At 55.5% G+C, this 57671-nt stretch carries 55 protein-coding genes (2 of these 55 cut by a window edge); 21 read left to right on the top strand and 34 right to left on the bottom strand.

Going from position 1 to position 57671, the window contains the following annotated elements; all coding sequences use genetic code 11:
- The 3 genes from hrpA to DFR26_RS10160 form a co-directional block, all read right to left on the bottom strand.
- Positions 1-2033, bottom strand: partial view of an ATP-dependent RNA helicase HrpA gene (hrpA, locus tag DFR26_RS10150; protein WP_116208850.1) — the 5' portion only. It extends 1726 nt beyond the left edge of the window; 2033 of the gene's 3759 nt are visible here — the first part of the coding sequence; it begins with the start codon at positions 2031-2033; its stop codon lies off the left edge, out of view.
- A gap of 100 nt (positions 2034-2133) precedes the next feature.
- On the bottom strand, positions 2134-3792 hold the full coding sequence (locus tag DFR26_RS10155; protein WP_425453370.1) for an AMP-binding protein: 1659 nt from the start codon (positions 3790-3792) through the stop codon (positions 2134-2136).
- Between the two features lie 29 nt (positions 3793-3821).
- Positions 3822-5564 (bottom strand): M61 family metallopeptidase, encoded by a 1743-nt coding sequence (locus DFR26_RS10160; RefSeq protein WP_116208852.1) that lies wholly within the window; start codon positions 5562-5564, stop codon positions 3822-3824.
- 39 nt (positions 5565-5603) lie between these two features.
- Here DFR26_RS10160 and DFR26_RS10165 point away from each other — a divergent pair, with 39 nt between their 5' ends.
- Complete coding sequence (locus DFR26_RS10165) at positions 5604-6629, top strand: alpha/beta fold hydrolase (protein ID WP_181899051.1); 1026 nt, start codon at positions 5604-5606, stop codon at positions 6627-6629.
- Here DFR26_RS10165 and DFR26_RS10170 read toward each other — a convergent pair.
- The 13 genes from DFR26_RS10170 to DFR26_RS10230 form a co-directional block, all read right to left on the bottom strand.
- Positions 6612-7142, bottom strand: coding sequence for a peroxiredoxin (locus DFR26_RS10170; protein ID WP_116208854.1), 531 nt, complete (start codon positions 7140-7142; stop codon positions 6612-6614). The two genes, DFR26_RS10165 and DFR26_RS10170, sit on opposite strands and share 18 nt — an antisense overlap.
- A 12-nt stretch (positions 7143-7154) precedes the next feature.
- A complete protein-coding gene (locus DFR26_RS10175) occupies positions 7155-7613 on the bottom strand; it encodes a DUF1499 domain-containing protein (protein ID WP_116208855.1) in 459 nt (152 codons plus the stop codon).
- 2 nt (positions 7614-7615) lie between these two features.
- A complete protein-coding gene (locus tag DFR26_RS10180) occupies positions 7616-8794 on the bottom strand; it encodes a vWA domain-containing protein (RefSeq protein WP_116208856.1) in 1179 nt (392 codons plus the stop codon).
- A 20-nt stretch (positions 8795-8814) separates the two neighbouring features.
- On the bottom strand, positions 8815-9660 hold the full coding sequence (locus tag DFR26_RS10185) for an AAA family ATPase (protein WP_116208857.1): 846 nt from the start codon (positions 9658-9660) through the stop codon (positions 8815-8817).
- 27 nt (positions 9661-9687) lie between these two features.
- Entirely contained in the window at positions 9688-10017 is a 330-nt protein-coding gene (locus tag DFR26_RS10190) for a hypothetical protein (RefSeq protein ID WP_116208858.1), read from the bottom strand.
- On the bottom strand, positions 10010-10315 hold the full coding sequence (locus tag DFR26_RS10195; protein WP_425453371.1) for a YcgL domain-containing protein: 306 nt from the start codon (positions 10313-10315) through the stop codon (positions 10010-10012). The genes DFR26_RS10190 and DFR26_RS10195 overlap by 8 nt, the downstream gene beginning before the upstream one ends.
- 12 nt (positions 10316-10327) lie before the next feature.
- Positions 10328-11497: a ribonuclease D gene (locus DFR26_RS10200; protein ID WP_116208860.1), complete on the bottom strand. Its 1170-nt coding sequence runs from the start codon at positions 11495-11497 to the stop codon at positions 10328-10330.
- The gene (locus tag DFR26_RS10205; RefSeq protein ID WP_116208861.1) at positions 11497-12642 is read right to left on the bottom strand and encodes an acyl-CoA dehydrogenase family protein; all 1146 of its coding nucleotides are present in this window, start codon (positions 12640-12642) and stop codon (positions 11497-11499) included. The genes DFR26_RS10200 and DFR26_RS10205 overlap by 1 nt, the downstream gene beginning before the upstream one ends.
- An 86-nt stretch (positions 12643-12728) precedes the next feature.
- Complete coding sequence (locus DFR26_RS10210; RefSeq protein ID WP_116208951.1) at positions 12729-12968, bottom strand: glutaredoxin family protein; 240 nt, start codon at positions 12966-12968, stop codon at positions 12729-12731.
- Positions 12965-15178: a bifunctional 23S rRNA (guanine(2069)-N(7))-methyltransferase RlmK/23S rRNA (guanine(2445)-N(2))-methyltransferase RlmL gene (rlmKL, locus tag DFR26_RS10215; RefSeq protein ID WP_116208862.1), complete on the bottom strand. Its 2214-nt coding sequence runs from the start codon at positions 15176-15178 to the stop codon at positions 12965-12967. Before rlmKL ends, DFR26_RS10210 begins: the two co-directional genes overlap by 4 nt.
- Positions 15175-16236 (bottom strand): quinone-dependent dihydroorotate dehydrogenase, encoded by a 1062-nt coding sequence (locus tag DFR26_RS10220; protein WP_116208863.1) that lies wholly within the window; start codon positions 16234-16236, stop codon positions 15175-15177. The genes rlmKL and DFR26_RS10220 overlap by 4 nt, the downstream gene beginning before the upstream one ends.
- A gap of 85 nt (positions 16237-16321) precedes the next feature.
- Complete coding sequence (gene pepN / locus DFR26_RS10225) at positions 16322-18988, bottom strand: aminopeptidase N (protein WP_116208864.1); 2667 nt, start codon at positions 18986-18988, stop codon at positions 16322-16324.
- Entirely contained in the window at positions 18985-19806 is an 822-nt protein-coding gene (locus tag DFR26_RS10230) for a DUF2797 domain-containing protein (RefSeq protein WP_116208865.1), read from the bottom strand. Before DFR26_RS10230 ends, pepN begins: the two co-directional genes overlap by 4 nt.
- Positions 19807-19843: 37 nt before the next feature.
- Between DFR26_RS10230 and DFR26_RS10235 the strand changes: the two genes are divergently transcribed.
- Positions 19844-20344: a DUF6231 family protein gene (locus tag DFR26_RS10235; protein WP_116208866.1), complete on the top strand. Its 501-nt coding sequence runs from the start codon at positions 19844-19846 to the stop codon at positions 20342-20344.
- On the opposite strand, the gene DFR26_RS10240 is transcribed toward DFR26_RS10235, so the two are convergent.
- The 3 genes from DFR26_RS10240 to DFR26_RS10250 all read right to left on the bottom strand — a co-directional run bounded on the left by DFR26_RS10240 (position 20345) and on the right by DFR26_RS10250 (position 22356).
- Positions 20345-20614, bottom strand: coding sequence for a YeaC family protein (locus tag DFR26_RS10240; RefSeq protein ID WP_245953060.1), 270 nt, complete (start codon positions 20612-20614; stop codon positions 20345-20347).
- A 13-nt stretch (positions 20615-20627) separates the two neighbouring features.
- Positions 20628-21509, bottom strand: coding sequence for an NAD(+) kinase (locus DFR26_RS10245; RefSeq protein WP_116208867.1), 882 nt, complete (start codon positions 21507-21509; stop codon positions 20628-20630).
- Between the two features lie 244 nt (positions 21510-21753).
- Positions 21754-22356 (bottom strand): 6-pyruvoyl trahydropterin synthase family protein, encoded by a 603-nt coding sequence (locus DFR26_RS10250; RefSeq protein WP_116208868.1) that lies wholly within the window; start codon positions 22354-22356, stop codon positions 21754-21756.
- Between the two features lie 192 nt (positions 22357-22548).
- On the opposite strand from DFR26_RS10250, the gene DFR26_RS10255 reads away from it, so the two are divergent.
- The 4 genes from DFR26_RS10255 (at position 22549) to DFR26_RS10275 (ending at position 25627) form a co-directional block, all read left to right on the top strand.
- Positions 22549-23535 carry a malate dehydrogenase gene (locus DFR26_RS10255; protein ID WP_116208869.1) on the top strand — a complete coding sequence of 329 codons (987 nt, stop codon included), beginning with the start codon at positions 22549-22551 and terminating at the stop codon, positions 23533-23535.
- A 411-nt stretch (positions 23536-23946) separates the two neighbouring features.
- Complete coding sequence (locus DFR26_RS10265) at positions 23947-24198, top strand: type II toxin-antitoxin system Phd/YefM family antitoxin (RefSeq protein WP_116208954.1); 252 nt, start codon at positions 23947-23949, stop codon at positions 24196-24198.
- Positions 24195-24449, top strand: a complete 255-nt coding sequence (locus tag DFR26_RS10270; RefSeq protein ID WP_116208870.1) for a Txe/YoeB family addiction module toxin — start codon at positions 24195-24197, stop codon at positions 24447-24449. Before DFR26_RS10265 ends, DFR26_RS10270 begins: the two co-directional genes overlap by 4 nt.
- Before the next feature lie 197 nt (positions 24450-24646).
- Positions 24647-25627 carry a magnesium and cobalt transport protein CorA gene (locus DFR26_RS10275; RefSeq protein ID WP_116208871.1) on the top strand — a complete coding sequence of 327 codons (981 nt, stop codon included), beginning with the start codon at positions 24647-24649 and terminating at the stop codon, positions 25625-25627.
- A 15-nt stretch (positions 25628-25642) separates the two neighbouring features.
- Here the strand turns inward: DFR26_RS10275 and rraA are convergent, their stop codons facing one another.
- Together rraA and DFR26_RS10285 are read right to left on the bottom strand one after the other, a co-directional pair.
- Positions 25643-26122 carry a ribonuclease E activity regulator RraA gene (gene rraA / locus DFR26_RS10280; RefSeq protein WP_116208872.1) on the bottom strand — a complete coding sequence of 160 codons (480 nt, stop codon included), beginning with the start codon at positions 26120-26122 and terminating at the stop codon, positions 25643-25645.
- A 34-nt stretch (positions 26123-26156) separates the two neighbouring features.
- Positions 26157-26819, bottom strand: a complete 663-nt coding sequence (locus tag DFR26_RS10285; RefSeq protein ID WP_116208873.1) for an NAD(P)H-binding protein — start codon at positions 26817-26819, stop codon at positions 26157-26159.
- Positions 26820-26896: 77 nt separating this feature from the next.
- Between DFR26_RS10285 and DFR26_RS10290 the strand changes: the two genes are divergently transcribed.
- Positions 26897-27616: a lytic transglycosylase domain-containing protein gene (locus DFR26_RS10290; protein ID WP_116208874.1), complete on the top strand. Its 720-nt coding sequence runs from the start codon at positions 26897-26899 to the stop codon at positions 27614-27616.
- On the opposite strand, the gene DFR26_RS10295 is transcribed toward DFR26_RS10290, so the two are convergent.
- Positions 27522-27920 carry a Rieske (2Fe-2S) protein gene (locus DFR26_RS10295; RefSeq protein ID WP_116208875.1) on the bottom strand — a complete coding sequence of 133 codons (399 nt, stop codon included), beginning with the start codon at positions 27918-27920 and terminating at the stop codon, positions 27522-27524. The two genes, DFR26_RS10290 and DFR26_RS10295, sit on opposite strands and share 95 nt — an antisense overlap.
- Positions 27921-27994: 74 nt before the next feature.
- On the bottom strand, positions 27995-30367 hold the full coding sequence (gene ppsA / locus DFR26_RS10300; protein WP_116208876.1) for a phosphoenolpyruvate synthase: 2373 nt from the start codon (positions 30365-30367) through the stop codon (positions 27995-27997).
- Between the two features lie 293 nt (positions 30368-30660).
- On the opposite strand from ppsA, the gene ppsR reads away from it, so the two are divergent.
- Complete coding sequence (gene ppsR, locus DFR26_RS10305) at positions 30661-31485, top strand: posphoenolpyruvate synthetase regulatory kinase/phosphorylase PpsR (protein WP_116208877.1); 825 nt, start codon at positions 30661-30663, stop codon at positions 31483-31485.
- 111 nt (positions 31486-31596) lie between these two features.
- Here the strand turns inward: ppsR and clpA are convergent, their stop codons facing one another.
- The 3 genes from clpA to icd all read right to left on the bottom strand — a co-directional run bounded on the left by clpA (position 31597) and on the right by icd (position 35715).
- On the bottom strand, positions 31597-33870 hold the full coding sequence (clpA, locus tag DFR26_RS10310) for an ATP-dependent Clp protease ATP-binding subunit ClpA (protein ID WP_116208878.1): 2274 nt from the start codon (positions 33868-33870) through the stop codon (positions 31597-31599).
- A 22-nt stretch (positions 33871-33892) separates the two neighbouring features.
- Positions 33893-34228 (bottom strand): ATP-dependent Clp protease adapter ClpS, encoded by a 336-nt coding sequence (gene clpS / locus DFR26_RS10315; protein ID WP_116208955.1) that lies wholly within the window; start codon positions 34226-34228, stop codon positions 33893-33895.
- A gap of 230 nt (positions 34229-34458) precedes the next feature.
- Positions 34459-35715 carry an NADP-dependent isocitrate dehydrogenase gene (gene icd / locus DFR26_RS10320; RefSeq protein ID WP_116208879.1) on the bottom strand — a complete coding sequence of 419 codons (1257 nt, stop codon included), beginning with the start codon at positions 35713-35715 and terminating at the stop codon, positions 34459-34461.
- Positions 35716-35829: 114 nt separating this feature from the next.
- Here icd and DFR26_RS10325 point away from each other — a divergent pair, with 114 nt between their 5' ends.
- The 7 genes from DFR26_RS10325 (at position 35830) to DFR26_RS10355 (ending at position 43778) form a co-directional block, all read left to right on the top strand.
- Positions 35830-36483 (top strand): pseudouridine synthase, encoded by a 654-nt coding sequence (locus DFR26_RS10325; protein ID WP_116208880.1) that lies wholly within the window; start codon positions 35830-35832, stop codon positions 36481-36483.
- Between the two features lie 90 nt (positions 36484-36573).
- Positions 36574-37719: a tRNA 2-thiouridine(34) synthase MnmA gene (gene mnmA, locus DFR26_RS10330; RefSeq protein WP_116208881.1), complete on the top strand. Its 1146-nt coding sequence runs from the start codon at positions 36574-36576 to the stop codon at positions 37717-37719.
- Complete coding sequence (locus DFR26_RS10335; RefSeq protein ID WP_116208882.1) at positions 37716-38348, top strand: lysogenization protein HflD; 633 nt, start codon at positions 37716-37718, stop codon at positions 38346-38348. Before mnmA ends, DFR26_RS10335 begins: the two co-directional genes overlap by 4 nt.
- Positions 38349-38397: 49 nt before the next feature.
- Entirely contained in the window at positions 38398-39756 is a 1359-nt protein-coding gene (gene purB / locus DFR26_RS10340) for an adenylosuccinate lyase (RefSeq protein ID WP_245953066.1), read from the top strand.
- 8 nt (positions 39757-39764) lie between these two features.
- Positions 39765-40958 carry a cupin domain-containing protein gene (locus tag DFR26_RS10345; protein WP_116208884.1) on the top strand — a complete coding sequence of 398 codons (1194 nt, stop codon included), beginning with the start codon at positions 39765-39767 and terminating at the stop codon, positions 40956-40958.
- A complete protein-coding gene (locus DFR26_RS10350) occupies positions 40958-42322 on the top strand; it encodes an anthranilate synthase component I family protein (RefSeq protein ID WP_116208885.1) in 1365 nt (454 codons plus the stop codon). Before DFR26_RS10345 ends, DFR26_RS10350 begins: the two co-directional genes overlap by 1 nt.
- 136 nt (positions 42323-42458) lie before the next feature.
- Positions 42459-43778 carry a hypothetical protein gene (locus tag DFR26_RS10355; protein ID WP_116208886.1) on the top strand — a complete coding sequence of 440 codons (1320 nt, stop codon included), beginning with the start codon at positions 42459-42461 and terminating at the stop codon, positions 43776-43778.
- A gap of 57 nt (positions 43779-43835) precedes the next feature.
- Here DFR26_RS10355 and thrH read toward each other — a convergent pair whose 3' ends face one another.
- Positions 43836-44450 (bottom strand): bifunctional phosphoserine phosphatase/homoserine phosphotransferase ThrH, encoded by a 615-nt coding sequence (gene thrH / locus DFR26_RS10360; protein ID WP_116208887.1) that lies wholly within the window; start codon positions 44448-44450, stop codon positions 43836-43838.
- A gap of 118 nt (positions 44451-44568) precedes the next feature.
- On the opposite strand from thrH, the gene DFR26_RS10365 reads away from it, so the two are divergent.
- Complete coding sequence (locus DFR26_RS10365; RefSeq protein ID WP_116208888.1) at positions 44569-45303, top strand: phosphoadenylyl-sulfate reductase; 735 nt, start codon at positions 44569-44571, stop codon at positions 45301-45303.
- Here the strand turns inward: DFR26_RS10365 and cysB are convergent.
- Positions 45300-46280: an HTH-type transcriptional regulator CysB gene (gene cysB / locus DFR26_RS10370; protein WP_116208889.1), complete on the bottom strand. Its 981-nt coding sequence runs from the start codon at positions 46278-46280 to the stop codon at positions 45300-45302. The two genes, DFR26_RS10365 and cysB, sit on opposite strands and share 4 nt — an antisense overlap.
- 107 nt (positions 46281-46387) lie before the next feature.
- Here cysB and DFR26_RS10375 point away from each other — a divergent pair, with 107 nt between their 5' ends.
- Both DFR26_RS10375 and DFR26_RS10380 read left to right on the top strand, forming a co-directional pair.
- Positions 46388-47179: a sulfite exporter TauE/SafE family protein gene (locus DFR26_RS10375; protein ID WP_116208890.1), complete on the top strand. Its 792-nt coding sequence runs from the start codon at positions 46388-46390 to the stop codon at positions 47177-47179.
- Positions 47180-47217: 38 nt separating this feature from the next.
- Positions 47218-48303: a 3-deoxy-7-phosphoheptulonate synthase gene (locus tag DFR26_RS10380; protein WP_116208891.1), complete on the top strand. Its 1086-nt coding sequence runs from the start codon at positions 47218-47220 to the stop codon at positions 48301-48303.
- Between the two features lie 88 nt (positions 48304-48391).
- Here the strand turns inward: DFR26_RS10380 and nfuA are convergent, their stop codons facing one another.
- Complete coding sequence (gene nfuA / locus DFR26_RS10385; protein WP_425453365.1) at positions 48392-49036, bottom strand: Fe-S biogenesis protein NfuA; 645 nt, start codon at positions 49034-49036, stop codon at positions 48392-48394.
- Between the two features lie 139 nt (positions 49037-49175).
- Here nfuA and metH point away from each other — a divergent pair, with 139 nt between their 5' ends.
- On the top strand, positions 49176-52877 hold the full coding sequence (metH, locus tag DFR26_RS10390; RefSeq protein WP_116208892.1) for a methionine synthase: 3702 nt from the start codon (positions 49176-49178) through the stop codon (positions 52875-52877).
- 78 nt (positions 52878-52955) lie between these two features.
- Positions 52956-53204: a hypothetical protein gene (locus DFR26_RS10395; RefSeq protein WP_116208893.1), complete on the top strand. Its 249-nt coding sequence runs from the start codon at positions 52956-52958 to the stop codon at positions 53202-53204.
- Here the strand turns inward: DFR26_RS10395 and sohB are convergent, their stop codons facing one another.
- The 5 genes from sohB to DFR26_RS10420 are packed head-to-tail and all read right to left on the bottom strand — an operon-like array spanning position 53205 to position 56884.
- Positions 53205-54254 carry a protease SohB gene (gene sohB, locus DFR26_RS10400; protein ID WP_116208894.1) on the bottom strand — a complete coding sequence of 350 codons (1050 nt, stop codon included), beginning with the start codon at positions 54252-54254 and terminating at the stop codon, positions 53205-53207. It lies immediately after the preceding gene.
- Positions 54247-55089: an NAD(+) diphosphatase gene (gene nudC / locus DFR26_RS10405; protein WP_220375771.1), complete on the bottom strand. Its 843-nt coding sequence runs from the start codon at positions 55087-55089 to the stop codon at positions 54247-54249. Before nudC ends, sohB begins: the two co-directional genes overlap by 8 nt.
- Positions 55082-55801 (bottom strand): DNA polymerase III subunit epsilon, encoded by a 720-nt coding sequence (gene dnaQ / locus DFR26_RS10410; RefSeq protein ID WP_116208895.1) that lies wholly within the window; start codon positions 55799-55801, stop codon positions 55082-55084. Before dnaQ ends, nudC begins: the two co-directional genes overlap by 8 nt.
- Positions 55798-56238 carry a ribonuclease HI gene (rnhA, locus tag DFR26_RS10415; protein ID WP_116208896.1) on the bottom strand — a complete coding sequence of 147 codons (441 nt, stop codon included), beginning with the start codon at positions 56236-56238 and terminating at the stop codon, positions 55798-55800. The genes dnaQ and rnhA overlap by 4 nt, the downstream gene beginning before the upstream one ends.
- Positions 56231-56884: a class I SAM-dependent methyltransferase gene (locus DFR26_RS10420; RefSeq protein WP_147300293.1), complete on the bottom strand. Its 654-nt coding sequence runs from the start codon at positions 56882-56884 to the stop codon at positions 56231-56233. Before DFR26_RS10420 ends, rnhA begins: the two co-directional genes overlap by 8 nt.
- Positions 56885-56914: 30 nt before the next feature.
- Between DFR26_RS10420 and gloB the strand changes: the two genes are divergently transcribed.
- On the top strand, positions 56915-57671 hold the 5' portion of the coding sequence (gloB, locus tag DFR26_RS10425; RefSeq protein WP_116208898.1) for a hydroxyacylglutathione hydrolase. Its footprint extends 23 nt past the window's final position; the window shows 757 of its 780 coding nt (coding positions 1-757); it begins with the start codon at positions 56915-56917; the stop codon falls past the right edge of the window.

Here is a 57671-nt window from a genome sequence, read left to right on the forward strand (position 1 = left end):
AAGAGCGCCGACTGTTCATAGGCCATTACCCGGCCTTGCTTGCGCCGCCAATGCGGCTCGGCATAGCTGCGCTTGAGCCAGGGCTGCGCAATATGCTCAATCCATTCTGGCGTGATTTTCGCGACCATGCGCAAATACACGCGGTGGGTCTCCACCAACTCCGCCGCCATAATCCACGGGGAGCCTTTTTTACTGAGCACGGAGCCGGGAAAAATTAAGGCCTTCTGATTGCGCGGCGCTAAGTATTCGCGCTCATCGGTTTTATGGGCTATCTGCGAGAGCAGACCGGTAAGCATGGCGCGATGCACGGGCTCATAGGGCGCGGCTTGCTGATTGATTTTCAAGCCCATGCGCTCGCATTGCTGGGTGAGCTGACGATAGGTCTCGCGCCATTCGCGCAAGCGCATCCACGAGAGAAAATGCTTGCGGGCAAATTCGCGGCGCTGACGCTCGGTGAGCGCCGATTTTTGCTCAGCCAAGACCTGCCAAAGATTCACGAAAAATAAAAAGTCGGAGTCTTCATGGCGAAATTGCGCGTGACGCTCATCGGCGGCCTGCTGCTTGTCGTGTGGGCGCTCACGCGGATCTTGTACCGAGAGCGCCGCAACAATCACCAACACTTCATGCAGCGCGCCCAAGGGCGCCGCAGCGATGACCATGCGCGCGAGTCTCGGATCGAGCGGCAGCTGGGCGATTTGTCGGCCCACTGACGTGATGCGCAAACTGCTATCGAGCGCACCGAGCTCATCGAGCAGGCGCAGACCATCGTTGACCAAGCGGCTATCGGGCCGATCTAAAAACGGAAAATCATCGATGTTGCCGAGCTTGAGCAGCTGCATTTGCAAAATCACGGCAGCCAAATTTGTCCGCTGAATCTCAGGGTCAGTAAACTCGCGGCGGCTGATAAAATCGGCCTCGCTATAGAGCCGAATACAAAGGCCCGGCGCAATCCGACCACAGCGACCAGCGCGCTGATTGGCACTGGCCTGCGAAACCGCCTCAATGGGCAAGCGCTGCACCTTCGAGCGATACGAATAGCGGCTGATGCGGGCAAAGCCGGGATCAATAACAAAGTGAATATTGGGCACGGTGAGCGAGGTTTCAGCAACGTTGGTGGCAATGACAATGCGCCGCCCCGCTCCGCGCGAAAATACCTTCTGTTGCTCTGCCACCGATAAGCGCGAATACAGCGGCAAGATCTCGCAATGCGGCGGGCCAAAGCGGCGCAGATTCTCAGCAAGTTGACGAATTTCGCGCTCGCTGCTGGCAAACACCAAAATATCGCCGCTGGAACGTTTGTGCTCGCGCTCATAGGCGATGCAGCGGTCTACAGCCTCCACCACCGCGCGCGGCAAGGCCTCTTCGATGAGCTCATAGCCATCGTCTTCATTGCCAGCCGACGGCTCAAGACTGATCGGCGCATAGACCATCTCGACCGGATAACTTCGGCCCTCAACAATAAACACCGGCGCATCGGTAAAGTGCTGACTAAAGCGCGCCACATCGATGGTGGCCGAGGTAATGATGACGCGCAAATCCGGGCGCTTAGGCAGCAGCGTTTTCAAAAAGCCAAGCAAAAAGTCGATGTTTAGGCTGCGCTCATGCGCCTCGTCAATAATCAGCGTGTCGTAGGCACGCAACAGACGATCGCGTGCAAGCTCGGCGAGCAAGACGCCGTCGGTCATCACTTTGAGGTAAGTTTGCGCGGCTGTGTGGTCGCTAAAGCGCACTTTAAAGCCGACGCCCTGGCCCAGCGGCGTGCCCAGTTCATCCGCAATACGTTGCGCTACGGTGCGCGCGGCAATTCGGCGCGGCTGCGTATGACCGATCATGCCTGCCCGACCACGCCCCGCCGCGAGGCAGATTTTAGGTAGCTGCGTGGTTTTACCCGAGCCGGTCTCGCCCGCCACAATAATCACTTGATGGCGCTCAATCGCCGCCTGCAAGCGCTCGCGCTCAGCGAGTACCGGCAGGTCAGCAGACCAATCAATAGTCTCGGGAATTAAACGCGCAGGAACAACCGGCTGGGACAAAACACGACCTCATCACGTGGTGATGCTTCGCGGATAGCGGAGCAAAAAAAAGAGCAGCACATGCTACCCTTTTTTTCGTTGCTAGCCGATGCGCCAGCGTTTACTGATCGCGCAACTCGCGGCGCAAAATTTTACCAACATTGGTTTTCGGCAAATCGGCACGGAAGGCAATGGAGCGCGGCACTTTGTAGCCCGTTAAGTTGGCGCGCAAATGCGACATCAGCTCATCTTCGCTGAGGGCAGGATCTTTACGCACCACAAATAGCTTCACGACCTCGCCCGATTTTTCATCCGGAATGCCCACCGCAGCAGCCTCCAAGACGCCGGCATGACTCGCCGCCACGTCTTCAATCTCATTCGGGTAGACATTGAAGCCGGAGACTAAAATCATGTCCTTTTTACGATCGACAATGCGCAAATAACCATCGGGCTGAATCACCGCCACATCGCCCGTTTTCAACCAGCCATCTGCCGTAATGGTCTCGGCAGTCGCTTCTGGCCGCTGCCAATAGCCCTTCATGACCTGCGGGCCGCGCACACAGAGCTCACCTGCCTCACCGAGCGGCAGATCTTCGCCGTCATCGGAAATGATTTTGAGCTCGGTGCTTGGCACCGGCATGCCAATGGTGCCGAGCTGGATGCGCGATAACGGATTGAGCGTGACCACTGGCGAGGTCTCGGTCATGCCAAAGCCTTCGCAAATTTTGCAGCCGGTGATCTCCTCCCATTGCTCAGCAGGCTTGATTTGCATGGCCATGCCGCCGGCTACGGTGAGTTTGAGCGCTTTAAAACTGAGTTTATGGAAATCTTCGTTGTTCATCAGCGAGACAAACAATGTGTTGAGGCCGGCCATGGCAGTAAAGCGCCATTGCCCCAACTCTTTCACAAACGCCGGGATATCACGCGGGTTGGTGATCAATACCGTGTGGCCGCCGAGCTCCATCATGCCGAGGCAGCACACCGTAAAGGCGAAGATATGATAGAGCGGCAATGGCGCAATCATGATCTCTTTGCCGGGCTCAAATGTGGAGGTCAGCACAGCGCGAATCTGCAGCAGGTTGGCCACTAGGTTGGCATTGGTAAGCATGGCGCCTTTCGACAAGCCCGTGGTGCCACCCGTGTATTGCAGCACCGCTAATTCATCGGGGCTCGCGGTGTGATCGACCGGTGGGCGGGCACGGCCTTTTGCCAATGCTTTATTCAGCATAATCGAGCCGGGCAAGGCGTACTCGGGCACCATTTTTTTAATGTGTTTGACCGCCGCATTGACCAGCCAGCGCTTCGGTGCCGGCAGCATATCGGCTAAATCGGTGACAATGACCTGCTCAATGCCGGTCTGCCCCACCACCGCTTGGGCCATAGCACCAAAGTTCGATAGCACCACCAGGGCCTTGGCGCCAGAATCATTGAATTGATGCAGCATCTCGCGCTCGGTGTAGAGCGGGTTGGTATTGACCACCACGAGGCCGGCGCGCATGGCACCGAAAACCACCACCGGGTATTGCAAGACATTGGGCATTTGCACGGCAATGCGATCGCCGGCTTGTAAGTTGGTGTGATGCTGAATATAAGACGCGAAATTAGCACTTAAGCGATCAATATCACCATACGTGAGCGTGCAACTCATATTGGAAAACGCGGGCGCATCGGCAAAGCGGTGGCAGGCCTCGTGAAACACCTCAAGCACGGAACTATAGGCCTGCGTATCAATGCGAAAGGGAATATTTTCCGGGTATTTGTCTTTCCAAAAATCCGTCAACATGAACATGCTCCAAGCATTTTTTATTATTAATGGTTAACTGCTAAAACACGTGGCCATGCATCAGTGTCATCGGAAAGACCTAACGTGCAGGTATCTGCGGCGGCAACGGCAATGATGCAGGTGCAGGCCAACCACTCATCACGGCGGAAAGCATACACCGAGACACTCTCGCCGGCAGCATATTGTGCTAGCCGTTTATCCCAATTAGCCGCACTGATGCGCCGCTGATCCAAGGCCACCACCACATCGCCCGCCGATAGGCCCGCTTGCGCCGCTGGGCCGGCGGGATCCACCACGCGCAATAGCACACCACCATCGCCGGCCTGTGTGCGTACGCCAAGCGTCACCGCCTGCGCGCTACTGAGCTTGACCTGCACGCCGATATCCTCAAGCAAGCATTGCCACGGTAGCTCTTGCGTGCTGTGCAAGGCCTGCTGCAGAAATACCTCACCGTAGCTGCCCAACAAATCGGTGATGGCTGTTTGAATATCATCTGCACAGATACCCGCTTGCGAACGACCAAAACGCTGCCATAAAGCACGCATAACGGCATCGAGACTGTGCCCCTGGGTGCGCAACATGAGGTCTAAACACAGCGCAATGATCGCGCCTTTAATGTAATAGCTGACCACCACATGCGGCGTATTTTCATTTTGCTGATAGTACTTGGTCCACGCATCAAAGCTCGATGCGCTGACGGTTTGCACAGAGCGGCCCGGGGTTTGCACGTAGCGACTGAGCTGCTGACTCAATAGCGCCGCATAGGCTGGCGCATCAATGACACCGGCGCGCAGCAAGAATTGATCGTCGTAATAGGACGTGATGCCCTCAAAAAACCAGAGCAGCTCGGTATGCGCGGGCTGGCGCAGATTCGGCGCAACCATGACATCGGGTTTCAGGCGTTTAACATTCCAGCTATGAAAATACTCATGGCTGCACAGACCCAACAGCTGCGTATAGCCGGCACTCGGGGCCTCAGGCTCGTTGGCGCTGGGCAGGTCATCGCGGTTACAAATTAAGCTGGTGGAGCTGCGATGCTCCAAGCCGCCATAGCCGGAGCCGACCACGCGAAGCAGAAACAGGTATTCGCTAAATGGCGCCGGGTCTTGGAAAAAGGCGATTTGCGTGGCGCAAATTTTCCTTAAGTCACTGACTAAGCGCGCAAGATCACCGCGATGCACGCCAGTCACGGCCAGCGCATGCGGCACGCCATCCATGTCAAAACGCAGGTAGTCGAAAACGCCGAGCTCCACTGGATGATCAATCAGTTCATCGTAATTGGCGGCGCAATAATCGCCGAAGCCTAAGGCCTCTGCGCCATCACGCGGCAATGTCGTGGCCACGCGCCACGCCTCGGCACCTACTGGCCGCTCAATGCTCACCGATACTGGGCGCTGCTCCTGCCCGCTTACCGCCAAAAACAGCGAGGTGCCATTAAAAAAACCGCCGAATTGATCAAGCAAGGCGGTGCGCACCGACATATCCCAAGCATAAACACGGTAACGCACGCGCAGCAGGCCCTCGACCGGCGCGCAACGCCACGAGGATTTATCGATCGCAGTGATGGCCACCGGCTGATCATCGGCCGTGAATGCGTGTAGCGGCGTGAGATGCCGCGAAAAGTCGCGAATCATGTAGCTGCCGGGAATCCAGTCGGGCAGCCACAGCACTTGACCGGCGGGGTCAGGCTCGGCGATGGTTAAGCAGATATCGAAATAATGTGATGCAGGATGCAGAGAACTCACGCCATAATGAATCGTGTTCTGCATAAATCCTCCATAACAATAATCAGTGATGAGGCAGCATATATGATGCGCGAAACCAGACAACAGCACAGCAGCCCTGAATACGACGGCGTGAGCTTTATTTTGGCCGAAGATGGCCATGAGATTCCGCTGCGGCATTGGCCGGTTGAGCACCCGAAAGCACTGGTGCATATTGCCCATGGCATGTCAGAACACAGTGGCTGTTATGCCGATGCCGCCGCCCGCTTAAATGCCGCCGGCTATGCGGTGATGGCGCATGATCATCGCAGCCATGGCTTGTCGGTGCCGATTGCCGCACTTGGCGAGATCAGCGAAACCCAGCATTGGGAAGCGGTTTGCGCCGATATGCGCAGCGTTAATCATCACGGCAAAGCCACCTACCCCGATGTCCCGTGGATTTTACTTGGCCACTCCATGGGCTCATTTATCAGCCTCGCTTACGCCGAACGCCATTCGCACACCGTTGATGCCCTGGTGCTTGAAGGCAGCAACTATGAAGCCCCGTGGTTTACGTGGTCGGCACATTGGTTTGCCAAGCTCGAATGCTGGCGTCAGGGCGAAAATGGACGCAGCGCCATCATTCACGCCCTCACCTTCGGCAAATTCGCGAAAGCCTTTGGCAATGACAGCACCAGCTACGACTGGCTCTCGCGCGATAACACTTTTGTGCAGCGCTACACCAACGACCCGCGCTGCGGCATCACCTGCACCAATGGCTTCTGGCGTGACCTGCTCGAAGGCTTGAGCCGCACACAACGTATGAGCAATTTGCGCAAAATCCGCAAAGACTTGCCGGTCTATTCGTTTGCCGGCTCGAAAGACCCCGTCGGCCATGATGGCGTCAATGTCGCCATTCTCGATGACAAGTTAGAAAGCGCCGGCCTGCTCGATGTGACGCTGAAAATATACGAAGGCGCACGCCACGACCTCTTCCATGAGACCAATAAAGACGAAGTCTATGAGGACTTGCTGAGCTGGCTCGATGCCACGCTATTGCGCGTGGCACAGCCAGCTTGCGAGCTGAAAGCGCCGCAAGAGCCTACCGCGTGGTTAGCGGGCAACGCCTAATTGCTGCACGGATGCCAAGGATTGGCGGATGTGCTCAGCCGGCCCGGAGTCACTTAAGCTCGACACCACCTTGCCATCGCGGCCAATCACATAAGATACCCGCGAGGCGTAACTGCCGCCGTAGGAGCTCGCCGCGTGGTATTGGCGAGCGACCTGGAGGCCTTGATCGGCGGCCACCGCAAAGCGCCCTTGGCAATGGCTAACCGAAAAGCGCTTCAGTGTCTCGAGATCATCACCCGAAATACCAATGACTTGCGCGCCGGCTTTTTCAAACGCCGGCATGGACTCGGCAAATAATTTTGCTTCAATGCTGCAGCCCGGCGTAAAGGCCGCGGGGTAGAAGTACACCACCAACGGCCCTTTTTTCAGCATGTCACGCGCATCCACGTGAATGGCTTTGCCGGCCTGCGCCGCCGGCAGTGAGAACGTCGGTGCCGCCGAGCCCACGGCCAACATCGCCTGAGCGGGCAAACTCAGCGCACACACAACAGCCATAACGAACGATTTAAGCATGACATACCTCGCTTAATTGGCCGCCTGCATGGCCGCGCGAATGGCCTCAATGCGGTCACGGTTAGCATCAAAATCATAATAGCCAATGCGTGAAGACGAACGCACATCCACGCGTTGATCATCGGACTGCATGGCAAACTCCACGTCATCGACAAAACCCATCAATGACGTGGTGAACTCGGCATACACATAACTGACATCCTGCTGCACCACTTGCGCACCGGGCATATCAGCCACCACAGCCGCTAAACGGGCCATATACGTGCCTTTGTCGCCAGTGACCATGAGTGGCGCAATGGCTTTTTTGTCGCCCTCAGGCGCTTGGCTACCAACGGCGTGCGGCGCCGATGGCAGTGGCGCTAAACGGCCTTCGGCGTTGACGCCGAGGTTATCGGGGCGTGAACCTGATAACAGGCCAGCAGATGCTGTGGTGCTGAGCGTAACAAGTGCAACGAGTAGTATTTTTTTCATGATTATTTACTCAAGTAGCGCATCGCATCTTCGATGCCTTTTAGGGTAAGTGCGTGCATTCGATCTTCGATGAGCTTGAGCGTCATCTCCGTCGACTGCGTCATCTTCCAGTGCTTCTCCGGCTCAGGATTGAGCCAGACAATTTTCTGAAAATGGTTGGTTAGGCGCTGCATCCACAACGCGCCCGGCTCTTCGTTGAAATGCTCAACCGAGCCACCTACGGAGGCAATTTCATAAGGCGACATGCTGGCATCGCCAACAAATATCACGCGGTAGTCGCTGCCGTATTTATGAATAATGTCGTAAATACTGATGCGCTCACTGTGCCGGCGCATATTATTTTTCCACACGGACTCATAAATGAAGTTATGAAAATAGAAAAACTCTAGATGCTTAAACTCGGTTTTGGCCGCCGAAAAAAGCTCTTCGCAAATGCGCACATACGGATCCATCGAACCGCCAATATCGAAAAATAGCAGCACCTTGACGCGATTTTTACGCTCAGCGACCAGGCGAATATCGAGCAGGCCAGCATTGTGGGCGGTATGGCGAATGGTGTCATCGATGTCGAGAATTTCTTCGGCGCCCTGCCGCGCAAACCGCCGCAGCCGACGCAGCGCGAGCTTGATATTACGAATGCCGAGCTCAACATTGTCGTCGAGGTTACGAAAATCGCGCTTTTCCCAGACTTTCACCGCGGACTTATTGCGCGATGGCCCAGCCATGCGAATGCCCTCAGGATTAGCGCCATAGGCGCCAAAAGGTGAGGTACCGCCGGTGCCAATCATCTTATTACCGCCTTGATGACGCTTTTCTTGCTCCTGCAAACGCTCCATGAACTTTTTCATCAGCTCATCGAGCGAGCCTGACTTTTGCAGCTCAGCCAACTCCTCAGGCGAGAGCTGTTTTTCCAGCTCTTTGCGCAACCAGTCTTCCGGAATGGTTTTGTTCAACAGCTCAGCCGAGACGCCTTCTAGGCCATCGAAAAATGCCTTAAAGGCGCGATCAAATTTGTCGTAATGGCGCTCGTCTTTGACCATGCAGACTTTCGCGAGCTGATAAAACGCCTCGCTGTCGGCATAGACCATGCCGGCTTTCAGCGCGGCATTGAGATCGAGCAGCTCACGAATGCTCACCGGCACTTTGTGGCTGCGCAGCGTCTCAAAAAAATGTACTAACAAGGCGACTCTCCCGCCATCACTTAGGCATTTTCACGACGGTTCATAAACGCCAAGCGCTCCAACAATGCCACATCGGCCTCGTTTTTCAGCAAGGCGCCATAGAGTGGCGGAATGGCCTTGCGGGTGTCGCGATTGCGCAGCACATCTTCAGGGATATCATCGGACAAAATCAGCTTTAACCAGTCGATGAGCTCCGAGGTGGTCGGCTTTTTCTTCAAACCCGGCACTTTGCGCAAGTCAAAGAAAATATCCAACGCTTCTTTCAAAAGCGCGCCTTTGATACCGGCATGATGCACCTCAACAATGGCTTTCATGGTCTCGGCATCGGGAAATTGGATGTAGTGAAAGAAGCAGCGGCGCAAGAAAGCATCGGGCAGCTCTTTTTCATTATTGGAGGTAATGATGACAATGGGACGATGCTTAGCCTTGATGGTCTCGCCGGTCTCATAGACAAAAAATTCCATTTTATCGAGCTCGGTCAGCAAGTCATTGGGGAACTCAATATCGGCTTTGTCGATCTCATCAATCAGCAATACCACGCGCTCCTCGGCGGCAAACGCCTCCCAAAGCTTACCCTTTTTAATGTAATTGCTGATGTCATGCACGCGCTCAGTACCGAGCTGCGAATCGCGCAGACGCGACACCGCATCGTACTCATACAAACCCTGCTGCGCCTTCGTGGTCGACTTGATATGCCATTGAATCAGTCGCACACCAAAGGCCTCAGCAACCTGCTCGGCCAGCAAGGTTTTGCCAGTGCCCGGCTCGCCCTTAATGAGCAATGGCTTTTGCAAAGTCACTGCGGCGTTTACGGCCAGCGTCAGCTCGGGCGTGGTGATGTACTGATCAGTTCCAATAAATTGCATATCAATTCCTATCTGCTCAACGTTGAATTAGGTGTCGTTTTTTGGCGACTCTGAATGCACTAGCGCATCAATGCTCAGCACAAGACCCGCGACAAAACACCACGGTAACAGCGATTTCAATGAACCCTGGTGGGTCATTAGATCAAAAATGACGGCAATTGCCGTGGGCAGCAGCGTTAATTGGCCACTGCTCATGGTTAATGTCGGGGTAAATAACATCACGCCCAACAATAACCGCAGCAAACGCATCACGCGACTGCTGCCGCGCAACAACAAGCTGCTCGCCAGCCACCACACCACGCCTGCTGACAGCAAATACACCGGCCACATGAGCGTCGTGATTTCTGCCTCAGTCATCGTGTTTTTCCTCTCGCCGCTGATGGCTCCATGCTGGCGTTTGATCGGGGTTGATAAGCCATGGCTCACGCGCGGGCGGCATTTGCAAATAAAACCCCTGCGTCTGAATCTTCTCCAACACTTGTGTTACATCAGCGCGCGCTAAAGGCCGCTGAGCCGAGAGCATGATGTCGGTGACATGTACCGGCGCACCAAACTGCTGCATCAATACGTCCGGCACACGCGTGAGACCGTCAGCGCGTGTCGTGTAAAGATACATTTCATCTTTTTTTCGACTTTTGTAAATGGAACAAAACACAGGACTCATGACTTATCTCGATTTCATACTGGCCAGACGTTGCGCTGACCAGTCATCCAATAATGGCTGATGCCTGCTCAGCACATCGGCAATAATGGGCGACACATAGGGTACACGCCAGCCACTGAGCTGATCGAGCGCGCAGGCAATCGACACATCCACTGCTTGAATAATGACACGCTCAGCCAAGCGCTTGCGCCACAACACCTCTATTGGCATGCCTAAGCGCTCCGCAAGCGGCTGCATGGCGCGCTTAAGCGTATCAAATAACTTGCTGGCTTCACGAGGCAATGGTGCCGGCACCGGCGTTGGCCAAGTGCTCTCATCGGCTCGTGCTGCATGCATAAGCTCAATGAGCGCGTCACCGTCTTTGCGGGCCACCCGCGGATTGAGCTCGCTGATGCCACGAAAATCCGCGCTGTGTTGCGGCGGATTCACCGCCATTTCAAATAGACTCAATGGCTTCAGCAAATGCCCGCGTGGCACATCACGCTGCATGGCCTGCGTTTCCCGCCACTGCATGAGCGCCTGCAAAACAGCGCTTTGTTGACGCGAAAGACGCCAGGCATTGCCATGCTCGCGCCAGAGTTGCTGCGGGTCGGCCGGCGGCGACAGTCGACACACCTCGGCGCATTCAGCCTCGTAAATCGCCCACAGATCCTTCGCTTGCAAGCGCTCACGCAGCACCTCATAGAGCGCGGGCAAATGCCGCACATCGAGGGCAGCATAGTTTAGCTGCTGCTCGCTCAAGGGCCGCGCCAACCAGTTTGAGCGCGACGCATCTTTGGGGATGTCGATGTGTAGGATCTGCGCCAAGGCTTTTTGATAGCCCAGCTGCAAACCCTCGCCGAGCATAGCCAGCGCGATTTGTGTGTCGTGAACACCGGCCACCGGACCATCGCTATAGGGCGTTAATACCTCGAGGTCTTCCGAGCAGGCGTGCATGATTTTTAATGGGCCATTGGCGCCAAGTAGCGGCGCTAGGCATGAAATATCGGGGATGGCTACCGGATCGACGAGTATCTCGCCGAGGCCGTCGCCAAGTTGCAGCAAACCGAGTTTCGGGTAGAAGGTGTCGACACGAATAAACTCGGTATCGATGGCTAGCGGTTCGGCGCGCTGCCAACGCGGCAGGCTTTCAGCAAGCGCGTTGGCAGCGGTAATGAGGCTGTATTCGGGCACTAAATATCCAGTTGTTTGGCAATCACTTCGTTCATGATCTCATAGGTGCCGCCGCCAATGGAGAGAATCCGGTTATCGCGATACAAACGCTCGACTAATGACTCGCGCATATAACCCATGCCGCCGAAAATTTGCACGGCCTCGGTGGTCACGTAATCGCTGACTTGCGTGGCAAAGTTCTTCGCCATCGACACCTCTTTCAACGATGGAATGCCCTCACTCATGCGCGCCGCCACACGGTAGGTAAACTCGCGACTAGCCTCTAAACGCGTGGCCATATCGGCAAGTTTGTGACGAATGATGGGCATACGGCCTAACTGCTTACCAAAGGCTTCGCGCTCTTTCGCCCAGCGCAGGCTTTCTTCGAGTGCCATGGTTGAGGTCATATTGGCCATCACCGCCAAGTTTAGGCGCTCCATTTGGAAGTTGCTCATGATCAGCATAAAGCCAGCATTTTCGCTGCCAATGAGATTGCTAGCGGGCACTTTCACATTGTCGAAAAAAATCTCTGCGGTGTCGGATGCCCACCAACCCATTTTGCGTAATGGCTTGCCGGTAGAAACACCCGGCAAGTCACGATCAATAACCAATAAACTAATACCGGCATAGCCTGGGCCGCCAGTACGCACCGCGGCAACATAAAAGTCGGCGCGAATGCCGGAGGTAATGTAAATCTTGCTGCCATTGACAATGTAATCATCGCCAACGCGCTCAGCACGGGTTTTCAGGCCGGCAACATCGGAGCCGCCCGAGGGCTCAGTGATAGCCAGCGCAGCGATTTTTTTACCTTGCAAAGCCGGTACGGCATAGCGCTGGCGCAAGGCGTCACTACCCCATTTCACAATGGGCGGCAGAGCAATATCGAGTGAGCCAATGCTCGCAGCAAAACCACCGGAGCCACTGCGCATGATCTCTTCGGTCATGGCCACTTTCAGAAAAATATCGTCGCCAGTACCCCCTAGCTCTTCCGGGTAACCGACACCAAGCAGGCCCGCACTCGCGGCTTTCTCATACATTTCGCGCGGAAAAGTACCCGCCTCTTCCCAGTCGTTGATATATGGCAGCACTTCGCGCGCAACAAACTGGCGCGCGCTGTGGCGGGCTATTTCAGTGGTTTCAGTAAAATAGGTTGGGTAAAAAGACATGACAGACTCCTAAAGCGCCGATCGAAATAACGGCGTGACCGAGCGGTTCTATCATTCATTACGCGATGGCTCAAGAAAATATTTTATTAAGTAATGGATCGAGCCAAAAAGCGCTGCACATCGAGCACCGAAAATGGCCAATAAAGCACGGCGTCAGCACTGAGTCGTAACACAGGGATCTGCTCGCCATAGGCCAGACACAGTGCCTCGTCGAGCGCGATATCGACGGACTGCCAATGAAGCGGCTGCACCCGTGCGAGCTGCTCAAGCACGCGCTCGGCGTCATCACAGAGGTGACAACCGAGTGTGCCAAGTAGCTCGATCACAGCGCCGGGCGGCTGCGATGGCGAATGCGCCAGCAACGGTGGATTTTTGGGTTGCGCTGATAATCAAAACCGATGGTCGCGGCACTGATATCCTCAATAGCGAACTGCGCCATCAACGCCTCATCGAGCTCGAATTTGCGGAAGTTATTGGAAAAATACAGCGTGCCATCGGGCGTAAGTAAACGCATGGTGAGTTGCAACATGCGTACATGATCGCGCTGCACATCGAAAACGTCTTCACTGCGCTTGGAGTTAGAAAATGTCGGTGGGTCGAGGAAAATCAGCTCGTACTGCTCGATGGGTCGCGCCGCCACCTCCTCCTGCAACCACGCCATGACATCGGCCTGAATGAGGCGATTGTCATCATCTGGCAAGCCATTTAACGCCAAATTGCGCTCGGCCCAGAGCAGATAAGTCGGCGACAAATCCACCGTCGTGGTGGTCTGCGCGCCGCCTAATGCCGCGTGAGCGCTGACCGTGCCGGTATACGCGAAAAGGTTTAAGAAGTGCTTACCTTGTGCTTCGCGGGCAATGCGCTCGCGCATCGGGCGATGATCCAAAAACAAGCCAGTGTCGAGATAATCGGTCAAGTTAACCAGCAGTTGCGCCTGCCCTTCGCGGACCTCAAAAAACTTGCCGCGCTTGGCCTGCTTTTCGTATTGCTGTTTGCCGCTTTGACGTTCGCGTACCTTCAAAAACACTTTATCGCGATGCAGACCCATGACGTGACGGGTAGCACGCAGGGCTAGCTTGAAGCGCATGGCGGCTTTTTCAGGGTCCACGGTTTTCGGTGGTGCGTATTCCTGCACATGTAAACGGCCATCATAGACATCAATGGCAATATTGAATTCAGGTAAGTCGGCGTCATAGAGCCGGAAGCAACGAATGCCCTCAGCATTAGCCGCCTTGAGCGCGGCTTTGAGATTTTTCTGCAGGCGATTGGCGAAGTCCATGGCCTCGGGCGGCAGCTCATCATCGCTCGGATAAAACGCCAAGGGCTGCTCAGCTTCGGCGGGTATGACGCGGCCATGGCGAGCAAAAATCGGCAACGCCCCGTTAAATAAGCGTTGCGTGTTTTTGTGCTCTAAACCCAAGGCATCGGCATGCTCAATATTGGCGGCCAGCACCACCGCATCCCAGTTCGGCAAATGCTTACGCAGTTCACGACCCAAGGCGCGGTAAACATACTTAATGCTGTCTTCTTCGCCCAAACGCTCGCCATAAGGCGGATTGGTGGCGACCACACCGGGCACAGTGAAATTCATACCGGCACCGGTATTAGCCGCATCCCAGTCGGCAGGCAACGGCCAGTCACCAATGCGCTGTTGGGCAAAATGAATCCATTGCGCCACGCCGGCGGCCTGGGCGTTACGTTGAGCACTGCGTAAAGCATCGGCATCGGCATCAAAGCCGACAAGCTGAGGCGGTGCTTGGTCTTGTCCAGCAATACGCCGCGCTACGGCGTCATCACGAACCTCACGCCATATCGTGGCATCGTGCCCTAGCCAGCCCTCAAAGCCGAAGCGCACACGCGCCAAACCCGGGGCAATACCCGCCCACATTTGCGCGGCCTCAATGAGCACCGTCCCGGAACCACACAGTGGGTCAAATAAACGACCTTGCCCGCGCGTCGGCCAGCCCGCCTGCATGAGCAGCGCGGCGGCTAATGTTTCTTTTAATGGCGCATCGGTTTGCGCAACACGATAGCCACGACGATGCAGGCTATCGCCGGAAAAATCGATGCTAACGCTGATGTTTTCGTCTTCAATAAACAGGTGCAAGCTGAGGTCAGGCTGCTCACTATCGACTGATGGTCGGTTACCCGTGCGATCGCGAAAACGATCGACAATGCCATCTTTCAAACGCAAGCTCGTAAAGCGTGTGTGTGTGGCTACGCCCTTCGCTGCCGCGGCGCGAATGGCAAAGCTCGCGTCTTCACGCAAGACATTTTCCCAAGGGTATTTTAATGCCGTTTGGAAGAGCTTATCGGGATCGCCGGAGGGCACGCTAAATAACGGAAGCAGCACGCGCGAGGCTAACCGCGACCACAAACAGATACGATAGCCCGTGGCCAAATCGGCCTGCACCGAGATGGCACCTTTGAGTTGACGCGGGGCGCTCGCCCCTAAGGCAAGCAACTCGTCTATGAGCAGTTCATCGAGGCCATCGGCAGCGGTAACAATCCACTCGCGTTGTGCGGAGGTACTCATGAAGACGCTCCAACACTCGCATCCACCGTCTGGCGCCGCTTCAGTGCGCGTGATGCGCCAATAACCGCCTGCGTAATGACATCCGGCCCTTCATAAATAAAGCCGGTATATATTTGCAACAGCGACGCACCGGCCGCTATTTTTTCGGCCGCCGAATCCGCATTAGCAATTCCGCCAACACCAATGACCGGCAGTTTGCTATTGAGCGCGGTATGAAACTCGCGCAACACGCGAGTCGCTGATTCACGCACCGGGCGGCCACTCAAGCCCCCGGCTTCATCGGCAAACTGCAGGCCAGCAACAGCCTGACGCTCGATGGTGGTGTTGGTCGCAATGACGCCATCGATGCCCTGCGCGATGAACACCGCCGCCATCGACTCCACATCGAGCAAGCTTAAATCTGGCGCTACTTTCACCAATAGCGGCACGTATTTGCCATGTTGCTCGGCAAGCTCCAATTGGCGCGCCTTCAAGACAGCTAATAACTGGCTCAAGGCGGCTTCATTTTGAAGGCTGCGCAAACCTTGGGTATTGGGCGATGAAATATTGACAGTGATATAGCTTGCGTAAGCGTAGACTTTTTCTAAGCAAATCAAATAGTCATCGGCGGCCTGCTCCACCGGCGTGTCGGCATTTTTGCCAATATTAATGCCCAAAATGCCAGCAAACTTCGCGCGCTGAACATTGCGCACCAAGGCATCGACGCCGTCGTTATTGAAGCCTAAGCGATTGATGATGGCGTGGGCTGCCGGCAAACGAAACATGCGTGGCTGGGCATTGCCCGGCTGCGGACGCGGCGTGGTGGTACCGATTTCAATAAAACCAAAACCCAGTGCCGCCAATGCGTCAATGTAATCGCCGTTTTTATCCAAGCCGGCAGACAAGCCCACCGGGTTTGGAAACGTTAAACCGAGTATAGAGACAGGGTGTGATGGCGGCTGCGGCCAGCGTTGCAATAAGCCCATGCGCTCTGCCCAGCGCAGGCTGCCAAGCGCGACATGATGCGCGGTTTCAGGTTCAAGTTGAAACAAGGCGGCGCGCGCCAACGAATACCACATCAGTCACATCCCAGAGCATCAAGAGCGCCAGATTATACGCTATGGCGCGCGCCCTGAGGCCGCGCACCCTCGCCTCTGGTACGAATTAATCGTGTGCCGCGCGAATTCGCGTCAGTGTCTCGCGTGTGTCCGATGATAAGGACTCATTCAGCAGAGCATCGAGTGTTTTCAGCACACAGGCTTGCCGCGCAGGGTCTAATTTTGGCCAGATGCCAAGCGCGCCGGCCAAGCGTGATGCCAATTGCGGGTTGCGCGCATCAATTAACAGCAGCTGCTGCGCTAAGAGGTCATAGCCTTTGCCCGCCATGTCGTGAAAAGCTACCGGATTATTGCTGGCGAACTGACCAACAACAGCCCGTACGCGGTTGGGCACGGCGGCATCAAAATCATCATGCTGGAGTAGTGCCTCCACTGTGTTACGCGCTGAGGCGTGCGGCGCACTGGCCTGCGTGGCAAACCATTGATCGAGCACCAAGGGCTCATGCTGCCAACGCGCATAAAATGCCTGCACCGCTGCATCGGCACCCGGCAATTGCTGATGCACGAGCGTAGTTAGCGCGGCCTGCTCGGCACTCATGTGCGGCGCGACCGACAGCCAGCGCTGCGCCATCGTGGCAGCAGCTTCTGGCTGCAGACGGGCCAATGCGTCGAGGGCAACCGCCTCAAGACTGCGCGCGGCCATCGCGGCGGCACTGTAGACATAGGGCGTGAGCATGTGCTCATTGGCGAGAATGCTCTGCAAACTGCCTTCGAGTGGAGTTAGCACTTGTAGCAGCAACGCCTCGCGCGCGCGCTGTAGCGCGGCGGGGTCGTAGCAACTGACCTGATCAGACAGATAGGCCAAGTTGGGCAATTGCAAGAGCTTACTGGCCAGTGCCGGGTCACTGGTCGCGAGTGCTGGCCACATGGCCGCCAAGGCACCTGCCAAGGCACTGTCTTGTGGTTGACGAGCGCGCACATCGCCCCGACGGTACTGCTCAGCGAGCGCTAAAATTTCGCGTGTCGCCAAGGTATAGGTCGCCGACCATCGATTAAAGCTGTTGCTATCTAGGCGAATAAGCCGCGCTAAATCCTCATCACTGAGAGCGGCTTGTACCCGCACTGGCGCACTAAAGTCTCGAAATAATGACAACACGGGGGCTTGCTCAACCTGGCTGAAATGCCACGTTTGCTCCGCTTTTTCTAAGAGCAGCTGATGCGAGCTCGCGCTCACACTCGCCAATGTTGTGGTGAGCTCACCCGTCTCGCCAATAAACCCGAGGCGCACTGGAATCGGCAGTGGCTCGGGCGTCACGCCGGCATGCGACGTTTGCGACTGGGTCAGCGTTAATGACAAGGTCTTGCTATCGGCATGCCACGCACTCGTAACACGCACCACGGGCGTGCCGGGCTGGCGATACCAACGCAGCCATTGGCAAACAAAGGTATCAACGGCTAAGCCATTGGCAATGGCCATGCTGCTGAGGAAATCTTCGACAATGGCGGCTTGGCCATCGTAGGTTTTGAAGTAATGATCGCTGCCGCGGCGAAAGCCTTCTGCACCTAAAAACGTGTGCAGCATGCGCGCGATCTCAGCGCCTTTTTCGTAAATCGTGAGTGTGTAGAAATTATTAATTTCAACAAATGATTCAGGCCGCACAGCATGCGCGAGTGGCCCGGCATCTTCGGCGAATTGGTGGGTTTGCAAAAATGCGACATCTTCCAAGCGCTGCACCACCGGCGAGAGTTGTTCGGCGGAGAACTGCTGATCACGAAAAACCGTAAAGCCCTCTTTCAGACACAACTGAAACCAGTCGCGGCAGGTGACGCGATTACCACTCCAATTGTGGAAGTACTCATGCGCTACTACCGCTTCCACGCGCTGAAATCCGGCATCAGTGGTTGTGGCGGGATGGGCCAATACGCAGCTGGTATTAAAGACATTGAGACCCTTGTTTTCCATTGCGCCCATATTGAAATGTGACACCGCAACAATCATGTATCGATCAAGATCGTACTCGCAGCCATAGCGCTGCTCATCCCAACGCATCGCCGTTTGCAGCGAGCGCATGGCGTGATCGCATTTGTCTTGATCGACCTCCGCGGTGTAAATCTCTAGCGCGACCTCGCGGCCACTGGCGGTGGTAAAACTATCGCGCAAGACCGCCAAATCGCCGGCCACCAAAGCGAACAAATAACTGGGCTTGGGATGCGGGTCTTCCCAGGTGGCAAAATGTCGGCCGTTCTCGGCCTTACCGCTCGCCACACAGTTGCCATTGGACAGCAGCACCGGGCAGCTGGCTTGGTCGGCAACGATGGTGGTGCGAAATGTCGAGAGCACATCCGGGCGGTCAGGAAACAGCGTGATTTTGCGAAAGCCCTCAGCCTCGCATTGCGTGCAATATAAACCGTGCGAGCGATACAGACCTTCAAGTGCTAAATTTTTATCGGGATAAATACGCACTTTCGTGCTCAGCACGCCGCCCTCGCCAGCCCCATTAAACTGCCAAGTTTCCCCCTGCCATTGCCAGTCATCGGCGCTGAGTGGCTGATCATTCCACGCCACACTGAGCAGCTCCAAATCGGCACCGAGCAGCGTTAATGCAGCATCTTTAGGGGCGGATGCCGCACGCTTAAAGCGCAGTGTTGCGCTGACCTCGGCGCAGTCGCTAAGCAGTTCAACATGCAGGTCCGTGTGCTCAAGCGCATAGTGTGGTGCTTGATAGTCTTTCAAATAAATAGTGATTGCAGTCAAGCCTACTTCAGTCTTCATAGCACAGTCACTTCCCACTCATAGCCGGTGTATTTGCGTACATTGAGTACGCCGGTGTCGAATAATAAATATTGGCCTTTAATGCCGGTCAGCACGCCCTCCACGACACCCTTTTCGGGGGCTAGGGACTTCGCCTTCAGGGCAAACGCTTGTACCGGATAGTCCAGCGCCAGTACCTCGGCTTCCAAGGGCTCAATTTGCCCCGGGTATTCGGCCATCAAGGCATCAAGCTCAGCATGACAGAGCTCAAATAAACGCTCCCGCTCAGCCGCCAAATCAACATCGGCATAGTCGCCCTTCACTAAAGCCTGCCATTTGGTTTTATCGCTAATGTGCTCAGCCAGCACCACCTCAATTAGGCCCGATAAACGCCGCGAGGCAACCCGAAAAATCGGCAATGCTTGGCCTGCGCCTTGATCGATCCATCGCGTGGGGATTTGCGTCTCTCGGGTGATGCCGACTTTTACGCCTGTCGAGTTGGCGAGGTAGACCACATGCGGAATCATGCAATGCGTCTGACCCCAGTCCGGCTCGCGACACGTCCCCAAATGATGATGGCAGGTCTCCGGTTTCATGATGCACATATCGCAGGCGGCTAAAGTGATTAGGCAGCGATAGCAGTAGCCTTGGTTAAAGGACTTATTGCTCGATTTGCCACAGCCCACACAGGTGATGCGCTCAGAGCAGCTAATGCGCAACGTATGACCAATGTGCTCATTGAGCGAGAAGTCGAGGCCGTCGAGCGGTAAAAAATAACGCAAGGCATCAAGCCCTAAGGCCTGTTGGTCGACCCGCATTTTCCGTACAGTACCGCGCATATTGGCTCCTTTTGTGGGGCGAAAATAGGATGTGTTTATGAAGCAAGCGAGCCCCGCTCATGCCCCTGCGGCAGAGCATTTAATCACCGAGGCATTGCGCCATCTTAGCAGCGCTTCCACGTGTTTATGGGTAGCCGATGACGAATTGACGACAGCGGCGGCGAGTAACAGCGCCACATCATTACAATGGGTTTCACGCACGCCCTTGGCGCTACTGAGTGAACCATGGCAGCAGCGCTACGCCATCGCTATTGCTGTGGTGCCTGCAGAATTAGCGCCATCACAGGCGCTGCATCTGCTATCGAGTTTGCGGGATTTGCACGCGCGTCAGGTACTTGCGTTTGTTCCAACTAATGCCTTGGGGTGGCAGGCCGCCGATCTGTTAGCACTCGGCATGCAGCGACATGCGCGCTTTCATCACGGCGCACAGCTCATCGAGGCCTGGAGTTTTGATATCAAAACTTATAAAGCTGTGCCCGACTGGCTGAACCCACGATTTTGGGCAAACCCCGAGCATTGGGGCAAATTTCGCTGGTAATCAGTGTAAGAACTTCACCGGCTTTTCAGCCGCCGTGGGGTCATCGCAGACCTCGCCCTCTTTCTCGGCTTTATGGATATAGCCGCTGTGTTCGGTGGTCGGCAAATGTTGCTTTTCCCAAACAATCACGGCCTGCAAGCAGGTTTCTAATTGCTCTGGGCTTAAGCGCTGGCCATCGGGCCATTTGCCTAATTCCACGGCACGCTTTAAGTTCGCGACAATGTCGGGCGTGAGCACGTCAAGCATGCGCGCCAATAATGCATCACTCATGAAAAACCTCGACTCAATCAATACCGGCTTGGTGACTATTCCAGCCTAGTTTGGTGCGACAAGCCGCGTAAAAATCGTGGCCTGGTGGGTGCAATAAACGCAGTTTAAACGGATGTTTTCGCACATAAATCCAATCACCGGATTGCAAAATTTGCCCCGGTTGACCATCGGCACTGATGCGCGGCGGAATATCGGATAAGACTAAGAGTTTAATCTCGCTATTGCCATCGACGACAATAGGACGACTGCTCAGTGTGTGCGGGTGCATGGGCACAAGCCCAATAGCATCGAGGCGCGGATGCAAAATTGGGCCACCGCCAGAAAGCGCATAGGCGGTGGAACCGGTTGGCGTGGAAATAATCAGGCCATCGGAGCGCAGGCGATAGACAAACTGCCCTTCAATATAAAGCTCAAATTCGATCATGTGCACGGTGGTGCCGGTGTGCAAAATCACGTCATTGAGTGCCAGCATCTCGCTTTCTTCGCGACCCTCACGAACCACCGAAGCACTCAATAAAAATCGCACATCCTCGCTGTAATGACCCGCTAAAACGGCGCCGACTTGCTGCTCAATTTCGCTGGGTAAGACATCGGTTAGAAAGCCCAAGCGACCACGATTAATGCCGAGCACAGGCGTGTTGGCGCGCGCCAAGGTGCGCCCAGCGTGCAGCAAGGAGCCATCGCCGCCGACCACAATAATCAGGTCGCAGGCCTCACCGAGTTGGGATTTTGTGCAGATCTGCAAATCATCGCGCGCCATGATGGCGGCGGTGTCTTCGTCATAAATGACGTGACGGCCTTGGGCCACTAAATAGCGATGTAGTTCGCCGAGTGTGTCAGCCACCGCGGCATTGCCGGGGCGACCCATTAGGCCAATATTTCGAAAGGAATCCATGAGCTAGCCTTTAGCGCGTTGCAAATAGTCTAGCGACTCATATCGCACGGCGAAAGACGTTTTGGCGGATGATTGTTGCTAGTTTAAATCTCAACCGCATCATCGTAGTAGATGTCATCGCTTAACCACAGATCGGCATCAGTATTATCGAAATACTCTTCACGTTCCATATCCATTGTTTTCTCACTGTCTTTTTAATTTGTCAGTGCATTAAAACGCTGGAAAATGACAAGCAGATGACACCTTAACGGTTGCTGATAACTTGCTGCTCAACACGCGGATTGTGCTTACGCTTGCCACGCAATAAGCGCTGCCACAGGGTGGTATCAGACCACTCGCTGATCACTTGCTCAGAAAACACCACGCGCTGCATATCGACCGGGCCGATGCGCGGGTTGTCGATGTCAGCACGGAAGCATTGCGCATAGCCGGTCGCGGTTTCATGAACAATCACCGAATGCAGCGCCACATCTTGCTCGCCATTGGCCATATCGGTGAGGCTCAAGGCGCGATCAATGAGTGTAAAAAACATCCGCGAAAACTGCTCGGCCGATGGCGACACTGGCAAAGCGATCCAGCGCGCGCTGAACTGCTTACAAGCCGCTATATAGTCGGCGTCATCTTCGTCCCAAAACGCCACGGCATGGTCAAAGGCATCAATCAGATTGCGAATATCATCTTTCATCAGGCCAAAGTCGTAGACCATCTGGCCGTTATCGAGGGCGTGCGCTTCGAGCAAGACTTCGACTTGATAACTGTGCCCGTGAATGGAGCGTTTGCAGCGATCACTGCTGCAATTACGCACAATGTGGGCATTTTCAAAGCGAAACAGCTTACGAATTAACATGCGATGACTCATCGACTTGGCAGACTACGATGGCTTCTAGTCTAGCAAAAACCACGCGATGGGCGGCGGCTTTTTCAGTCGCAAGTTTCGCCTCAGGCTTGTACAATCGCCCACGGCTTGTGTTGTCACCTGGGCTATCCGCCCTTGCCCCCAGACAGCCTCTATTCAAACGCCCCATCAGGAGTTTTATTAATGAAACAGCCCGTTCGCGTAGCAGTTACCGGCGCCGCCGGCCAAATCGGTTATAGCCTGTTGTTCCGCATCGCTTCTGGCGAAATGCTCGGCAAAGACCAGCCCGTTATTTTGCAAATGCTGGAAGTGCCTTTTGAGAAAGCCCAGGCCGCGCTAAAGGGCGTGATGATGGAACTCGACGACTGCGCATTCCCCTTGCTCGCCGGCATGGTCGGTAGCGATGACCCTAATGTTGCGTTTAAAGATGCTGACTACGCCCTGCTCGTTGGTGCTCGTCCACGCGGCCCTGGCATGGAGCGCTCAGACCTTCTGCAAGAAAACGCGAAAATTTTCACCGTGCAAGGCAAAGCCTTAAACGATGTAGCCTCGCGCAATGTCAAAGTATTGGTGGTCGGAAACCCAGCCAACACCAACGCCTACATCGCCATGAAGTCAGCGCCTGATCTGCCCGCTAAAAACTTCACCGCCATGCTGCGTTTAGACCACAACCGCGCGCTGTCGCAGTTGGCCAGCAAAACCGGTAAAGCCGTAGCCGACATTGAAACCATGACGGTGTGGGGCAACCACTCACCCACCATGTATGCCGACTATCGCTTCGCCACCATCGCTGGTGCCAGCGTGAAAGACATGATCAACGATGAAGACTGGAACCGTACGGTGTTCTTGCCCACTGTTGGCAAACGCGGCGGCGCCATCATTGAAGCGCGTGGCTTGTCGTCGGCTGCTTCGGCTGCCAACGCCGCCATCGACCACATGCACGATTGGGCCCTCGGCACCAATGGCAAATGGGTCACCATGGGCATCCCATCCGATGGCAGCTACGGCATTCCTGAAGGCGTGATGTACGGCGTGCCAGTGACCTGCGCCAACGGCGAATACACCCGCGTGGAAGGCTTAGAAATCGATGCCTTCTCGCGTGAGCGCATGGATTTCACACTCAATGAGCTGCTCGAAGAGCGTGACGGCGTGGCGCATTTGCTGTCATAAGGCTGGCTTAAACGACCGATGCGGCTATCGGTCGGTTAGCAAAAATAAACCCGCTTCGGCGGGTTTATTTTTGTCTCAGCACTTCCGACACGCGACCCCGCAGCAACGGAAGAACCTCGTACTCGAACCACGGATTCCGGCGTAGCCACAGGTTATTCCTCGGACTCGCGTGTGGAAGGGGCACTAAGTGTGGCCAATGCGTGCGCCACGACTTCACCTGCTCTGTTACCGACGCACCCGCCTCATGCGCCTTTCTTCCCGGCGCTTGTCCCGCAATTAGAATCCTTGCCTCTGGGTGCAACTGAAGAATTGGCTTAGGATCAAGCGCTAGATGAACCTCGCAACGTGTGCAGGCACTTGACACCGAATCAGCCAATATTGTACAAATATACGTACAACAGGAGCCGCCCCATGGACGCAATTACTTACAGCACTGCCCGAGCCAAACTAGCTGACACTATGGATCGTGTGTGCGATGACCACGAGCCTATCATCATCACCCGGAATGGCCAGCAGGCCGTTGTGATGATGGCGCTTGATGACTTTAAGGCGCTGGAGGAGACTTCCTACCTGCTGCGCAGTCCCAAGAACGCGCGCCGACTGCTTGAAAGCATTTCAGCGCTAGAGTCCGGCAAAGGTCAGGCACGGACTCTGCTCGAGTGAATATAGTTTTCTCCGAAAAGGCATGGGAAGACTACTTGTATTGGCAAAAGACCGATAAAAAACTGGTGCAACGAGTCAATGGCTTAATCAAAGAGATTGCCAAAACGCCCCACTCGGGAACTGGAAAGCCAGAGCCATTGAAGCATGCGTTGTCCGGTTACTGGTCACGCCGCATCAATGACGAGCACCGCATTGTCTACAAAGTCACTGATGACTCTTTGCTTATCGCTCAGTTGCGATACCACTACTGAGGTGGCTAACAGTTTATTAGTGCGCATGCTCATTTATCTGGCCTCGCCAACATAATTCATCGATAGATCAACGCCTTGCTGCCCGCCCTTGGCCCGCTTACCAACCACATCGAGCTAAACTTTCTGACCAGCAACATTTTTCAGCAATCAAGCCGTGTCATTATCATGCCACGGCACCACTAGCTCAGGAATTGCGTATGGCTCACGGCATCATCAACTCCATCGCCTACGATGAACAAGGCAAGCGCATCGACCGCGTTGAATTGGGCGACTCGCGTGCTTTCTTGGCAGACAATCCCAAGGCCATGCTGTGGATTGGCTTGCATGAGCCCGACGCCGAGGTTTTGGCCCAGCTTCAGCAACAGTTTGATCTGCACGAGCTAGCCATTGAGGATGCCTTGCGCGCCCATCAGCGCCCGAAAATTGAGGCCTATGGAGGCCAGCGCTTCATTGTCGTGCACACAGCCGAGCGCGAGGGTTCGCGCATTGTCTTTGGCGAAACCCATTTGTTTATTGGCGAGCGCTTTTTAATCAGTGTGCGCCACGGGCCATCGCACTCCTACGCCACCATGCGCCAGCGCGTCGAGGCCAGACCGCAGCAACTCGCGCACGGGCCAAGCTATCCGCTCTACGCAGTGCTGGACTTTATCGTCGATAACTATGTGCCCATCGTGGAGGACTTTAAGCAGACCTTGCAGCAGCTCGAATCGGATATTTTCCAGGCAAATTATAAGCGCGGCACCATTAAGCGCCTGTATGTGCTGAAGCGCGAATTGATCACGCTGCGCCTGGCCTCCTCGCCCATGCAAGATATTGCGCAGGAGTTAAGCCATGCCACCGATGATTTGGTGCACCCGAGTATTCAGCCCTACTTTCGCGACATCGCCGATCATTGCACGCGCATCAATGAAGCCATCGATGCACTCAATGAGCTGCTCAGCTCGGCCATTCAGGTGAATTTATCGCTGGTCACGGTGAAACAAAACGAGGTGGTGAAGAAGCTTGCTGGATGGGCCGCGCTGTTAGCACTGCCCACGCTAGTCACCAGCATCTACGGCATGAACTTTAAGTTTATGCCGGAGCTTAGCCTGCCCTATGCCTATCCCACCGTGGTCGCAATTACCGTGCTGGCTTGTGTGAAACTGCACAGCACATTGAAACGAGCAGGCTGGATGTAAGCCGCTCGCCGCGCCTTACATGAGCGCGTGCGGGGCGGTGATGACGCCATTATTGTCGGCATAAACGTATTCGCCGGGCCTAAACGTGATGCCGCCAAAAGTCACCGGCACATCGACCTCGCCAACGCCTTTGCGCACACTTTTCAGTGGAATGGACGCCAGCGCTTGCACGCCTAAATCCAACTCAGCGATGGCATCGACGTCGCGAATACAGCCATAGACGATGACTCCCGCCCAGCCTTGACTGACGGCACTGTCGGCGATTAAGTCGCCGAGCAAGGCACAGCGCAATGACCCGCCGCCATCGACGACCAGCACACGGCCCTCGCCGGGGGTGGCGAGCAATTCTTTCACGCGCGAATTGTCTTCGAAGCATTTCACCGTGACCATGGCGCCACCAAATGCCGATACGCCACCAAAGTTAGAAAACATCGGCTCGCAAACGCGCACCACATCGGCATGGTCGTCGCATAAATCGCAGGTAACAAAAGTCATTAAACACTCCTTTAGCTCAAACAATTTAGACAGTTTACGCCAGCGCGACCATGTCGTTGTAGTGCACTCGTCTGATGCCCGGTGCAGGTATCGGTGCCAATGCCAACGCCGCCATAGCAGAGGCAACCAGCTCACCATGCACAGGTCGATACTTCGCCAAGGGCCCGATAAACGCCGGGGCAATCGGTGCCGAGAGCAGCTGGCCGATGCGCTCACCAAGGCGATTTTCCTCGCGCGCACCCAATAGCAACGACGGCTGAATAATGCTTAGATGAGCAAAGCCCAAGGCCTCAACTGCGGCTTCCATCTCGCCTTTCACACGCGAATAAAATGACCGCGCATGCTGATCGGCACCGACGGCACTGACCACCATAAAATGCTGTACACCAATGCGTTTAGCCAGCCGTGCAAACGCTAAAACCGCATCAAAATCGACCGCCCGAAAGGCCGCTTGGCTGCCCGCTGTTTTAATGGTTGTGCCCAAACAACACACTGCCACATCGGCTTGCCACTTGGTCATCCAGCCCTCGAGTGCCGAAAACTCGGTGACATGCTCAAGAACCCGAGACTGTTTTTTCAAGGCTAATGGCCGTCGTGAAATGCTCATTAGCGCAGGCTTGCTGCTGGCCTGAGTGAGCTGCTGCAATAGCGAGGCACCAATAAAACCACTGGCTCCGGCTAACAAAATGCGCGTCATGGCACTATCCTATGGCTATCAATGCAGCGACTCTACGCACAAGCGCAGGTGTCGTCAGCAGGCTTAGCGAGTTTTTCATGGCATTAGCCGTTATTTTTTCTCAGAAATTTGGTGCTTGCTTAACGCGGCTATCGCTTGTGCTCGTCTTCAGTTTCCTGTCATTGCCGGTAAGTGCAGAAAAACTTTATCGTTTTCAAGATGCTAACGGCAATACCTTACTCACCAATCAAGTCGCCCCCGGTGGTAAAAAACCCCTGCAGTCGGCCGATAAGCGCTATAGCAAACTCGTCAAAGTCACGTGGTATGCCGACACCAATGTGCATCGCTATGGCAATTATGGTGCAACGGAGGCCTCCGTGCGCCCGAGTGCTAGCAAAAACCGCTCAGCATTTGATCCACTCATTGCGGCCGCAGCGCAACAACATCGCATCGATTTTGGCTTGATAAAAGCCGTCATTCATACCGAGTCAGGCTTTAATCCGCGCGCGCGTTCAGGCCCCGGCGCGCAAGGTCTGATGCAATTGATGCCGGCCACAGCCGCGCAGTATCGGGTTGATGATGTCTGGGATCCTGCGCAAAACATCAACGCCGGCAGTAAACATTTGAGCTATCTGCTCAAGCGCTATAAAGATATAAGGATAGCGCTTGCCGCTTACAACGCCGGGCAAGGTAATGTGGATCGCTATGGCGGCATTCCGCCGTTTACTGAGACCAGAGATTATGTGGCTCGCGTAATGAGCCGCTATCAGAAGCTGTATGCGCAGGCAGTGCCTGCAGTGGTGTCATCACGCCAATAGTGGCGCCTTCCAAGACCAGTGCATAACGCGTTAAGCAAGCGCCGGGCCCAGGCATTTTGCATTCGCCGGTGATGGCATCGAAGCGCCAACCATGCTTGCTGCAGCGCAGACTTAAGGTCGACTCACCATCGACGACTTGCATACGTGCATCGCGCAGATCGGCTTGCCGATGTGGGCATTGATTGCGAATCAGCAAGCGCTGCCCCGCCTCCTGTATGAGCAATAGCGGTACGCCATCGACAACAAATTCGCCGCGATAGCCTTCGTCGAGATACATGAGTTTTTCTAACGCCAGATAGGGCATAAGGCAGGCTCACAAAAAAAGGGCAGATAACAGAAAGGCGGGTTTCCCCGCCTTTCGTGTCAACGCGTGAGGTATTACTTGCCGTGATTTTCCGACAAATAGAACCATGTCTCTAATACCGAGTCCGGATTGAGCGACACCGAATCAATGCCCTGCTCCATCAGCCATTGCGCCAGATCGGGGTGATCTGAGGGGCCCTGACCACAGATGCCAATATACTTACCCGCATCGCGGCAGGCTTTAATGGCACGTGAGAGCAAGAACTTCACGGCGGGATCACGCTCATCAAACAGGTGCGAAACAATACCTGAGTCACGATCAAGGCCCAGCGTTAGCTGCGTTAAGTCATTGGAACCGATCGAGAAACCATCGAAGTGCTGCAAGAACTCATCGGCCATGATGGCGTTGGTGGGTAGCTCACACATCATGATGATGCGCAGGCCATTCTCGCCGCGCTTGAGGCCTTTCGCCGCCAACAACTCAATGACTTTTGCCGCACCCGTTGGCGTGCGAACAAACGGAATCATGATTTCAACGTTGGTTAAGCCCATGGTGTCGCGGACTTTTTTCAGCGCGCGTACTTCCAAGTCGAAGCAGTCGCGGAAATTGTCGGAAATGTAGCGGCTGGCGCCACGGAAGCCGAGCATGGGGTTTTCTTCTTCCGGCTCGTAGAGCTTGCCGCCGATCAAGTTCGCGTATTCATTGGACTTAAAGTCCGACATACGCACAATGACTTTTTTCGGATAGAACGCCGCCGCCAAGGTGGCAATACCTTCGCTCAGCTTCTCCACGTAGAAGTCCACGGGCGAGGCATAACCGGCACAACGCTGATCCACGGCCTGCTTGATGTCGCGTGGCAAGGTGTCGTAATTCAACAGCGCCTTCGGGTGCACGCCAATCATACGGTTGATGATGAACTCCAAGCGCGCCAAGCCAATGCCTTCATTGGGCAGCGTGGCGAAGTCGAACGCACGATCGGGGTTACCAACGTTCATCATGATTTTGAACGGCAGTTTTGGCATCGACTCGATGGAGTTTTTCTGGATTTCGAAGTCCAACAAACCTTCATAAATAAAGCCAGTGTCTCCTTCAGCACAGGACGCGGTAACTTCCATGCCATCTTTCAAAATATCGGTGGCATTGCCACAACCAACGATAGCCGGCACGCCTAATTCACGGGCAATAATAGCGGCGTGGCAGGTGCGGCCGCCACGGTTGGTAATGATGGCGCTGGCGCGCTTCATCACCGGCTCCCAATCGGGGTCGGTCATGTCGGAGACCAGCACATCGCCGGGCTGGACCTTGTCCATCTCTTTAATGGAGCGCACCACGCGCACCACACCAGAGCCAATACGCTGCCCAATCGAGCGGCCTTCGCACAAGACTTTGCCCTGTTGCTTGAGCAGATAACGCTCCATGGTGCCGGCGTTTTGACGACTTTTCACGGTCTCGGGGCGTGCTTGCACGATATAGAGTTTGCCGTCATCGCCGTCTTTGGCCCACTCGATGTCCATCGGTGAGGCGTAGTGTTTCTCGATAATCAAGGCTTGGCGTGAGAGCTCTTCGATCTCGGCATCGGTCAAAGCAAACACGGCGCGCTCGGCTTTATCGACGTCAACAATTTGCGTGGAACGGCCAGCGGCACCGCTGTCGGCGTAAATCATTTTTTGCGCTTTCGTGCCTAAATTGCGACGCAGCACCGCTGGGCGACCGGCATTGAGCGTGCCTTTGTGCACATAGAATTCATCGGGGTTGACGGCGCCTTGCACGACCATTTCGCCGAGACCATAAGAGGCCGTAATAAACACCACATCGCGGAAGCCAGACTCAGTATCGAGTGTGAACATGACACCGGCGGTACCGATTTCCGAGCGCACCATGCGCTGAATACCAGCCGATAACGCCACCAGTTTGTGCTCAAAGCCTTGGTGCACGCGGTAGGCAATGGCGCGGTCATTAAACAGTGACGCAAACACTTCTTTAATGGCAATCAGCACATTATCGAAGCCGCGAATATTCAGGAAGGTTTCTTGCTGACCGGCAAATGAAGCGTCGGGCAAATCTTCGGCGGTCGCCGATGAGCGCACAGCCACGGGCATTTCTTCATTGCGGCCGGTGAGCTCATCGAAATGCTGGCGCACTTCGGCCTCAAGCGCCGGTAATAACGGTGTTTCAACCACCCATTGGCGAATCTTTTTACCAGCCTCAGCAAGAGCCACCACGTCGTCGACATTGAGCGCATCAAGCACATCATTGATGCGTTTGTTCAAACCGCTTTGCTCGAGGAAGTCGCGATAAGCCTGCGCGGTAGTCGCAAAACCGCCAGGAACTGACACGCCGGCATTGGCGAGGTTGCTGATCATTTCGCCTAATGACGCGTTTTTGCCGCCGACGGTGTCGACATCGTGTTTGCCTAACTGCTGAAACGGAATGACAAGATTAGCCACGGTGATGCTCCCTGTTGGGGTGAGGATTCGCGTCGCGGTGGATCACACGCTGCGACAGAGTGATTTGATTCTACTCTATGCTTTTAGGCTTTGCTGTTTCCAGCAGTCGGATTTCCGACCAAGGTCGCAGGCTTTTTTGTGTGCTACACACCACACAAGCATTAGACTTAGCCAGTTGTTTTTTCTTGGCTTTTTTCGTGCCACACTAGAAAAACACGGCGCTGATATACCGGCCAAAAACATTCATAAAATAAATACCATCTATTTTCTTTGCTTATACACAGGAAAAAGCCATGAAGCGCACCGTATTTTTCATCTCCGATGGCACCGGCATCACCGCCGAGACACTCGGCCATAGCCTGCTTGCTCAGTTTGAAAATATCGAATTCGACGAAAGCACGCTGCCATATATCGACACCGTGGAAAAAGCCGAGGCGGTCGCTAAGGAAATCAACCGTGTGGCCAAAGATGAAAGCGCCGGTGGGCGACCCATTATTATCGACACCATTGTTGATAAAAAAATTCGCGATGTAATTTCCGCCGCCGACGGCTACATGATGGATGTTTTTGAAACCTTCGTAGATAAGCTGCAAACCGAGTTGGCCTCGCAAGCGGTCAATGCCGTGGGCAAATCGCACTCCATCATCGACAACAAGAGCTATAACGTGCGCATCGATGCCGTGCATTTCGCTCTCGACAACGACGATGGCGCGCGCACCAAGCATTACGACAAGGCAGACTTAATCGTGGTTGGCGTGTCGCGCTCCGGCAAGACCCCGACCTCACTGTATATGGCGCTGCAGTTTGGCATTTATGTCGGCAATTACCCGCTGACCGAAGATGATTTCGATGACCTGCGTCTGCCCGCCTCTTTGCGCGAGCACAAGCACAAGCTATTTGGCTTAACAATCGACCCGATTCGGCTATCGGCTATTCGCAATGAGCGCCGCGCCAACTCGCCGTATGCGTCATTGAGCCAATGCCAAATGGAAGTTCGTGCGGTGGAAGCGATGTTTAACCGCGAGGGCGTGCCGTTTATTCAAACCACGCACTTATCGATTGAAGAGATTTCTACGCGGATTATGGCCACGGTTGGGCTTAAGCGGCGGTCATTATGAGCTTTACTAAGCGGCTATCTTGGCTTTGATTGCGCCGTGGGGGGATGGGGTGGATGAAGCATAGCGAAGCGTGGCTCACCCACCCCATCCCCTCACCGCCCTCACTAAAAACTACGTAGCCTTCTCCAGCTCCCGCTTACTAACCCGCTCAGCCTCAAGCACAAGCGCATCGTCTTTCACCGACACCTGCACGCGCCCACCCTTGTCGGCGAGCTTGCCAAACAGAATCATCTCGGCCAATGGCTTTTTCAGGTGCTCCTGCAGCACGCGCGCCATGGGTCGTGCGCCCATCAGTCGGTCATAGCCTTTTTCAGCCAGCCAGGTACGCGCCTCGTCATCGACTTCGAGCAAGACATGCTTGTCGTCGAGCTGCGCTTGTAGTTCAACGAGGAATTTATCGACCACGCTGCCAATCACCAGCGGATCAAGCGCGGCAAAGGCGATGATGCCATCGAGGCGATTGCGGAACTCTGGCGTAAAGGTTTTCTTCAGCGCTTCCATGCCATCGGTGCTGTGATCTTGGTGAGTAAAGCCCATGCTCGCGCGACTGACCTGCTCAGCGCCAGCGTTGGTGGTCATCACCAACACCACATGACGAAAATCGGCTTTGCGACCGTTATTATCCGTGAGCGTACCGTGATCCATGACCTGCAAGAGCAAGTTAAAGACCTCCGGATGCGCCTTCTCAATTTCATCGAGCAGCAATACGCAGTGCGGATGTTTGACCACGGCCTCGGTGAGCAAACCACCCTGATCGAAGCCAACATAACCCGGTGGCGCACCAATGAGGCGCGATACAGTATGGCGCTCCATGTATTCCGACATATCGAAACGAATCAGCTCAATGCCCAATGTGCGTGCCAACTGGCGAGTGACTTCGGTTTTACCAACACCCGTGGGCCCGGAAAATAGGAAGCTGCCAATGGGTTTTTCCGGTGACTTTAAACCCGCACGCGAGAGCTTGATGGCCGCTGCCAGCGAGTCGATAGCGGCATCTTGCCCGAACACCGTCATCTTAAGGTCACGCTCAAGATTACGTAGCGCCTCTTTGTCATTGGATGTCACGGCTTTTGCCGGGATGCGCGCCACTTTCGCGACCATCTCCTCAATATCAGCGACGTTGATGACTTTTTTGCGCTTGCTCACTGGCTGCAGACGCTGAAATGCACCGGCCTCGTCGATCAGGTCAATGGCTTTATCCGGCAAATAGCGCTCGTTGATATAGCGGTCGGCCAATGTCGCCGCCGACAGCAGCGCTTTATCGGCATAACGCACGCTGTGATGCTCCTCAAAGCGCGATTTCAGGCCACGCAAAATGCGGTAGGTCTCGTCGACACTGGGCTCCGCAACATCGATTTTATGAAAGCGTCGCGACAGCGCGCCATCTTTCTCAAAGAGGTTGCGATACTCTTGATACGTGGTAGAGCCCATGCACTTGAGGCTGCCATTGGCCAATGCCGGTTTCAGCAAATTCGAGACATCGAGCACCCCGCCGCCGGCCGAACCCGCACCAATGATCGTGTGGATTTCATCGATAAATAAAATCGCGCTGGGCTTGTCAGTCAGCTCATTAATCAACGCTTTAAAGCGTTTTTCAAAGTCACCGCGGTATTTTGTACCCGCCAGCAAAGCGCCAATATCGAGCGAATACACCTCACCATCGGCAATGGCATCGGGCACTTTGCCCTCAACGATGAGCCATGCCAGCCCTTCGGCTATGGCGGTTTTACCAACACCGGGCTCACCAACCAATATCGGGTTATTTTTGCGACGACGGCATAACACTTGAATAGCCCGCTCAATTTCAGGCTCGCGCCCCACGAGTGGGTCAAGCTTGCCTTTTTTGGCCATGTCGTTGAGGTTGACGGTGTAATTTACTAAGGCTGAGTCTGCGACAGCTTCAGCCACGCCATCAGGATCGCTGGTGTCATTTTCTTTGGCGTCATCGGTCCCCGATGAGCTGCCATGCGACAAATAATTCACCACATCCAGGCGACCAATACCCTGCTGCTTGAGCATATAAACAGCATGAGATTCTTGTTCTGAGAAAATCGCCACCAGTACGTTAGCGCCGACTACTTCACGCTTTCCTGACGATTGCACATGAAACACCGCGCGCTGCAACACGCGTTGAAAACCAAGTGTGGGTTGCGTTTCACGGCCGCCATCGGGATCAGGTAACAATGGCGTAGCGTCATCTATATAAGTCGCCAACTCACGGCGCATGGCATTAGGCTCGCCACCGCAGGCATGCACCGCAGCCGTGGCCGATTCGTTATCGAGTAGTGCAAGCAATAAATGCTCAACCGTAATAAATTCGTGGCGTTTTGCCCTCGCCTCGCGGAATGCCACGTTGAGGGTCAGCTCCAGTTCTCGACTTAACATGCCTGCCTCTCCTTGCCGCTGCTCAGGGCACCGGCTCTACCAGACACAGCAGCGGATGCTCATGCTGCCGCGCGTAATCGACCACCATGGCCGCTTTGGTTTCTGCCACATCACGCGAGTAAGCGCCAATACCAGCCTTACCCAAATGATGAACTTGTAACATCAGCCGTGTGGCATGCTCGCCAGTCAGACCGAAAAACTGCTCCAACACGTCAATGACGAACTCCATAGGAGTGTAATCGTCATTAATCATGACAACTTGATAGCGTTTTGGTTTTTCAAGCTCGGGTTTCGCCGGCTCAATGAGCGCCGTGCGACCAACATCAGGCGAATCACTGTCGTTATCTTCCCGGCTCATGTGCCATTTACCTGCTGCATTCATACGACATCATAAAAAGTTAAATCGATACTTCACTGTAGCAGAAAGCATTGCCGTGCCTAGGCATCAATGCATAGTATTTATGCAGTTAACATGCCTTCTAGCACGCGCCACTGACGATTCGACAAACCTCATGCAAAACCATTAGACGAAAAAAAACACCCCTAACTGGCCAAGACTCGACCACTTAGAGGTGTCTTTGGTCGCGCTTACATATGGCTGATGATGGCATCACCAAATTCAGAGCAGCGCAGCAGCTTGGCATCGGGCATGAGGCGCTCGAAGTCATACGTCACCGTTTTTGCTTCAATAGCCTTTTCAACGCCCTTGATAATCAAGTCGGCGGCTTCACCCCAGCCCATATGACGCAGCATCATCTCGGCAGACAAAATAATGGAGCCTGGGTTGACCTTGTCTTGACCCGCGTATTTAGGGGCCGTGCCGTGCGTGGCTTCAAACACGGCCACGGAGCCACCTAAGTTTGCACCGGGCGCAATACCAATGCCGCCCACTTCTGCCGCCAATGCGTCGGAAATGTAGTCACCATTGAGGTTGAGCGTCGCGATCACCGAGTAATCGGAGGGGCGCATGAGGATTTGCTGTAAAAACGCGTCGGCAATGACATCTTTAACAATAATGTCTTTGCCAGTTTTCGGATTTTTGATGGTCATCCATGGGCCACCATCGATCAGCTCGCCGCCAAAACGCTCAGCCGCCAGCTCATAGCCCCACTCTTTGAAGGCACCTTCGGTGTACTTCATGATGTTGCCTTTGTGCACCAGCGTGACCGACGACTCATCGTTATCGATGGCGTACTGGATGGCTTTGCGCACCAAACGCTGCGTACCCTCTTTCGAGACCGGCTTAATACCAATACCGCAGTTTTCAGTGAAACGGATCTTTTTCACGCCCATTTCTTCTTTCAAGAACTTGATGACCTTGATGGCATCGGGCGTATTGGCTTTCCACTCAATACCAGCATAGATGTCTTCCGAGTTCTCACGGAAAATCACCATATTGGTCAGCTCAGGATGCTGCACCGGGCTGGGCACACCGGGAAACCAACGCACTGGACGAATACACACGTACAGATCGAGTTCTTGGCGCAGTGCCACATTGAGCGAACGAATACCGCCGCCCACTGGCGTGGTCAGTGGGCCTTTGATGCTCACCACGTATTCGCGCAGGGCCTCGAAGGTTTCTTCCGGCATCCAGACATCGTCGCCGTAGACTTTCGTGGCCTTCTCGCCGCAATAGACTTCCATCCACGAGATAGCGCGCTTGTTGCCGTAGGCGGCTGTGACGGCCGCATCAACGACTTTGACCATCACCGGCGAAATATCGGCACCGATACCATCGCCTTCAATAAAAGGAATAATTGGGAAATTTGGCACATTAAGGGACAAATCGGCGTTGACGGTGATTTTGTCACCATCTGTTGGTACCGAAATCTTCTGGTAACCCATTCTGCAGGTACTCCGTCAGGACAGTGGCGCTGATGGCGCCGGGATTGCGATTGCAATAATCGTTCTTGTTGAGTCCGAGTATACTCATGCAACCTCAGCGGCCCAAGACATCTCATGCAGAAAAACACGACCGATTACCCCCGAAGTCGACCAAAGTTCAAGGAAAGCGGTGCCTCTCGTCTGATTTTGTTGCACAAACCGTTTCAGGTGATGTGCCAATTTAGCCCTGAGGGCGAGCGCCAAACCCTGACCGAGGTCATGCAGGCAAGTGCGCGCGACTACCCACGCGATGTGTATCCGGCGGGTCGCTTAGATTTCGATTCGGAGGGGTTGCTGTTGCTCACAAACGATGGCGTCTGGCAAGCACGCATCAGCCAGCCGCGCGCGAAAATGGTCAAGACGTATTTGGCGCAAGTCGAAGGCGTCATTAGCAATTCGACGCTGCAGGCACTGCGCGATGGCATTGTGCTGAAAGATGGGCCAGCGCGGGCCTTGAGTGCAGAGCGTATATCGCCCGCGCCCGTGGTCAGCGAACGCCATCCGCCCGTGCGTTATCGCGCCAGCATTCCCACCGATTGGCTACGCATCAGCCTTGATGAGGGCCGCAATCGCCAAGTGCGGCGCATGACCGCCGCTGTGGGCCTGCCCACCTTGCGCTTGATTCGTGAGCGCATCGGCCCATGGACACTCGCCGATCTTGACGTTGGGCATTGGCGCGATGTCGATTTGGCCGAAGCTTGCCGCACCTTGGGGCCAGCGCAGCGCTAGCGCAAGGCGATCTGTCATCCACTTGTGCAGCGCCCATAGCGGCCGTAAAGCTTGCTAGACTATGGCACCCCGATTTAAAACGCAGGCACCATGGTATCTCGCAGTCATTCAGACCTCTCAACATCGCCAAATGCATCCGCCACTGCAAGCACAGCGCGCGGCCGCGTGATTGTCGGCATGTCGGGCGGCGTCGACTCGTCGGTGGCAGCCGCCCTGCTCATCCAGCAAGGCTGGCAGGTCGAAGGCCTGTTTATGAAAAACTGGGAAGAAGATGACGGCAGTGAGTACTGCACGGCGCGCGAGGATTTAGCCGATGCGCAAGCGGTCGCCGACACACTCGGCATTCATTTGCACAAAGCCAATTTTGCCGCCGAATATTGGGATGGCGTGTTTGAGCATTTTCTCGCCGAATACGCCGCTGGTCGCACGCCAAACCCCGACATTCTCTGCAATAAAGAGATCAAGTTTCGCGCCTTCCTCGATTACGCCCTAATGCTCGGCGCGGATTACATTGCCACCGGTCATTATGCTCGCCGCGATGAGCAACAGCCGGCGCGCCTGCTGCGCGGCCTCGATAGCAATAAAGATCAAAGTTATTTTTTGCATGCCGTGGCGGGTGAGCAATTGGCGAAAACGCTGTTTCCAGTCGGCGAGTTGCCGAAACCTGAAGTGCGGCGGATTGCCACCGAGCTCGGTTTAGCTACGGCGGCGAAAAAAGACTCGACCGGCATTTGCTTCATTGGCGAGCGGCGCTTCAAAGACTTTTTGCAGCAATACCTCCCGGCACGCCCCGGCCACATTGAGACCGATGCCGGCGTAGTAATTGGCGAGCATCAAGGCTTGATGTATTACACGCTCGGTCAGCGCCAAGGCATTGGTATTGGCGGACAAAAAGACGCCAATGAGTCGCCGTGGTATGTGGTCGGTAAAGACATGGCGCGCAATGTGCTGTTGATTGGTCAGGGCCACGAACACCCCCTAATGCAAAGCCGCGCGCTTTATGCATCAACGATTGATTGGGTGGCGGGTGAGCCGCCATCGCTACCGCTGAGCTGCACGGCTAAAACACGCTATCGTCAAGCCGATCAAGCCTGCCAAATCGTGGCCGATGGCAGCGGTTATCGCGTCCTATTTGATCAATTACAACGCGCCGTCACTCCCGGGCAATCCGTGGTTTTCTACCAGGGAGATGTCTGCTTGGGCGGCGGCGTTATTGAGGAGACATTTGCCACATGAGCCAATTACATCGCGATAAAACCTTGGCCCTAGCGGCTGTTTTTCAGGCAGCTGGGCTTGCCGCAGAGCTGGCGCGTACCGGCAAAAGCCACGCCGACGCGGAAACCTTTTTGCAACGCTCAGCATTGATACTCGACACCGATGATATCAGCACCATTTACCCGGATGCGCGCGGACTTGAGCAAGGCTTGATGTGGCTTGAGGGCTGTCTGATGGAGCAAGGCCGATCATTGGCGCAAGCCGGTGAAATCGTGCGCTTGGGGCTGGGCATTGTGCAGGTTGAAAAGCATCTGCTGCGCTCGCCTGACGTGCAAAACTCGTTGCGCCAGCGTCTAGAGACAGTGGCCCGCCAGCAGCAGTTCAACCCCGACATGAGTGCCAATGAGCTCGCGCAAGCACTCGGCTCAGTGTACGTAGACACTCTCGGCAGCCTGCGCTTTCGCGTGCAGTTGCGCGGTAATGCCCAGCACCTGCAAGCCGCCGGCATGGCTGAGCGCATTCGCGCGATTTTGCTTGCCGGCGTTCGCGCCGCCTGGCTCTGGCGCCGCCTCGGTGGCCGGCGCTGGCATTTAATTTTCACGCGCAGCCAGATCCTCAGCGAGATCCGCGCCATCGCTAAAACGGTGTAGAATCCGCGCCTTCAATTAAGTCCTTGCACACTGGAGTTTTGCCATGGCGTTGTCGCCCCTTACCGCCCTATCCCCGGTCGATGGCCGTTACGCCAGCAAAGTCGATGCGCTGCGCCCGTACTTCAGCGAATTTGGCTTGATCCATGCCCGCGTGGAAGTCGAAGTGCGTTGGTTGCAATGCTTAAGCGCGCATGCCGGTGTGCCCGAAGTGCCGGCGTTTAGTGCTGAAGCTAATGCCTTTTTGGACGCATTAGTCGCCGATTTTTCACTGGCCGATGCCGAGTGGATTAAAACCACCGAGCGCACCACCAACCATGATGTGAAAGCGGTTGAATACTTCCTGAAAGACCGTGTTAGCGCGCTGCCTGAACTACACGCCGTCACCGAATTCATTCATTTTGCCTGCACCAGCGAAGACATTAATAACCTCTCGCATGGCTTGATGCTAAAACATGGTCGCGCCGTGGTGATTGACCAAATGCAAGCCGTGGCCGATGCCATTCGTGCCCTCGCCCATGCCCAAGCCGCCGTGCCGATGCTCTCGCGCACGCATGGTCAAACTGCCTCACCGACCACACTCGGCAAAGAAATGGCCAATGTGGTGTATCGCCTCGAGCGCCAAATTGCTGAGTTCGCGCGCGTGCCATTGCTCGGTAAAATCAATGGCGCGGTGGGCAATTACAACGCGCATTTGGCCGCCTACCCGCAGGTCGATTGGCAGGCCAATGCCGAGGCGTTTGTCAGCTCACTGGGCCTGACCTTCAACCCCTATACCACGCAAATCGAGCCACACGATTACATCGCTGAGGCCTTCGATGCCGTGCGCCGCTTCAACACCGTGCTCATCGATTTCAACCGCGATGTCTGGGGCTATATTTCGCTGGGCTATTTCAAGCAGCGCTTAAAAGAAGGTGAAGTCGGCTCATCGACCATGCCGCATAAGGTCAATCCCATCGACTTTGAAAACTCCGAGGGCAATCTCGGCATCGCCAATGCCCTGCTGGGCCATTTGGCGGAAAAGCTGCCGATCTCACGCTGGCAGCGTGACCTCACTGACTCCACCGTGCTGCGTAATCTCGGTGTTGGCTTAGCACATAGCGCCATTGCCTATGATTCTGTGCTGAAAGGCATTGGCAAACTCGAGGTCAACGCACCACGGATTGCCGTTGATTTGGATCAATCTTGGGAAGTGCTTGGCGAGGCCATTCAGACCGTGATGCGCCGCTATGGCATTGAGAAGCCTTATGAAAAGCTCAAGGAGCTGACGCGCGGCAAGACCATTACGCCGGAGTCACTCGCCACGTTTATTGCCACGCTCGAGCTACCAGACGCGGTGAAAGCGGAGCTAAAAACGCTGACACCAGGCAGCTATATTGGCAATGCTGATGCGCAAGCGCGCAATATTTGAGAGCGACCATGCCCTTTTTGCCTGATGCCAGCGACTTATGTCGTCGCGATGAACCGTTAGCCTGGCTTGGTGGTCTGCGCGCAAGTGAGTTTTTGCGTGATTATTGGCAGAAAAAGCCGTTGTTAGTACGCGGCGCTTTTCCTGCACTGGCCGACCTCATTAGCTTTACTGAGTTGCAACAGCTAGCCGAGGAAGACGGCTTGGAAAGCCGTGTCATCAGCGGGCCGAATGCGACAGGACAATGGACCTTAAAAAATGGTCCGTTTAAGCCGATAACATGGCGCAAACAAGGCATGCATGACTGGACGGTGTTGGTGCAAGCCGTCGATCACGCCTTACCAGTGCTTGCTGATTTGCTTGACCATTTTGCCTTTGTGCCCGAATGGCGCATTGATGATGTCATGGTCTCTGGCGCGGTGTCTGGCGGTTCGGTTGGACCACACAGTGATCAATACGATGTGTTTTTGCTGCAAGGGCCGGGCTCTCGGCACTGGCGCTTGGGCCAGCACGTCAGTGCAGCCGATGCTCTGGTGCCCGACCAGCCATTGCGCCTACTGGCTGATTTTCAGCAAAGCTTTGAAGCGACTGTCAGCACCGGCGACTTGCTCTATGTACCGCCCGGCTTGGCGCATCATGGCGTCGCTGTTGATGACTGCCTAACCTACTCAGTTGGTTTTCGCGCGCCAGCTGTGCCACGCCTGCTTGATGCCCTCGCCGATCAGCTCTTAAGCCTCAATGACAACGAGCCTTTGCTCGCCGATCCAGCGCGCGAGCTGTGCGCACATAGCGCCAGTTTAACCGCTAGCGATACCTGCGCCATGCGCTCTGCCATGCTGGCGTGGATTGACCAGCCCGATCAGCTCGCCTTAGCCATGGCGCCCAGCTTGAGCGAAGCGAAATATCCGGACTACGAGCCAGAGGCTAGCGACTGCAGTCTCGATGATTTACGTGCCGCCATTCAGGAGGGCATTGAGCTGATTCGTGACCCCGCCTCACGGTGGCTATGGTTGCCGGCGCACAAGCAGCTCTGGCGCAATGGCGAATGTGTCGATACCCCGCCGGCAATTAGCGAGCATCTGCCGACCTTGCTGGCGAGCCGCCGACTCCGCCAAGCCACATTAAGCACGCTGCCAGAGCCTGTGTTGCAATGGCTTGCTGACGACATCAGCGCCGGTTTTTGGTTGGCGGTTGAGGCCATCTGATGCACTTGGCGGCATTGCCTTGGCATGAGCATCCACTGCGCTACACCGAGGCTCTGCTGAGTCAGCGCTGGCCATTGCTACTCGATAGCCAAGCCGATGGACGCTGGCAAATCATTGTCGCCAATCCACGCGCCACCGCCGTGCTGACCACCTCAGGCTGGCAGTTTGACGGCTGGCCCGGTGCCGATGGCGACAGCTTTGCGGTAATGTCAGCCCTGCAAGCTTGGGGCAATGCAGCCTCTCAAGCGCACGCCACAGCAGACCATGAGCTGCCGTTTACAGCGGGTGTCATGGGCTATGTTGGCTACGCCGCGGCCAGCGAAAAAGGCCTACCTGGGCGCCGCGCAGATGATTGGCCGCTAGCGACCTTGGCCTACTACGATCAGGGCATCGCGCTCGACAGCGCCACTGAGCAGGCATGGCTATGGGCCAGCGCCACCATGAGCGCGCCCGACTGGCAGGCATGGCAAGCGATTTGCCAGCAGCCGCCGGCGCCATCGACGCTCGGCTTCACACTGCATGAACCATTTCACGCACTCACCAATACGCAGCGCTATGCAGATGACATTGCGCGAATCCATGAGCTGATTCGTGCCGGCGACTGCTATCAGGTCAATTACACACAAGCCTACGAGGCGCCCTACAGCGGCCGCTTGTGGTCGCGCTACGGCGAGCTTCGTGGTCTCGCGCGGGCACCTTACGGCGCGTATTGGGCGCTGCCATGGGGCGAGCTGCTGAGCTTGTCGCCTGAGCAGTTTATTGGCATTGAGAAGCGCACGCTGACCACCCGCCCAATCAAGGGTACACGGGCGCGCGGCGGCAATGCCGCTGAGGATCATGCCGAGGCCAGCGCGCTCAGCGCCAGCGCTAAAGACATGGCTGAAAACATCATGATCACCGATCTACTGCGCAATGATTTGAGTAAACACGCGCGCACAGGCAGCGTTCGTGTTCCCGAGCTGTGTGCGCTGAAAAGCTTTGGCCAGGTGCATCACTTGGTGACAACCATCACCGCCACGCTGCAAGACAGCGCCTCAATTGCCGATGTGCTGCGTGATGCCTTTCCCGGTGGCTCAATTACCGGCGCACCGAAAAAGCGTGTCATGGAAATTATTGAAGCGCTCGAACCCAGCGCCCGCGGTGTCTATTGCGGCATGCTGTTTTACTGGGATGTGCAAGGCCGGGTTGATAGCAGCATCACCATTCGCACCTTGGTGGCGCAAGCCGGTGTGGTGCGGACATGGGCCGGTGGCGGCATCACACTCGACTCAACGTGGCAATCTGAATATGCCGAATGCTGGAGCAAAATGGGGGCAGTGATGGAAACCCTAAGCCATCAGAAATTACCAAGCCAAAATACTTAATTGCACGCCTTACACTCCGTCACATAAGCACTGCAAACACCTACGCAAACCACCTGTTGCTTGTTTAAGCTGATGCGTAAATTCCTCACTGAGACATTCGATCGTCAGCCATGGGCCAAGGCCCGGAGAGGAACTCATGAACATCAGCAAACACACTAAAATCGCAAGCGCGCTAGTCCTGGCCATGAGCTTGGCTGCGTGTGGCTCCGATGGTGATAGCACCGGCAGCACAACAAATAACGCCAACAATCCCAGCAACCCACCAACGACAACACCCACCCCACCGACCACCAGCCCCACGGTGTCGGCAAATATTCTCGACAATACGCAAAACCAGCTCGGCAATATCGTCAATGGTTTGGGCAATCAACTAAGCGTCGTAGATGCCAGCTCGCCGCTCAAAGTCGGCGCGTTCGTGCGTTGCTTAAACCCCGCCGTTAACCAACTGCTCGATGGCCCAGACGCGCTGCTCAGCAACCTTTTGTCGGCCCTAAATGGTGGCGTCAGCGCTGGCATCAACAACGCTACGCAAGCCTTCAACCCCGCACTCATTCAAGAAGGTGTGGTGGGTCTTGCCGGTGGCGTGCAGTCACTCACCACCACCCTGCCACAAGCATTGATGGCTTTAGCCGGCCAAGGCACATGCACATCAACTACGGCACCCGGTGGCGATAACCCCTTAGATGCGTTAACGGCTCTGGCAACAGACCCTAGCAATCCATTAGCGCCATTGTTTACTGCGTTAATTGATGCTGGCGTGCCGGCTGATGGCGGTGGCGCAGGCCCAACCAACACACCGCTCGACGTGATACTGGCGCCGTTAACTCAGCTAGCTGGCGGCGCCGGTGCACCAAGCGACCTGACCAATCTGGCTTCAGTGGTTAATCAAGTGGCCACTGGTGTTAACACACTAAACAGTGCCTTATTTCAAAGCCTGCTCACGCAAACTGCCGCCGTGCCAGTCGTTGGCGGCGTCACCGAGCTATTGGGTGATGCACTGAGCGATGTGGCCTTGGTCTTAACCGATCTCGACAACGCCACAACTACCAACCAAGAGCTGTTGGGTACATTGAATAACTTATTGGTCAATGTGACCGACTTGTTCAGCGCTATTCCGGGCAATGAAGTGGCTACCGCGCCCATTCAAAGCGCGATTGGTACACTGACATCGGGCTTGAGCACGATTACCTCGCCGCTGACCCAGCTGTTGGGCATGGTCGCGATTTTGCCCGGCTCATCGGCTACGCCAGGCGGTGATTTGCCCACCAGCTGGATCCCCGTCTTGGGCGGTCTGATTGATGGCGCAACGAGCAACGTGACGCCACCAGCGCCAGGTAGCACACTGCCTGCAGCACCTGTATCACCAACCGATGCGCTCAATGCAATTCCTGTCATTGGCCCCATCTTAGGCGGTGTATTAGGTGGATTGTTTGGTGGCTTAGGCGGCGGCGTATAACGGCCTCTGCTGAGAACAAAAAAGGCCCTCATTTGAGGGCCTTTTTTTATGCGCTATTTACGGAATCTGTCGCAATGAGGCTTTGCGAATCTCGGCCTTCAGTTCTTCATAGGTCGTGGTGACCGGAAATTGCGGAAACTCGCGAATCACATTCTCTGGTGCATCAAACAAGATGCCCTGCTCGGCCTCGCCCAACATATTGGTGTCGTTGTACGAATCACCCGCGGCGATGCAGCGGTAGTTTAATGAATGAAAGGCCTTGATGGCGGCGCGCTTTTGGTCAGGCTGACGCAGCTTATAGTCAGTGATGGTGCCATCGGCGGCGACTTCGAGCTTGTGGCAAAACAACGTTGGCCAGTCGAGTTGGCGCATCAGGGGGTGGGCAAACTCATAGAACGTGTCCGATAAAATAATCAGCTGAAAATGCTCACGCACCCACGCCAAAAACTCATAGGCACCGGGGATAGGCCCCATGTCGGCAATCACCGCTTGAATATCGGGCAAGCCCAGACCGTGCTCTTTGCAAATGGCCAGGCGCTGCTTCATCAGCACATCGTAGTCGGGGATGTCACGCGTGGTGGCCTCCAGCGCTTTAATGCCGGTGCGCTTGGCCACATTGATCCAAATTTCCGGCACCAACACGCCTTCCAAATCGAGACAGACTAATTCCATAACCAACCCCTAAATGCACTAACCAATGAGGCGCAAAGGTTACTGTTAGGCGCGTATCGGTGCAAATGGAAAAGCGCTTTCTGCTATGCTGCACGCTGATTATTTGGAGTGATGCGCAATGGCGATTTCGGCAAACACCGTAGCAGAATGGCAAACTGAACTGGCGGGTAAAGGCCCGCAAAGTATCGTGAAGTTTGCACTCAGCCAATGCCCAAACCTGTGCCTATCATTTAGCGGCGCTGAAGATGTGGTGCTGATTGATATGGCGGTGAAATCCAAACTGCCCTTTCGCGTGTTTACGCTCGATACCGGCCGCTTACACGCCGACACCTATCGCTTCCTCGACACCGTACGTCGCCACTATGGCATCACGCTGGAAGTCTGCTATCCCGACGCGCTGACCGTGCGTGAGTTGGTCACGGCGAAAGGCTTTTTCAGCTTCTATGACGATGACCACAAAGAATGCTGCGGCATCCGTAAAGTTGAGCCATTGCGCCGCCAACTCGCCACCACCACGGCGTGGATGACTGGCCAGCGCAAAGATCAAAGCCCCGGCACACGCAACGACGTCCCCGTGGTGCAATACGACACCAGCTTTGATGGCCTCGACGGGCCATTAGCCAAGTTCAATCCCTTGGCCAACTGGTCATCGAGCGAGGTCTGGGATTATATTCGTGCCTTAGATGTGCCCTATAACCCCTTGCATGAAAAGGGGTTTGTCAGCATTGGCTGCGAGCCTTGCACACGCGCCGTACTGCCCGGCCAACATGAGCGCGAGGGGCGATGGTGGTGGGAAGAAGCCACCAAAAAAGAATGCGGCCTGCACCTGAGCAACCTCACACCGCCGGCTTAAAACACCGGCAGCGCTTGCCCCTTAAACAGGTGATCGACCTCGGCGCGGGCATCCCCTCGATTGAGCACGGCCTCGACTACGTGACGATTTAAGTGCGGCGCAAAGGCCTCAATAAAGTCAAACATAAAGCCGCGCAAAAACGTGCCGCGACGAAAGCCAATATGCGTCACGCTGGGCTCAAATAAATGCTCAGCCGGCAGCGCCACGAGCTTGCCGCCATCGATCTCTGGCTCAAACGCCATCTGCGCGATGATGCCCACGCCGAGCCCCAAGCGCACATACGTCTTGATGACATCGGCATCGGTGGCGGTAAACACCACATTGGCGGCTAAACCCTGCTGGCGAAAGGCCTCATCGAGCTTAGAGCGCCCCGTAAAACCAAACACATAAGTAACAATGTCATGCTCGGCAATGGCCTCGAGTGTGAGCGGCTGCACGCGCGTCAGCGGATGTTCTTTGGGCACCACCACGGTGCGATTCCACTGATACGCCGGCAGCATCATCAGGTCGGCAAAATGCTCAAGCGCCTCGGTAGCAATAGCAAAATCGACGGTACCATCGGCGGCCATTTCGGCGATTTGCTGTGGCGTGCCCTGATGCATGTGCAGCGTGACTTCGGGGTATTTACGACGAAACGCGGCAATCACCGCCGGCAAACGGTAGCGCGCCTGCGTGTGTGTGGTGGCCACTGACAGCGTCCCACGGGTCTCATCGGAGAACTCGAGCGCGACTTGGCGGATGGAGTCGACTTGCCGCAAGACATCGCCGGAAAGCTTTAAAATCGCCTGACCAGCTGGCGTGATGCGCGAGAGGTGCTTGCCATTGCGCGCAAAAATTTCCACGCCGAGCTCATCTTCTAAGAGGCGAATTTGCTTACTGATGCCCGGTTGCGAGGTAAACAGCGCATTAGCCGTCTGCGACACATTGAGGTCATGCTGAGAGACTTCCCAGATATAACGCAATTGCTGCAACTTCACTCGACACCTCGCCCTTATAACCCAATGTCATAACTCTAGCGCAAAACAATCCTTTGCAGCAGACCACAGAATGCCTATTGTCGCGCGATTGCGATGAGTAGCTGTGTATGAATGACATCAGTTTTATAGCCGCCGGCGCTTTAGTCGGTTTTATTGTGGGCCTCACGGGCGTTGGCGGCGGCTCGCTGATGACGCCGCTGCTGACCATGATGGGCGTGCCACTGCACACCGCCATTGGTACCGACTTGCTGTATGCGGCGGTGAGCAAAACCGGCGGTGCCATCGTGCATCATCGCCATCGCAATATCGATTGGCGTATCACCTTAACGCTTGCCGCCGGCAGTGTGCCCGCCGCCGCGCTCACGGTCTACGCATTGGCGAACTGGTTTCCCGACGCCAATAGCTATAAGCATATTCTCACCACGGCGCTCGGCTTTATGCTGTTGGTCAGCGCGCTGAGTATATTGCTGCGCCCAGCCATTCAACGCCGTCTCGCCCAACGCAAAACCTCGAGTTGGGGCGTGCGTGCTTGGGTCGAGCGCCATACGCAGCTGCTCACGATCATCATGGGCGTGCTGCTCGGTGTCTTGGTCACCTTGTCGTCGGTTGGTGCCGGTGTCTTTGGCGTGATGGTGTTGGTGTCGCTATTTCCCGCGCTGAAAATGATCAAGGTCATCGGCACTGATGTCACCCATGCGGTGTTGCTTACGCTTGTTGCGGGTCTCGGCCACATGAGCATGGGCCATGTCGACTGGCCTATGCTGGGTTGGTTGCTCATCGGCTCGCTACCAATGATCGTGATTGGCACCACCCTAAGCTCGCGACTGCGCGAAGACATCATTCGTCCGATTTTAGGCACAACCTTATTACTACTGAGCGTGCGGTTCATTTTCGCCTAATGATTGGGGTATGATCGAGCGCTACGTGGAGACTACGCATGAGCCTTGAAGACACCCCCATTGATGATGTGAACATCCGTTCCATCGATGTATTAGTAACGCCCGCCGAGCTGCGCAAAGCCCTACCGATGAGCCTTGGCGCGCACCGCACGGTGGCCGAAGGCCGTCAGGTCATTCGCAACATTCTCGATGGCAAAGACCATCGCTTGTTTGTGGTGATCGGCCCCTGCTCCATTCACGACCTCAAAGCCGCGCAGGAATACGCCCAGCGCTTAAAAGCCTTGGCCGAGGAAGTCAGCGACAGCATTTATTTGGTCATGCGCGTGTATTTTGAAAAACCGCGCACCACCGTGGGCTGGAAAGGTCTGATTAACGACCCGCGCATGGATGACAGCTTCCGCATTGAAGAGGGTCTGCACATCGGTCGTCAGCTGCTCATTGAGCTCAATGAAATGGGCCTGCCCTGCGCCACCGAAGCACTCGACCCCATGTCGCCTCAATACTTGCACGACCTCATTGCCTGGTCGGCGATTGGCGCGCGCACCACCGAGTCGCAAACCCATCGCGAAATGTCCTCAGGGCTGTCTAGCCCGGTTGGCTTTAAAAATGGCACCGATGGCGGCCTCACTGTCGCCACCAATGCGCTGCTCTCGGTACGAAACGCCCACAGCTTTTTAGGCATCAACAACGATGGCAAGGTCGCCGTCATTAACACCACCGGCAACGCCTACGGGCATGTGGTGCTGCGCGGCGGCGATGGCAAACCTAACTACGACTCAGTCTCGGTGGCCTTAGCCGAGCGTGCGCTCGAGAAAGCCAAAGCGCCGATGAACATCATGATTGATGCCTCGCACGCCAACTCCAATAAAGACCCAGCCCTGCAACCGCTGGTCATGGATAACGTTGCCAATCAAATCGTTGAGGGCAATACCTCAATCATCGGCATGATGGTGGAGTCACACCTGAAGTTTGGTCGCCAAGACATCCCGAAAGACTTGAGCCAACTGGTCTATGGTCAGTCGGTAACCGATGGCTGCATTGATTGGGAAACTACTGAAAAAGCCGTGCGCTCGATGCGCGAGAAGATCAAAGCGGTGCTGCCAGGTCGTCGTCAGCCTTCATAAGTGAATGACTGACTGAGCGTGCCCATCTGGGCCGCTTAAGCAAATAAAAAGCCCGGTCAATGCCGGGCTTTTTTGTAACGACAGCGGCTTATTTAAAATACGCGTTGTCTTTCACTGTGTGATCGGTCTCGTCAGTGACCCGATGCAAATCGGGAATGGCCGCTTTTAACGTCGTCTCCACGCCCTGCTTCAAGGTCATATCGACCGCCGAGCAACCTTGGCAACCACCGCCAAACTTCAGCACCGCCACCCAGCCCTCGGGCTCCTCAAAGCAGCCGGTTAAGGTGACATTGCCATTGTGTGCAGCCAAACCGGGGTTTACCTCACTAAACAGCACATGATTAATGCGCTCTTCGAGCGGGCTATCCGGTGAGATATTCGGCACTTTCGAGCGCGGCGCTTTAAAGGTGAGCTGACCGCCCATGCGATCCTTGTTGAAATCAATCACGGCATCGACCAAATAGGTCACTGAGCGGCCATCAACATAGGCGGGGAATCCGTCGAAGTCGACGCGCACGTCATCGGGCTTTTCCTCACCCTTGGTGCAATAGGCCATGCAGCATTCAGCGCGTGGCGTGCCGGGATTTTCAACAAAAATACGCACGCCAATACCATCGCTGTTTTGCTTGGCCAGCAGCTCACGCAAATACCCTTGCGCAGCTTCGGTAATCTGTAAATTAGTCATGGCAGCGGCGTCGCCAACAACCATATGCTGTGTCTCTGGCTGACTCATGAACGCTCCTTAACGCGGCCATCGCATGGGTGGCCTGCAAAAAAATGGACATAAAGTATAGCATCTTGCGAGCAGGCCATGCCTTCGCCGTGGGCTTCTGTTAAACTAAATATCCATTTTTTTTGATAGATGATTGCCCATGTCTCGCGCCGACCGTCTGAACAGTTTCCATCAGCAACTCGCCCAACGCATTTTGGTTCTCGACGGCGGTATGGGCACGATGATTCAGCAGCGCAAGCTTTCTGAGGAACAGTATCGCGGCGCGCGCTTTGCCGACTGGCCACGCGATGTGAAAGGCAATAATGACCTGCTGGTACTGAGCCAACCCGACATCATTGCCGAGATTCACGGCGCGTATTTGGCGGCCGGCGCCGACATCATTGAAACCAACTCCTTTAACGGCACGCAAGTGTCCATGGCCGACTACGGCATGGAGTCATTGGTCACCGAGCTCAATTTTGAAGCCGCGGCACTCGCACGCCGTGTCGCCGATGAGTTCACCTCACGTGAACCGCAGAAACCGCGCTATGTTGCGGGTGTCATTGGCCCGACTTCACGCACCTGCTCGATCTCACCGGATGTCAACAATCCGGCTTTCCGCAATGTCAGTTTCGACTTACTGGTGGAAAATTACCTCGAGGCCACATTAGCCTTGATCGATGGCGGCGCTGACCTGATTCTCATCGAAACCGTGTTTGACACGCTCAATGCCAAGGCCGCAATTTTTGCCGTGCAAGAGGCCTTTGCGCAATCTGGCACCACCTTGCCGATCATGATCTCCGGCACCATTACCGATGCTTCCGGCCGCACGCTGTCGGGCCAAACCGCTGAGGCCTTTTGGAACTCGGTGCGTCATGCCAAACCCATTTCCATTGGCTTTAACTGCGCGCTTGGCGGCAAAGAGTTGCGCCCGTATGTGCAAGAACTTGCGACTAAGGCCGACACCTTTGTCAGTGCCCACCCCAATGCTGGTCTGCCCAATGCCTTTGGCGAATACGACGAAACGCCGGAACAGACGGCTGCGATCATCGAAGAGTTTGCCGCTAGTGGCTTTTTAAATATCGTTGGCGGCTGCTGCGGTACCATGCCCACGCACATCGAAGCGATTGCTAAAGCGGTGGCCGATAAAGCCCCGCGCGTGGTGCCTGAGTTGCCGCGTGCCTGCCGACTCTCAGGACTTGAGCCATTTACGATTGGTGCAGACAGCCTGTTTGTCAATGTCGGCGAGCGCACCAACATCACCGGCTCGAAAAAATTCGCGCGCTTAATTCGCGAAGAAAACTACGCCGAAGCGCTGGAGATTGCCCGCCAGCAAGTCGATAACGGCGCGCAAATCGTCGATATCAATATGGATGAGGGCATGCTCGACTCGCTCGGCGCCATGGTGAAATTTCTCAATATGGCCGCCACCGAACCGGACATTTGCCGCGTGCCGTTTATGGTCGACTCCTCGAAATGGGAGATTATTGAGGCTGGCCTCAAGTGCATCCAAGGTAAATCAGTGGTGAACTCGATCTCCATGAAAGAAGGCGTGGACGAGTTCAAAGAGCGCGCGCGCCTGTGTATGCGCTATGGCGCCGCCGTCATCGTCATGGCCTTCGATGAAAAAGGCCAGGCCGACACCGCCGCGCGCAAAGCCGAAATCTGCAAACGCTCCTACGATATTTTAGTCAATGAAGTCGGCTTTCCGCCCGAAGACATTATTTTCGATCCCAACGTCTTTGCCGTGGCCACCGGCATTGAGGAGCACAACAACTACGCCGTCGATTTCATCGAGGCCTGCACCTACATCACCAACAACCTGCCTTACGCGAAAATTTCCGGCGGCATCTCCAATGTGTCATTTTCCTTCCGCGGCAATGAGCTGGTGCGCGAAGCCATCCACTCGGTATTCCTCTACCACGCGATTCGCGAAGGCTTAACCATGGGCATCGTCAATGCCGGTCAGTTGGCGATCTACGAAGACATTCCGGCCGAGCTCAAAGCCTGTGTCGAAGATGTCATTTTGAATACGCGCGAAGACGGCACCGAGCGCCTGCTGGCACTCGCCGAGCGCTATCGCGGCGAAGGTGGTAAGCAAATTGTTGAGGATCTTTCGTGGCGCGAATGGCCCGTCAATAAACGCCTGGAACATGCGCTGGTGAAAGGCATCACCACGTATATCGTGGAAGATACCGAACTCTCACGCCAGCAAGCCGAGCGCCCGATTCACGTCATTGAAGGCCCGCTCATGGACGGCATGAATGTGGTCGGCGACCTGTTTGGCTCGGGCAAAATGTTTTTGCCACAGGTAGTCAAATCCGCTCGCGTCATGAAGCAAGCCGTGAACCACCTGATTCCGTTTATTGAAGAAGAGAAAAACGGCGTGGTGGAGGCCAAAGGCAAAGTCTTAATGGCCACCGTGAAAGGCGACGTGCATGACATCGGCAAAAATATCGTCGGCGTGGTACTCGGCTGCAATGGCTATGACATCGTCGATATGGGCGTGATGGTACCGGCCGACAAAATCTTGCAAACCGCCATCGATGAAAAAGTCGACATCATTGGTCTGTCAGGCCTGATCACGCCCTCGCTGGATGAAATGGTGCATGTGGCGCGCGAAATGCAGCGCCTCGACTTTAAGATCCCGCTGCTGATTGGCGGTGCGACCACCTCGAAGGCACACACGGCGGTAAAAATCGATCCGCATTACAGCAATGATGCGGTGATTTATGTCGCTGATGCCTCGCGCGCCGTGGGTGTGGTCACCACATTGCTCAATAAAACCGCCAAGCCGGCATTTGTTGCCGAACGCCGCGCCGAATACGCCGAGACGCGCGAGCGCATCAACAGCCGTGAGCCACGCGGCAAGCGCCTAAGCTACACCGAGGCAGTCGCCGCAGGCTTAACAAGCGATTGGTCAACCGCCACGCCGGTCACGCCAAAACAGCTTGGTGTGCAGGTCTTTGATCATTACGATCTCGCTGAACTGGTCGAGTATTTCGACTGGCAGCCATTTTTCATGGCCTGGAGCCTGCACGGCAAATACCCCGCCATTTTGCAAGATGACGTGGTCGGTGAGGCTGCCCGCGACTTATTTAACGATGCCCAAACGATGCTTGAGCGCATCATTGCCGAGAAGCATTTCCGTGTGCGCGGTGTCATAGGTTTGTGGCCCGCCAACCGCATTGGCGCCGATGACGTGCGCGTTTGGGCCGATGCCGAGAAGTCCGAGCGGCTCGGCGAGATCCATAGCTTGCGCATGCAAAATGAGCAAGTCAGCGGCAAGCCCAACTTGTCATTGGCCGATTTTGTTGCCCCCGAAGACAGCGGCAAAGATGACTATGTGGGCGGTTTCACGGTCTCGGTACACGGCGCCGATGAGTTTGCGCAAACCTTCGAAGATTCCGGCGACACTTACAACAGCATCTTGATTAAATCGCTAGCTGACCGTTTTGCCGAGGCCTTCGCCGAGCGCCTACATCAGCGCGTACGCTTGGAGTTTTGGGGCTATGCCGCCGATGAGATACTCGATAATAGCGATCTCATTGCCGAGAAATATGCCGGTATACGCCCCGCACCGGGCTACCCCGCCTGCCCAGATCACACCGAAAAAGCCGAGCTGTTTCGCTGGCTCAATGCCACCGAAAACACCGGCACCGTGCTCACCGAGCATTTCGCCATGTACCCCACGGCAGCGGTCTCCGGCTGGTACTTCGCGCATCCGCAGGCGAGCTATTTTAATGTCGGCAAACTTGGCGAAGATCAGGTCAAGGACTATGCTGAGCGCAAGGGCTGGGACATGCCGACCGCTGAGCGTTGGCTAATGCCCAATTTAGGCTATGATGTGAGCAATAACTAAACGATCGGCACGAACCCTCCGTGACCGATCACAAGATCTGGTCACGCCCTTGAGGCGTCAAACAGACGGAGGTATTGAGTGCCCAATGGTTACAGCAACCCCGCTCCACCCGGTGGCGTAAAACTGAAAAAACGCACGCGCTTTCGCATGGCTGTCAGCCGTATATTGCGTAGTGGTTTTAATGTCGCCGGCTTGAAAAAAACCGATCTCGATGAAAACGCCGAAGCCGCTGAGATTTTTGTGCTCACCGGCATCTTAGTGACGTTGCTGACCATCGCGGCGATTTGGTTTGGCCTGCAACAATTTCTTGAGGCCATGCACCAATAATTACACGCGTGGGCTGTGCACACTGCGTTGCCACCAGCGCAACAGCAGGTTATCGATCGAGCTCGTCGCCGCAATGCCTAAGCGCTGACCTAAGGTCTTTTTCTCGCGCCAATGCAGCGCAAACAGTTCGGCCTCCGCGGCGCGTTGGCGCAAATAATCATCGCTAGTTTGTAGGCTATCGACTAAGCCAAGGCTCAATGCTTGTTGGCCATACCAATGCTCGCCGGTCGCCACCACGGCCAAATCCACTTGCGAACGCCATTGCGCCACATGGGCTTTAAACAGCTCGTGGGTATCGTTGAGATCTTCCTGGAACTTGGCGCGGCCCTCGTCGGTGTTTTCGCCGATCATCGTCAGCGTGCGCTTGTATTGACCGGCGGTCATCAGCTCCACGTCGATGTCATTTTTCTTCAATAAGCGATGCACATTGGGGATTTGAGCGACCACACCTATCGAGCCAATCACCGCAAATGGCGCGGCAATCAGCTGGTCGGCTAAACACGCCATCATGTAGCCACCGCTGGCAGCAACGGCATCGACGCAGATCGTTAAACGAATACCGGCGGCACGAATGCGCGCGAGCTGCGAAGAGGCCAGGCCGTAGCTGTGCACGAGACCACCAGGGCTCTCTAAGACCAGCACGACTTCATCGCGCTCAGGCACTGCCACGGCGAGCAACGCCGAGATTTCATGGCGTAATTGCGCCACGGCTGAGGCCGCCATATCGCCAGTAAAACGCAGCACATAGACCTGCGCTTTCGGGCTCGCCTCGGTGGTCTGTTTAGCGGCTTTTTTCTCGGCCTTGGCTTTGGCTTTGCGGGCTTTGCGCTCTGCTTTTTGGGCGGCATCATCCCACACCAAACTGCGCAGCGCGTCGGCCTCCGCATCGAAGCGATCGTTCAACGCCTCAACCGCCAAATGCCCCAATGGCATGCCGGGCATATCACCGCGACGCGCACGACCAAGCATCAGCATAACCATGATGACCAGCACCGCCACCGTTACCCCTTTGGCCAAAAATAGGCCGTAATTTGCAAACCACTCAAGCATGTTTTCTCTCAGCAATAAATTGATCAATTAGTGCTCGGGCAATGCTGCCTTTTGGCGGCACCACCGGCAATTGCTCATAATGAAAAAATTGCGCATCGGCAATTTCGTCTTCTTGGCAGACAATCTCACCGCTCACGTAGTCGGCAAAAAAGCCGAGCATCAGGCTGCTCGAAAATGGCCACGACTGGCTGGCGTGATAACGAATATTGGCAATCTCCACGCCGACCTCTTCGCGCACTTCGCGAATCAGCGTTTGCTCGGCACTTTCACCAGCCTCCATAAAACCGGCCAAGGCACTGTACATGCCATTGGTAAAGCGCGTGGCCTGCGCCAAGAGCAGCTCATCACCACGAGAAATAATCGCAATCACGCAGGGGTTGATGCGCGGATACACCGAGCTGCCACAGGGTGCGCAGACGCGTGCTCGTTCGCCACGCGCATGCGCCTGCATGGGGCCGCCGCAACGGCCACAAAATTGGTGCGTCTCGGACCATTCCAGCACTTGCATGCAGCGCCCAAGCAAGTCAAAGCCTACCGGTGTTAGCAAGGCAAGCAGGCTGCGCACATCGACCCAGATAAAGCCATCGGGGGCGATGCTCAGTGACCATGCCATGGCCGGCTCAGCGCCCCAAGGTCCGGAAAAATTGCCCATATAATGCCAGGGCACGCTGGATTCGATATGCCAGAACAGCTCATCATAGCGCGGCAGACGATCGGCCAGCAGGCCCTCGGCGTGCTCGCGTAAGAGCACGCGCGGCCCATCCATGACCACAGCAAAAGCCTGCTTGGGAATCGCACCTTGCCAGTGTGTCGCTGGCTGCAAAAGCTCAGTCATAGCGACGAAACAGGCATTGCCCGCCCTCGGCGTTGGCGTCGAGCACGGCGAGCTGTTCGGCATGCGCCGCGAGCTCATCAGCCGTGGCAGGCACTACCGGCAAGGGTCTGCGATCGGCCGCCAAGCGCTTGATAGACTTGGACTTGTCGCTGCCTTGACCATCGGACTTTTCATCTTGACCGAGCTGCAGGCCAACCTGACCGCCGGTCATGGCCAAATACACATCGGCCAAAATTTCCGCGTCGAGCAAGGCGCCGTGCAAAGTGCGTTCGCGATTATCGGCGCCATAACGCCGCGCTAGCGCATCGAGATTATTTTTCTGACCCGGATGTTTTGCGCGCGCCATGGGCAAGGTATCGAGCACCGTGCAAATATCGGTAATCGGCGGCAAATCCAGCAAGGCCATCTCGTGGTTGAGAAAGCCGATATCGAAGGGGGCGTTATGAATGACTAATTCGGCCCCTTCAACAAAGTCGCGAAACGCCATGGCAATTTCATTAAAGCGTGGCTTATCGGCGAGAAACTCAGCGCTAATACCATGCACACGCTGGGCATCGGGGTCGATGTCCCGATCGGGCTGCACATAGTAATGAAAGCTCTGCCCGGTGAGGCGGCGATTGACCACCTCTAAGCAGCCCAGTTCAATGAGGCGGTGCCCACGCGAGGGATCGAGACCCGTGGTCTCGGTGTCTAAAATAATCTGTCGGCTCATCGTGCTAGTCCTGTATCGATTGCCTCGGTGGCGAGTTTATCCACCGCTTCATTACCGGGGTCGCCGGCATGGCCCTTGACCCAGCGCCAATCCACCACATGGGGCTCGGCGGCGACAATTAATGCCTGCCAAATATCGGCATTTTTTACCGGCTGCTTGGCGGCTGTTTTCCAGCCCCGTGCCTGCCAGCCCGGCAGCCATTCGCTCATGCCTTTGCGCAAGTACTCCGAGTCTGTCCACAGCACCACGCGTGATGGCGATTTCAGCGCGCGCAAAGCCATCAACGCGGCCGTCAGCTCCATGCGATTATTCGTGGTCGCTGGCTCATATCCTGATATCGACTTTTCATGCACACCGCTGCGGAGCAACGCGCCCCAGCCGCCAGGGCCGGGATTACCGCGGCAAGCACCATCGGTATAAATCACCACCTCATTCATGCGTATTCCTGTGTTTAATACTCGGCCAAGCCGCCGCCCAAGCCGACCGATTGTTTGTGTTTTTCTCGCCTAGCGGCGTCACGCGGTAGGTAGTTTTTTGCCAATGCTGCACACACCATTGCGCCACTGGTAAATAGCGCTGCCAGGGCGCGACCCAATAGCGCGCCAGCGGAGCCGGCAGCAAGCTCAGTCGCCTCACATCGCCCCAATGTTGCGCTTGTAGCTGCCACCCTAACGCCTGCGCTTGCGCCATGCCGGCACGACACCATTGCGCCAAATGCGCTTGCGGGATAAGCATCAACACGCGTCCGTCATCGGCCAGACAGCTATCCATTTCGGTCAGCACGCGCGACTGGCGCGCCACAGTAGCGGTGTTCCAGGCCATGAGCACCGCATCGAAAGTTTGCGGCCGAAAAGGCCAGGCTTGCGGATCGATAACCGCTGCCGCGCAGTCATCATCAGCCGTTGCCACCACATGTTTGTGTAAGGGTCGCGAGCTGGGCATATCGCGCAATGCCGGTGGCAAATCGACCAATAGCGCAGACACACCATGACAGCTGGGCAATGCCAAGCGCCACGCCTGCTGCTCACGCTCGCTCAACGGTGGCCATGGGGTGCGTGCTGTGCGGCTTTGGTGTAATTTCATGGCCACGATTATTGAACTTAAGACCCCATCATGTCATCACCTCAAACACCGATCATCACGCCATTACCCTGCTTTATTGATAATTATATGTGGCATATCGCTACGCCCGAGGGTGATTGGGTCGTTGATCCTGGCGATGCCAACGTAGTGCTCGCGCATCAGCGCACCCGCGAAAAGCCGTTAATTGGCATACTCATTACGCACCACCACCTGGACCACACCGCCGGTATTGCGGCGCTTGTTGAGGCCTTTGCTATGCCCGTCTATGGGCCAAATGAAGTACGCGAGGGCATTAGCCATTACGTGACGAGTTCGCAGCGCTGGCAGCTAGCCGGGTTGGGTAATGTCGACATTATCGATGTGGCAGCGCACACACGCGGCCATATTGCCTTTTATTTGGCAGATCACGGACAGCTCCTGTGTGGCGATAGTTTGTTTAGCGCGGGGTGTGGCCGGCTATTTGAAGGTACACCAGCCGATCTCGCGCGCGTTATGGCAACCATTAGTACGTTACCGTCTACCACCATGATCTACCCAACCCACGAATACACCGCCGCCAATATACGCTTTGCCCAAGCTGTTGAGCCCAACAACGCCGCGCTGGCAGACTACGCCGAGCAAGTGGCTCAATGGCGCGCCGCCGATCGCCCCAGCCTGCCCACGACATTGGCGCGTGAGTTAGCCATCAACCCCTTTTTGCGCAGTCACGAGGCCAGCGTCGTTGAAGCGGCAAGCGCACACGCCCAACGTAGCCTGCAAAGCGGCGAACAAACCTTGGCAACACTGC

Source organism: Paraperlucidibaca baekdonensis (genome assembly GCF_003387535.1).
GTDB lineage: Bacteria > Pseudomonadota > Gammaproteobacteria > Pseudomonadales > Moraxellaceae > Perlucidibaca > Perlucidibaca baekdonensis.

Bases quoted from the DNA above. Each gene is read 5' to 3' on its own strand.
- DFR26_RS10325 (WP_116208880.1), top strand. From the start codon at position 35,830: ATGCAGAAAAACACGACCGATTACCCCCGAAGTCGACCAAAGTTCAAG.
- DFR26_RS10265 (WP_116208954.1), top strand. From the start codon at position 23,947: ATGGACGCAATTACTTACAGCACTGCCCGAGCCAAACTAGCTGACACT.
- rraA (WP_116208872.1), bottom strand. From the start codon at position 26,122: ATGACTTTTGTTACCTGCGATTTATGCGACGACCATGCCGATGTGGTG.
- DFR26_RS10350 (WP_116208885.1), top strand. From the start codon at position 40,958: ATGCACTTGGCGGCATTGCCTTGGCATGAGCATCCACTGCGCTACACC.
- DFR26_RS10375 (WP_116208890.1), top strand. From the start codon at position 46,388: ATGAATGACATCAGTTTTATAGCCGCCGGCGCTTTAGTCGGTTTTATT.
- DFR26_RS10235 (WP_116208866.1), top strand. From the start codon at position 19,844: ATGAAGCAAGCGAGCCCCGCTCATGCCCCTGCGGCAGAGCATTTAATC.
- DFR26_RS10290 (WP_116208874.1), top strand. From the start codon at position 26,897: ATGGCATTAGCCGTTATTTTTTCTCAGAAATTTGGTGCTTGCTTAACG.
- DFR26_RS10245 (WP_116208867.1), bottom strand. From the start codon at position 21,509: ATGGATTCCTTTCGAAATATTGGCCTAATGGGTCGCCCCGGCAATGCC.
- icd (WP_116208879.1), bottom strand. From the start codon at position 35,715: ATGGGTTACCAGAAGATTTCGGTACCAACAGATGGTGACAAAATCACC.
- DFR26_RS10160 (WP_116208852.1), bottom strand. From the start codon at position 5,564: ATGCAGAACACGATTCATTATGGCGTGAGTTCTCTGCATCCTGCATCA.
- DFR26_RS10220 (WP_116208863.1), bottom strand. From the start codon at position 16,236: ATGTGGTATTCGTTGGCGCGCGCCGCCTTGTTTCAACTTGAACCTGAA.
- DFR26_RS10250 (WP_116208868.1), bottom strand. From the start codon at position 22,356: ATGTTAATTCGTAAGCTGTTTCGCTTTGAAAATGCCCACATTGTGCGT.
- rnhA (WP_116208896.1), bottom strand. From the start codon at position 56,238: ATGAATGAGGTGGTGATTTATACCGATGGTGCTTGCCGCGGTAATCCC.
- metH (WP_116208892.1), top strand. From the start codon at position 49,176: ATGTCTCGCGCCGACCGTCTGAACAGTTTCCATCAGCAACTCGCCCAA.
- rlmKL (WP_116208862.1), bottom strand. From the start codon at position 15,178: ATGAGTACCTCCGCACAACGCGAGTGGATTGTTACCGCTGCCGATGGC.
- nfuA (WP_425453365.1), bottom strand. From the start codon at position 49,036: ATGAGTCAGCCAGAGACACAGCATATGGTTGTTGGCGACGCCGCTGCC.
- DFR26_RS10275 (WP_116208871.1), top strand. From the start codon at position 24,647: ATGGCTCACGGCATCATCAACTCCATCGCCTACGATGAACAAGGCAAG.
- mnmA (WP_116208881.1), top strand. From the start codon at position 36,574: ATGGTATCTCGCAGTCATTCAGACCTCTCAACATCGCCAAATGCATCC.
- DFR26_RS10365 (WP_116208888.1), top strand. From the start codon at position 44,569: ATGGCGATTTCGGCAAACACCGTAGCAGAATGGCAAACTGAACTGGCG.
- DFR26_RS10355 (WP_116208886.1), top strand. From the start codon at position 42,459: ATGAACATCAGCAAACACACTAAAATCGCAAGCGCGCTAGTCCTGGCC.
- ppsR (WP_116208877.1), top strand. From the start codon at position 30,661: ATGAAGCGCACCGTATTTTTCATCTCCGATGGCACCGGCATCACCGCC.
- DFR26_RS10175 (WP_116208855.1), bottom strand. From the start codon at position 7,613: ATGAAAAAAATACTACTCGTTGCACTTGTTACGCTCAGCACCACAGCA.
- DFR26_RS10345 (WP_116208884.1), top strand. From the start codon at position 39,765: ATGCCCTTTTTGCCTGATGCCAGCGACTTATGTCGTCGCGATGAACCG.
- DFR26_RS10255 (WP_116208869.1), top strand. From the start codon at position 22,549: ATGAAACAGCCCGTTCGCGTAGCAGTTACCGGCGCCGCCGGCCAAATC.
- dnaQ (WP_116208895.1), bottom strand. From the start codon at position 55,801: ATGAGCCGACAGATTATTTTAGACACCGAGACCACGGGTCTCGATCCC.
- DFR26_RS10165 (WP_181899051.1), top strand. From the start codon at position 5,604: ATGATGCGCGAAACCAGACAACAGCACAGCAGCCCTGAATACGACGGC.
- sohB (WP_116208894.1), bottom strand. From the start codon at position 54,254: ATGCTTGAGTGGTTTGCAAATTACGGCCTATTTTTGGCCAAAGGGGTA.
- DFR26_RS10170 (WP_116208854.1), bottom strand. From the start codon at position 7,142: ATGCTTAAATCGTTCGTTATGGCTGTTGTGTGTGCGCTGAGTTTGCCC.
- DFR26_RS10185 (WP_116208857.1), bottom strand. From the start codon at position 9,660: ATGCAATTTATTGGAACTGATCAGTACATCACCACGCCCGAGCTGACG.
- nudC (WP_220375771.1), bottom strand. From the start codon at position 55,089: ATGACTGAGCTTTTGCAGCCAGCGACACACTGGCAAGGTGCGATTCCC.
- DFR26_RS10420 (WP_147300293.1), bottom strand. From the start codon at position 56,884: ATGAAATTACACCAAAGCCGCACAGCACGCACCCCATGGCCACCGTTG.
- DFR26_RS10335 (WP_116208882.1), top strand. From the start codon at position 37,716: ATGAGCCAATTACATCGCGATAAAACCTTGGCCCTAGCGGCTGTTTTT.
- DFR26_RS10190 (WP_116208858.1), bottom strand. From the start codon at position 10,017: ATGACTGAGGCAGAAATCACGACGCTCATGTGGCCGGTGTATTTGCTG.
- DFR26_RS10295 (WP_116208875.1), bottom strand. From the start codon at position 27,920: ATGCCCTATCTGGCGTTAGAAAAACTCATGTATCTCGACGAAGGCTAT.
- thrH (WP_116208887.1), bottom strand. From the start codon at position 44,450: ATGGAATTAGTCTGTCTCGATTTGGAAGGCGTGTTGGTGCCGGAAATT.
- DFR26_RS10380 (WP_116208891.1), top strand. From the start codon at position 47,218: ATGAGCCTTGAAGACACCCCCATTGATGATGTGAACATCCGTTCCATC.
- clpA (WP_116208878.1), bottom strand. From the start codon at position 33,870: ATGTTAAGTCGAGAACTGGAGCTGACCCTCAACGTGGCATTCCGCGAG.
- clpS (WP_116208955.1), bottom strand. From the start codon at position 34,228: ATGAGCCGGGAAGATAACGACAGTGATTCGCCTGATGTTGGTCGCACG.
- DFR26_RS10230 (WP_116208865.1), bottom strand. From the start codon at position 19,806: ATGCGCGGTACTGTACGGAAAATGCGGGTCGACCAACAGGCCTTAGGG.
- DFR26_RS10205 (WP_116208861.1), bottom strand. From the start codon at position 12,642: ATGTCTTTTTACCCAACCTATTTTACTGAAACCACTGAAATAGCCCGC.
- pepN (WP_116208864.1), bottom strand. From the start codon at position 18,988: ATGAAGACTGAAGTAGGCTTGACTGCAATCACTATTTATTTGAAAGAC.
- DFR26_RS10240 (WP_245953060.1), bottom strand. From the start codon at position 20,614: ATGAGTGATGCATTATTGGCGCGCATGCTTGACGTGCTCACGCCCGAC.
- DFR26_RS10285 (WP_116208873.1), bottom strand. From the start codon at position 26,819: ATGACGCGCATTTTGTTAGCCGGAGCCAGTGGTTTTATTGGTGCCTCG.